General features: G+C 61.5%; 33 protein-coding genes and 1 pseudogene. 15 read left to right on the forward strand and 19 right to left on the reverse strand.

From position 1 onward, the window contains the following. Nucleotides 1-118: 118 nt before the first annotated feature. From AC6FTP_RS10995 to AC6FTP_RS11020, 6 genes are all read right to left on the reverse strand, one after another. Nucleotides 119-2023: a prolyl oligopeptidase family serine peptidase gene (locus AC6FTP_RS10995; RefSeq protein WP_497206965.1), complete on the reverse strand. Its 1905-nt coding sequence runs from the start codon at nucleotides 2021-2023 to the stop codon at nucleotides 119-121. Continuing rightward, the gene (locus tag AC6FTP_RS11000) at nucleotides 2020-3309 is read right to left on the reverse strand and encodes a DUF1552 domain-containing protein (RefSeq protein ID WP_497206966.1); all 1290 of its coding nucleotides are present in this window, start codon (nucleotides 3307-3309) and stop codon (nucleotides 2020-2022) included. The genes AC6FTP_RS10995 and AC6FTP_RS11000 overlap by 4 nt, the downstream gene beginning before the upstream one ends. Nucleotides 3310-3550: 241 nt before the next feature. Continuing rightward, the gene (locus AC6FTP_RS11005) at nucleotides 3551-4969 is read right to left on the reverse strand and encodes a DUF1501 domain-containing protein (RefSeq protein WP_497206967.1); all 1419 of its coding nucleotides are present in this window, start codon (nucleotides 4967-4969) and stop codon (nucleotides 3551-3553) included. A gap of 21 nt (nucleotides 4970-4990) precedes the next feature. Beyond that, the gene (locus tag AC6FTP_RS11010; protein WP_497206968.1) at nucleotides 4991-7081 is read right to left on the reverse strand and encodes a DUF1549 and DUF1553 domain-containing protein; all 2091 of its coding nucleotides are present in this window, start codon (nucleotides 7079-7081) and stop codon (nucleotides 4991-4993) included. Next, nucleotides 7078-8076: a c-type cytochrome domain-containing protein gene (locus tag AC6FTP_RS11015; RefSeq protein ID WP_497206969.1), complete on the reverse strand. Its 999-nt coding sequence runs from the start codon at nucleotides 8074-8076 to the stop codon at nucleotides 7078-7080. The genes AC6FTP_RS11010 and AC6FTP_RS11015 overlap by 4 nt, the downstream gene beginning before the upstream one ends. A 209-nt stretch (nucleotides 8077-8285) precedes the next feature. Further along, the gene (locus AC6FTP_RS11020; RefSeq protein ID WP_497206970.1) at nucleotides 8286-9092 is read right to left on the reverse strand and encodes a GxxExxY protein; all 807 of its coding nucleotides are present in this window, start codon (nucleotides 9090-9092) and stop codon (nucleotides 8286-8288) included. A gap of 171 nt (nucleotides 9093-9263) precedes the next feature. Between AC6FTP_RS11020 and AC6FTP_RS11025 the strand changes: the two genes are divergently transcribed. The 3 genes from AC6FTP_RS11025 to AC6FTP_RS11035 all read left to right on the forward strand — a co-directional run bounded on the left by AC6FTP_RS11025 (nucleotide 9264) and on the right by AC6FTP_RS11035 (nucleotide 11718). Beyond that, nucleotides 9264-9944, forward strand: coding sequence for a response regulator transcription factor (locus AC6FTP_RS11025; protein WP_497206971.1), 681 nt, complete (start codon nucleotides 9264-9266; stop codon nucleotides 9942-9944). Next, nucleotides 9941-11350 (forward strand): ATP-binding protein, encoded by a 1410-nt coding sequence (locus tag AC6FTP_RS11030; protein WP_497206972.1) that lies wholly within the window; start codon nucleotides 9941-9943, stop codon nucleotides 11348-11350. The genes AC6FTP_RS11025 and AC6FTP_RS11030 overlap by 4 nt, the downstream gene beginning before the upstream one ends. A gap of 74 nt (nucleotides 11351-11424) precedes the next feature. After that, complete coding sequence (locus tag AC6FTP_RS11035) at nucleotides 11425-11718, forward strand: hypothetical protein (RefSeq protein WP_497206973.1); 294 nt, start codon at nucleotides 11425-11427, stop codon at nucleotides 11716-11718. A gap of 214 nt (nucleotides 11719-11932) precedes the next feature. Here the strand turns inward: AC6FTP_RS11035 and AC6FTP_RS11040 are convergent, their stop codons facing one another. The 6 genes from AC6FTP_RS11040 to AC6FTP_RS11065 are packed head-to-tail and all read right to left on the reverse strand — an operon-like array spanning nucleotide 11933 to nucleotide 19518. Further along, the gene (locus AC6FTP_RS11040) at nucleotides 11933-14776 is read right to left on the reverse strand and encodes a DUF1588 domain-containing protein (protein WP_497206974.1); all 2844 of its coding nucleotides are present in this window, start codon (nucleotides 14774-14776) and stop codon (nucleotides 11933-11935) included. Further along, complete coding sequence (locus tag AC6FTP_RS11045) at nucleotides 14773-16062, reverse strand: FecR domain-containing protein (protein WP_497206975.1); 1290 nt, start codon at nucleotides 16060-16062, stop codon at nucleotides 14773-14775. The genes AC6FTP_RS11040 and AC6FTP_RS11045 overlap by 4 nt, the downstream gene beginning before the upstream one ends. Continuing rightward, nucleotides 16059-16574 carry an RNA polymerase sigma factor gene (locus AC6FTP_RS11050; RefSeq protein WP_497206976.1) on the reverse strand — a complete coding sequence of 172 codons (516 nt, stop codon included), beginning with the start codon at nucleotides 16572-16574 and terminating at the stop codon, nucleotides 16059-16061. Before AC6FTP_RS11050 ends, AC6FTP_RS11045 begins: the two co-directional genes overlap by 4 nt. A 46-nt stretch (nucleotides 16575-16620) precedes the next feature. After that, on the reverse strand, nucleotides 16621-17538 hold the full coding sequence (locus AC6FTP_RS11055; protein ID WP_497206977.1) for a DUF4886 domain-containing protein: 918 nt from the start codon (nucleotides 17536-17538) through the stop codon (nucleotides 16621-16623). Nucleotides 17539-17573: 35 nt separating this feature from the next. Beyond that, entirely contained in the window at nucleotides 17574-18728 is a 1155-nt protein-coding gene (locus tag AC6FTP_RS11060; protein WP_497206978.1) for a hypothetical protein, read from the reverse strand. A gap of 28 nt (nucleotides 18729-18756) precedes the next feature. Beyond that, on the reverse strand, nucleotides 18757-19518 hold the full coding sequence (locus AC6FTP_RS11065) for an SWIM zinc finger family protein (protein WP_497206979.1): 762 nt from the start codon (nucleotides 19516-19518) through the stop codon (nucleotides 18757-18759). 57 nt (nucleotides 19519-19575) lie between these two features. On the opposite strand from AC6FTP_RS11065, the gene AC6FTP_RS11070 reads away from it, so the two are divergent. Both AC6FTP_RS11070 and AC6FTP_RS11075 read left to right on the forward strand, forming a co-directional pair. Continuing rightward, entirely contained in the window at nucleotides 19576-20145 is a 570-nt protein-coding gene (locus AC6FTP_RS11070; RefSeq protein WP_497206980.1) for a hypothetical protein, read from the forward strand. 12 nt (nucleotides 20146-20157) lie between these two features. Then, the gene (locus AC6FTP_RS11075) at nucleotides 20158-20664 is read left to right on the forward strand and encodes an O-acetyl-ADP-ribose deacetylase (RefSeq protein ID WP_497206981.1); all 507 of its coding nucleotides are present in this window, start codon (nucleotides 20158-20160) and stop codon (nucleotides 20662-20664) included. Between the two features lie 2 nt (nucleotides 20665-20666). Here AC6FTP_RS11075 and AC6FTP_RS11080 read toward each other — a convergent pair whose 3' ends face one another. Both AC6FTP_RS11080 and recJ read right to left on the reverse strand, forming a co-directional pair. Next, nucleotides 20667-23315 carry a DEAD/DEAH box helicase gene (locus tag AC6FTP_RS11080; protein WP_497206982.1) on the reverse strand — a complete coding sequence of 883 codons (2649 nt, stop codon included), beginning with the start codon at nucleotides 23313-23315 and terminating at the stop codon, nucleotides 20667-20669. A 9-nt stretch (nucleotides 23316-23324) separates the two neighbouring features. Further along, nucleotides 23325-25049, reverse strand: a complete 1725-nt coding sequence (recJ, locus tag AC6FTP_RS11085; protein WP_497206983.1) for a single-stranded-DNA-specific exonuclease RecJ — start codon at nucleotides 25047-25049, stop codon at nucleotides 23325-23327. A gap of 62 nt (nucleotides 25050-25111) precedes the next feature. On the opposite strand from recJ, the gene AC6FTP_RS11090 reads away from it, so the two are divergent. From AC6FTP_RS11090 to tig, 6 genes are all read left to right on the forward strand, one after another. Continuing rightward, nucleotides 25112-25609, forward strand: a complete 498-nt coding sequence (locus AC6FTP_RS11090) for a DUF3592 domain-containing protein (RefSeq protein WP_497206984.1) — start codon at nucleotides 25112-25114, stop codon at nucleotides 25607-25609. A gap of 35 nt (nucleotides 25610-25644) precedes the next feature. Continuing rightward, on the forward strand, nucleotides 25645-28260 hold the full coding sequence (locus AC6FTP_RS11095) for a M1 family aminopeptidase (RefSeq protein ID WP_497206985.1): 2616 nt from the start codon (nucleotides 25645-25647) through the stop codon (nucleotides 28258-28260). A gap of 46 nt (nucleotides 28261-28306) precedes the next feature. Next, nucleotides 28307-28954: an SGNH/GDSL hydrolase family protein gene (locus tag AC6FTP_RS11100; RefSeq protein ID WP_497206986.1), complete on the forward strand. Its 648-nt coding sequence runs from the start codon at nucleotides 28307-28309 to the stop codon at nucleotides 28952-28954. Between the two features lie 77 nt (nucleotides 28955-29031). After that, nucleotides 29032-32376: a PVC-type heme-binding CxxCH protein gene (locus AC6FTP_RS11105; RefSeq protein ID WP_497206987.1), complete on the forward strand. Its 3345-nt coding sequence runs from the start codon at nucleotides 29032-29034 to the stop codon at nucleotides 32374-32376. A gap of 65 nt (nucleotides 32377-32441) precedes the next feature. Next, nucleotides 32442-33335, forward strand: a complete 894-nt coding sequence (locus tag AC6FTP_RS11110; protein WP_497206988.1) for an alpha/beta hydrolase fold domain-containing protein — start codon at nucleotides 32442-32444, stop codon at nucleotides 33333-33335. A 155-nt stretch (nucleotides 33336-33490) separates the two neighbouring features. Continuing rightward, nucleotides 33491-34849, forward strand: a complete 1359-nt coding sequence (tig, locus tag AC6FTP_RS11115; RefSeq protein ID WP_497206989.1) for a trigger factor — start codon at nucleotides 33491-33493, stop codon at nucleotides 34847-34849. A 75-nt stretch (nucleotides 34850-34924) separates the two neighbouring features. Here the strand turns inward: tig and AC6FTP_RS11120 are convergent, their stop codons facing one another. Both AC6FTP_RS11120 and AC6FTP_RS11125 read right to left on the reverse strand, forming a co-directional pair. Then, nucleotides 34925-36847: a hypothetical protein gene (locus AC6FTP_RS11120; RefSeq protein ID WP_497206990.1), complete on the reverse strand. Its 1923-nt coding sequence runs from the start codon at nucleotides 36845-36847 to the stop codon at nucleotides 34925-34927. Between the two features lie 6 nt (nucleotides 36848-36853). Further along, nucleotides 36854-37249 (reverse strand): hypothetical protein, encoded by a 396-nt coding sequence (locus tag AC6FTP_RS11125; protein WP_497203977.1) that lies wholly within the window; start codon nucleotides 37247-37249, stop codon nucleotides 36854-36856. A 160-nt stretch (nucleotides 37250-37409) separates the two neighbouring features. Here AC6FTP_RS11125 and fabF point away from each other — a divergent pair, with 160 nt between their 5' ends. Then, nucleotides 37410-38660, forward strand: coding sequence for a beta-ketoacyl-ACP synthase II (fabF, locus tag AC6FTP_RS11130; RefSeq protein WP_497206991.1), 1251 nt, complete (start codon nucleotides 37410-37412; stop codon nucleotides 38658-38660). Nucleotides 38661-38695: 35 nt separating this feature from the next. Here fabF and AC6FTP_RS11135 read toward each other — a convergent pair whose 3' ends face one another. Genes AC6FTP_RS11135 through AC6FTP_RS11145 form a run of 3 tightly spaced genes read right to left on the reverse strand, consistent with a single transcriptional unit; the run spans nucleotide 38696 to nucleotide 40379 of the window. Continuing rightward, nucleotides 38696-39040, reverse strand: a complete 345-nt coding sequence (locus AC6FTP_RS11135) for a hypothetical protein (protein ID WP_497206992.1) — start codon at nucleotides 39038-39040, stop codon at nucleotides 38696-38698. Between the two features lie 21 nt (nucleotides 39041-39061). Then, a complete protein-coding gene (cutA, locus tag AC6FTP_RS11140) occupies nucleotides 39062-39391 on the reverse strand; it encodes a divalent-cation tolerance protein CutA (RefSeq protein WP_497206993.1) in 330 nt (109 codons plus the stop codon). A 16-nt stretch (nucleotides 39392-39407) separates the two neighbouring features. Beyond that, nucleotides 39408-40379, reverse strand: coding sequence for a peptidylprolyl isomerase (locus tag AC6FTP_RS11145; RefSeq protein ID WP_497206994.1), 972 nt, complete (start codon nucleotides 40377-40379; stop codon nucleotides 39408-39410). 183 nt (nucleotides 40380-40562) lie between these two features. Here AC6FTP_RS11145 and AC6FTP_RS11150 point away from each other — a divergent pair, with 183 nt between their 5' ends. The 3 genes and pseudogenes from AC6FTP_RS11150 to AC6FTP_RS11160 form a co-directional block, all read left to right on the forward strand. Then, a complete protein-coding gene (locus tag AC6FTP_RS11150) occupies nucleotides 40563-40988 on the forward strand; it encodes a DUF4870 domain-containing protein (protein WP_497206995.1) in 426 nt (141 codons plus the stop codon). A 4-nt stretch (nucleotides 40989-40992) separates the two neighbouring features. Then, a complete protein-coding gene (locus AC6FTP_RS11155) occupies nucleotides 40993-41343 on the forward strand; it encodes a DUF4282 domain-containing protein (RefSeq protein ID WP_497206996.1) in 351 nt (116 codons plus the stop codon). A gap of 359 nt (nucleotides 41344-41702) precedes the next feature. Next, nucleotides 41703-42712, forward strand: a pseudogene (locus AC6FTP_RS11160) (hypothetical protein); the annotation flags it as partial.

Below are 42712 nucleotides of genomic sequence, written 5' to 3' on the forward strand. Positions count from 1 at the left end.
GAGGCTAGGAGGAATGTTGCCGGGATTTTCATGGTTTGGAGAGGAACGTTTTAGAAGGTTCGGCGCTGACAATGATGCATTGCCTGGGGGAGCATTTCTTTGCGAGCATGAGGCGTCATCACTCCAACTCCATGAGGAACAAGCCATAGCCCACCCCCGCTTCGTCGCCGCTGATGCCGAGCTGGAAGGCGATGAGCCGAGCGTCATCACTGACGACGTAGTTGGCGGCTTTGTAGCCGGGGAAGTCAAGGAAGCGGGTGAGGCGTTGGGGCTCGTGTGAGCCGTCGAACCAGACGCGCCAGGCGTCCACCATCGGCCAGGGTTTGCCGACGCTGTGGTTGCGCTCGACGAGGGTGCTCTTGCCATCGGGGAAGATGCCTTCGACGTCCTCGTAGTCGTCGGGGGTGCGGGTGAAGTTGGTGAGCCTCTTCGTTTCGAGGTCGAAGGTGTAGCCTTCGGTGTTATGGCCGTTTTCGATGAGGTAGGCGGTGAGGGTGATCGCTTTGTCGTCGGGGGTGAAGTTCTGCGTCTCAATCATCTTCGGGCGCTGGCCTTCGGGGAAGTCCTTGGTGGTGAGCACGAGACGGGCGTTGGCGAGCTTGGGCGTGCCGTTGTCATAAATGATGTCGCCACAGGAGATGGCCGTCTGGCGATGTTCGCCTTCGATGTGATGCGTCCACGCGATCTCGAGCTGCGAACGCGAAACGGCGGGACCTTCCGCCGCGACGACGCCGAGCGGTGTGGGTGGTTTCGTGAGGGATTGATCCAAAACGAACATCTTGGCGAAGCGACGTGCTTTGAGCCGCGCTTCTTTGTTGGTGGCGTCGAAGGTTTCATCCGGTCCTGTGAGGAGGTAGTCGCCGTTGCTCAGGAGCATCACGCGGTTGAAGCCGTGGTGTTTGAAGTGCTGCGTGAGGCACCGGATGTGGCCGGTGCGGATCGTGTATTCCATCACGTCGCCGTATTGCTTGCTCAGGAAGAGCACGCGCTGGCTGTCGTGCGAAAACTCCGCCCGCTCGCCGAAGCTGGTGATCTGGTGGATGTTCGGTGGCAGATGATCGGCCGGGTTTCCGGCAAAAGCAGCTTGGGCTTTAGCCCAATCCGATTGCGCTGAAGCGCAAACCCCTTTCAGCCACTGCTCCGCCGCTCTAGTCCAATGCGTGACCGGCGTGAAGGTCGGGCGCAGGCCGTAGCCGTGTCCACCGTGCGTGAAGAGATGCAGTTCGGCGGGCACCTTGTTCTTCGTCAGCTCCGTGTAGAGCACGATGCAGTTCAGTGAGTTCACATGATCATCCTGCGCCATGGCGAAGAACATGGGCGGCGTGTCTTTCGTGACCTTGAGGTAGGGTTTCAAGCCGCCCGTTTCCTTGTCGTAGAAGCCACCCGGATAGATCGGCAAGGCAAAACTCGGAGCGCAGGAATGCTCATCATGGGCGTCCACTTTCTCGTAGAGCCGTTGTTCGCGCAGAATGGCCGCAAGGCCCGCCGTTTCGCCGCCGGCGGAAAACCCCATGATGCCGATGCGATGCGGATCAAGGCCCCATTCGGCGGATTTGGTTCGCGTGAGGCTCATCGCCCGCTGCGCGTCCATCACGGGGCCGCCGGCCTTCATGGGAGCATTGCCCGCTTCGTTCAAAGCGTCGCCATGCTCGCGAGTCGGCACGCGATACTTCACCACAACGGCCGCGAAGCCGAGCGAGTTCAGCCATTCGGCCACTTCCGTGCCCTCCAAATCCCACGCGAGAATGCTGAATCCACCACCGGGACAGATCAACACTGCACCACCGTTCGCCTTTTCCTTCGGCGGCAAATACACATGCATCTGCGGCGTGCTCACATGTCCGAGTTTGATGATCTTGCGCCCCGCGATGAGCTTGTCCTCGGGCTTGGTGAGGTCGCGCTCCGCGCCCTCGGTCTTCGCGGCTGGTCCTGGAGGCATGCTGGGCCAGAGGTTCAAGACGAGTGGCCCCGAAGCATGGAGAACTTGCGAAACCAGGAAAAGAGCGGTGATCAGGGATTTCATGCGAGGGAGAGCGGAGCAACGCTATCGCCAAAGCGGTCAAGTTTGAGCCCCATGCGCTGGGCGATGCCGAGGTAAAGGTTGCAGGCGCGTTGCTGATCCTCGGCCTTGGGGCCGAAGTCGAGCACGCGTCCTCCGGCGATGCTGCCGCCGTGGCCGGCGAGGATCATGGGGAGGTTGCGTCCGTCGTGGCTGTCGCCGTTGAACATGTTGCTGCCGAACTGAAGGATGACGTTGTCGAGCATCGTCGTCCCGCCGCCCTCATCCACCTGCTGCATCTTCTGCATGAGGTAGGCCAGTTGCTCGACGTGGAACTGGTTGATGCGCGCATACGAGGCGAGTTTCTTCGCGTCCTCCTTGTGATGGGAAATGCCGTGGAGCTGGTCGTTGAGAACGCCGTCGAGGAAGCCGAACTTCATGTGCGAGACGTCGCGGTTGAAAATGAGCGTGGCGACGCGGGTCTTGTCCATGCGCCAGGCCAGCAGCAGGAGGTCGAGCATCAAGCGCATGTGCTCGCGCACGTCCTGCGGGGTTCCGGTGGGCGGGCGGTCCATGTCCGGCTTTGCCAAAGAGGGCCGCCAGCCTTCCAGCCGCTCCTCCTTCGCCGCTCGCTCAATGCGCAGCTCCAGATCGCGCACGCTGTGCATGAACTCATCGAGCTTCTGCTGGTCCATGCCGCCAAGCCTGCCGCGCATGTCTTTGGATTGGGCGAGCACGGCGTCGAGCACGCTTTTGTCCCACAACAGACCGCTGGTATCGAAAAGACGGTCGAAGACGGCGCGCGGATACACTTCCGGAGCGATGGGCGTGTTTTTCGACGACCACGAGATGGTGCTGTAATACACCGCCGGCACGCCGCCGCGCAGTCCGCTCTCCGCAGGCTCGACGGCGAGCACGAGACTCGGCACGGAGGTTTCCTTGCCGGTGTGGCGGGCGATGACCTGGTCCAGCGACTCACCACCTTCGGGGATCAGCGTTTCCTTGAATTGCGCGCCGCTGAGGTAGTTCGAGAACAGCGGCCAATGCGGCCCGCTGGTGTTGTTGAAGACGTGCAGGTCCTTGAGCACGGTGATGTGCTCCTTCAACCCCTCCAGCGGCTTCAACGTGCTGGAAAGCTGCATGGCATCGCCCTCGTCACTGGCGCTCCATTCATGCGGATTGACGCCATTGGCGAAAAGCAGGCAGCCGTAACGCACCGGAGCCTTTGCGGCGGCGGTTGAGGCGAGCGATTCAAACCACGGCAGCGTGAGCGTGGCTCCGAGGCCTTTGAGAAGATGTCGGCGATTCATGGGATGCGTGTGGCGGACGGTCGAAGCTCCGTTGTCCTTAAGTGACGTTGGGAACCGTTGAATCCTGACGTTCCATCCCGATTGGGTTCAGAATGTTTGCCAATCTGTGAGCGACTGTTGCAGTCTCACGAGCCAGCCGGTATCTCATGAAGACTGTCTTTTCCTGAATCTCCTGCAATCGCCTGGTCGGCCGCCCGCAGATGTGGCCGGGGTGGTTGCGGTATGTTTCCGGCAGGTGACATCATGCAATGATCTCCTTCACCACGTTCCCATACAAGTCCGTGAGCCGCATGTTCCGGCCGCCGAAGCGGTAGGTGAGCTTTTCGTGGTCAAAGCCGAGCAGGTGCAGCACGGTGGCATGCCAGTCGTGGATGTGGACTTTGCCAGTGACGGCTTCGTAGCCGTGCTCGTCGGTTTCGCCGTGGGAGAAGCCGCCTTTGACGCCGCCGCCGGCCATCCAGAGGGTGTAGCCTTTGTGGTTGTGATCGCGGCCGTTGCCATCGGGCGAGTGGGAGGTTCGGCCAAACTCGCCGCCCCAGATGACGAGCGTGTCTTTGAGCAGGTCGCGCTGCTTGAGATCGGCGAGCAGGCCGGCGATGGGTTTGTCGGTCTGGGCGCAGTTTTGGCCGAGCGCGGTCTGGATGTTCGCATGCTGATCCCAGGAGCCGTGACCTAGCTCGATGAAGCGCACGCCTGCCTCGACAAAGCGCCGTGCGAGCAGGCACTGGCGGCCAAATCCATCGGTGGGGTCTTCGTTGATGCCGTAAAGGGCGAGCGTCTGCGGTGATTCACCCGTCAGGTCCATCACGCCGGGCACAGCGTCCTGCATGCGAAAGGCGAGTTCGTAGCTCTCGATGGCTCCTTCGATGAGCGGAGCGTGGGTGTCGCGGGCGAGCTTCTCGCGGTTGAGCGCGTTGATGAAATCAATCTGACCGCGCTGCTGTTGGGTGGTGAGGTGTTCGTTGCGCAGGTGGTTGAGGCCGTCGTTGTTCACCTCGCCGCGGCGTTTGATGTCGATGGCGCGGCTGCGCTGGCTGCTGTCGCTGATTTGGAACTTCGTTCCCTGATACGCGGCAGGTAGAAAGGCGCTGCCGTAGTTCTGGGCACCGCCATTCGCACTCGGCGGATTGATCGTGATGTAGCCGGGCAGGTTCATGTTTTCCGTGCCGAGGCCATAGAGCGCCCAGGCACCGAGCGAGGGCCGCACGAACTGCGAGACGCCCGTGTGCATCTGCACAAAGGCCTGCGCGTGGCTGGGTTGGTCGCAAGTCATGCCGCGCAGCAGGCAGAGGTCATCCGCGTGCTTCGCGACATTCGGGAAAGCTTCCGAGATCCACAGCCCGCTCTGTCCGCGCTGCTTGAACTCCCACAGCGACGGCATGAGCTGCGATCCGGCGTAGCGCGATGGCTTGCCAGCATCGGCGATGAGGCGCGGCTTGTAGTCAAAGGTGTCGAGATGCGAGGGACCGCCTCTCATGCAGAGAAAAATGACCCGCTTCGCCTTGGGGGCGAAATGCGGCTGCTTGCTGGCAAGGGGCGATGTAGCCGCCGCAGCGATGCTTTGGAAGGCGAGATAACCAAAACCAGCCGATAGCGAACTCAGTGCTTCCCGGCGAGTGACGGCGGCGGTGCGGTTGAGGCAAAACGAGGTCGTTTTCATGAGTGGGATGCGCTTGAGTGCTCAATCAATGACGGTGAACTCCGCCGCGCAGAGCAATGAATGGGCGAGGGTGATGAGCGCAGCGTGGCGTGAGGTGGTGACATTTCCTTCGTGCCCAGCCTCCTGCTCAAAGGCGAAGGCTGTGGCGAGTTCGCGCTCACGATCAGTTGGCCTGCGGCCAAAGGCGCTTAGCCAAGCATGATCCCACTGCTCAAAAATAGTGAGCTTACTGAGACGGTCGGCGAAAGCCTCCGCCTGCTGCCGCACGAAGGCGGAATTCAGCGCGTGCAGTGCCTGGAGCGGCATGGTGGTCGTTTCGCGTGCGCCCATGACGTTGCTGGCATCAGGTGCGTCGTAGAGTTCCATCATCTCCGGCAGCAGACTGCGCACACGCGGCAGATAGACGCTGCGCACGGGTGCGGCGATTTTGCGAATCTCCGGTTCAAAGACGGCCTGGCCCACGGTGCCCTCGCCTGCGGCGGCGATGAGCGGCTTCGCGGGCCGGGTGAGGTCGAGTTTGCCGCTCACGGCGAGCATCGCATCGCGCACGGCCTCGGCTTCGAGACGACGCGAACTCATGCGCCAGAGGAAAACATTGTCGGGATCGCGCGCGAACTTCTCTGCATCAAAAGTGGATGCCTGCTGCCAGGTGCGCGTGAGCACCAGTTCGCGGATGAGAGCCTTGACCGACCATTTTTGCTCGATGAGCCGCAGCGCGAGATGATCGAGCAGCTCTGGGTGCGTGGGTTTGTCTCCCGTGGCACCGAAATCATCCACCGTGCGCACCAGGCCCTGTCCGAAGAGCCAATGCCAGATGCGATTCGCGATCACGCGGGCCGTGAGCGGATTGCGCGGGCTGGCGAGCCAGTCGGCGAGCTGCAATCGACCGCTGCCCTCGCGCAGACGCAGCGTCGGCGGTGTGGACCCGGGATGCAGCGCACGGAGGAAGCCCGCGCTGACCAATGCGCCCGGTTTGTCCAGCTCGCCACGCTCCAGGATGCGCGTCTCCAGCGGCGCATCGCGGTCCTGCACGCCCATGATGAAGGTGAGCGGGTTGCCTTGGGCATCATAGGATTGCATCAGCGCCTCGCTTTGATCCCGCTGCGTGCGGGAGCGCCGCAGCATGGCGCGGGTCACGCCATCGCCACCACGGATGGTGCGCATGATGTCGTCCATCTTTTGCGCGGCGGCCTCCTGCTCCGCCTTCATCTCGGCGAGCTGCTGCGCGGTGAGCGCGTCACGGCCCGCAGACAAACCCATGCCGGTGACATCGAGCAGCGTGGAATACTGCCTCGACTGCGCTTTGATGAGGCCGTAGTGCGTCTCCGTGTTGCGGAAGATCGCGGCGAGCGCGTAGTAGTCCGCCTGCGGGATGGGATCGGTCTTGTGATCGTGACAGCGTGCGCACGCGGCGGTGAGTCCGAGAAACGCGCGAGTGGTGGCATCGATCTGCTCATCGACGAGGTCCGCGTGAAACTTCCGATCCTCCACCTCGCCAACGAGTTTTTGACCGACAGCGAGAAAACCGGTGGCGACGAGATTTTGCGCCCACTCCTGGTCCGACGAGATCGGCAACAAATCGCCCGCGATCTGCTCGCGAATGAAGCGGTCGAAGGCTTTGTCCGCGTTCAGGCTGTCGATCACATAATCGCGGTAGCGCCAGGCATAAGGATGGATGCCATTGGCATCACCGCCGGTCGATTCGGCGAAGCGGGCCACGTCGAGCCAGTGCTGGCCCCAGTGCTCGCCAAAACGTGGCGATCTCAGCAGCGAGTCCACCAGTGCGGCGATGGCGGTTTGATTCAAATCCGGCCCGATTTCGCGTTGCCAGTGCTCCACCACCTCCGCAGAGGGCGGAAGGCCGCAAAGGGCAAAAAACAGCCGCCGCACCAGCACCCGAGCCTCCGCTGGTTTCGCGGGCGAAAGGCCATTTTTCTCCTGCGCGGCCAAAACATAGCGATCCACCATGCTGAGCGGCCAAGAGGCCTCTTTGACCGCTGGCGGCAGAATGTTCACCGGCTGGCGAAAAGACCAAAAAACCTCCTTTTTCGAGGCTTCCTGGCCCTGACAGGTCAGCGCGGCAACAAGCGGGAGAAAAAGGAAGCGTTTCATGGTTTGAAGCTGTTCGATGTGGTCGGCGGACGCTTCGGCTTCACCGCGATGGGCACGTCATTTTCCTCCTGCGCGGTGATGAGGTTCAGCTCGGTAATCTGACCGTCCTTCACCACGAGATGCGCCTTCACGCCGCCCTGCTTCACCGCCTCGAAAGCTGGATTCGCCAGCCCACCGCTCAATTCGATACCGACCAGCAAGTCTTGAGTTCGCCTCGCGAGCGTGGCCGTGGTGATGAGCGCCTTCTCCGCGACCTTCTGCGTCGTCTCCGCACCGCCACCACCACGCATCATGCCGCCCTTGCCCTTCCCTTTGCCCATGCCGCCGCGCATCATGCCTCCGCCGCTGCTGCTGTCGCGGGTGTAAGTCACCGAGCTGCCACGCACTGCCGTGATCGTCGCAAAAAATCCCGCACCCTCCGCCGCCTGCGCGACTGGAGTGCCACCAGCCACCGGCGGGCTGCCAGCGCCAAAGGGAGCGCCCATCTCGATCCATTGTTTGAAGTCCGCCAGCACCGCTGCGGAGAGCCGCTCGCGCGGCGGCATCTGCAAATCGGCATCCGCGTAGGTCATCGAGACATAGAGCAGGCTTTTCGCCGCATCACCGGGCACCAGCGCGGGGCCGCTGTCCCCACCCGCGAGCAATGCCGCATGCGAATCCACCGCGAGTCCGCCCTTCATCTTGCGGCCTGTTTGATGGCAGTTGAAGCACTTCTGCTGCAACACCGGCAGAATCTTCTGGCTGAAAAAATCCGCGCCCGCCTTCTGCGGCGCTTGAGGCGCTTGCTGAGCGTTCGCAGGCATCTGCGGAGGCTTCGCAGGCGTGGTCGGACCCGTCGCCGGTGATGCCGGAGGCGACGGAGGCGTCATGGGTCGGCCTTTCCCCTTGCCCTTCCCTTTGCCAAACCCGCCCCGCATCCCCGGCGGCGGCTGCGGGGCCTCCTCCGGCTTCTCCGGCAGCGGTGCCTGCGCCAGCGACTGAGCAGCGGCGGTCAAAATGAGAAGAGGGAGAAAAAGTCGGCGGAACATACCGCCAATCGTGGCCCCTCAAGATGATGCGAACATGATGCCAGCGGCGAAAATGACGGATTGGCAAGGGAATGGGGGCAAAGGAATGAATGAAAGGATTCAAACCGGCTTCTGGCATCAGCCCATCAAATTAGAACTCAAAAAAGAACATTCCCTTGCCCCCATTCCTTTGCCAATCAAACCCCACCTCGCTCCAACGTCGTGATTTCAACTCGAGCGTGATTGAGGTTGATCCACTGGATGGCCTTCAACTCCGTGTGCTCCATCAGAGTCACCAGGTGTTGTCGAAACGCCGCGTGATTCCGAGTGAGGCTCGTCAGTGTGAATGCATGTTGCTCGCTGTGCATCTGGACGGGATGAGTTCCGAGCGTGAGGTTGCCAGAGCAGACCTCCAGCCTCCGCAGGCAATGAGCCTCGCCGCCGAAGTGATGGATGAGTGCTTCGTTGTAGATCTGGCTGGAAAGATGCATGCCCCAGTCTTTGATGATCGCTTTGAGATGATCAAACAACCTCTCGCAGTTCGGAGACAAGACGCGCCAACCTGCCTTCCGTAACGTGGGCTGGTGCCTGGCTTCCTCGGTGATCGCATTGCGCACAATGTCGCCGCGCACTTTGGCCTCACCAAAGTTGATGAGCTTCACTCGCCGGATGTTTTGCAGCATCGCGTAGTGGAAGCCCTGCGCCCGGTGCTCCTCCAATAAGGATGCCACCACCTTCAACTCATAGATCATGTGATTGACGATCAGATCGAGGTAGTAGGTCTTCTCAAACGAGCCATGCGACACCGTTACCGCCACCTGCGTATGGACCTCAAATCCCTCCGCCCGCAATCTGGCGGCAAGGTCATTCTCATAGATACGCTCATCGAACAAACGGCCAAACTTGTTTTGAGTGGCATAGGCACAGCGCATCACCGCCTCATCGATCACGTCAAAGTCGGCGTCACTGACAGACTGAAGCTCAAGAGTGCGGTGGATGGGCATGGCGGGTAAGAAGTAGAGATTGGCAAGGGAATGAATACCAAAACCAAAAACTGGCTTCTGGCATCACCCCATCAAATCAGAACAGCAAAAAACCATTCCCTCACCCCCATTCCTTTGCCAATCCCCACCTCCGCATCATCTTCGCGTCATCTTCCAGCCCCATACTCCACCATGCGCCTCCTCGTCGTCGAAGATACCACCCGCCTGCGCGAGTCCATCGTGCTCGCGCTGCGGCGCAGTGGCTATGCCGTGGACGCCACGGGCGATGGCCGCGAGGGGCTGGAGATGGCGGAGGATCATCCCTACGATGCCGCCATCCTTGACGTCATGCTGCCATCGCTCGATGGCTTTACGATTCTCAAGACCCTGCGAGCCTCCGGCAACCGCACGCCTGTCATGTTCCTCACCGCGCGGGATGCCGTCGCGGATCGCGTGGCCGGTTTGCGCGGCGGTGCGGATGACTACCTCGTCAAACCCTTCGCCTTGGAAGAGCTGCTTGCTCGCGTTGAGGCGCTGTGCCGTCGCGGTTATCAAAACGCGGCCAGCGAGATCACGCTGGCGGACCTCACGCTCGACTCAGCCGCGCGGAAAGCCACACGCTGCGGAGTCACGCTCGATCTCACCGCCCGCGAGTTTGCCCTGCTGGAGTATTTGATGCTCCGCGCCGGGCAGATCGTCACCCGCACCCAGATCGAGCAGCACATCTACGACGATCTCGTCTCGCCCATGAGCAACGTCGTGGACTCCGCCGTGTGCGCTTTGCGGAAAAAAATCGCCGTGCGTGATGATCTCGCGCCGCTCATCCACACTCGACGCGGCCAGGGCTATGTCATGGAGGCACGCCGCTCATGACCTCCATCAAAAGACGCCTCTCGCTCTGGCTGCTCGGCGGCCTTGCTGTACTGTGGTGCGCCGCCGGAGCAGGCGTCTATCTCAGTGTGCGTCACAGCTTGCACAAATCCCTCGATGCCGCGCTCGCGGTCGATGCGCGGCTCGCACGATTCACCACCCGCGGCGACACCACCGACGATGACAGCACCCCGCGTGGACGCGGCATGCGCCTGCAAGACCGCCTCGCCGACTACCACGATCCGCAAGGCGGCTCCTACTTTCAGACGTGGAACTCGAATGGGGAGGCTATCGAGCGATCCAGCAGCCTCGGGGACATGCAGCTACCCGCCCTCGAAGTGTCCGGCACCGATCCCGTCTTCACCTCCGGCACGCTCGCCGATGGCCGCTCCGTGCGCATGATGGCCTTCCGCACCGCCGCGAGCGCTGCCAAAGGCTCGGGCAAAGGAAAAGGCAAAGGCAGGCCCGGCAGCGACTCCAATCTCATCCTCCTCGCCAAAGATTCCGCCGCCGCGCAGCAGACACTCAATTCTGTGCTCGGCGGCATCGGCATCACCGGCCTGCTCGCCGCTTGCGGCACCATCTTCCTCGTCAGCATCGCCCTGCGCCACGGCCTGCGCCCGCTCCAGATACTCGGCGAGCAAACCCGCAGCATCGACGCCCCCACGCTGCACGCCCGCTTTGATGCCACCACGGCTCCCGCTGAACTGCGCCCGATCTACACCGCGCTCAACGAGCTGCTGCATCGCCTCGAGCAAGGCTTTGAGCGTGAGAGACGCTTCAGCGCCGATCTCGCCCACGAAATGCGCACGCCCGTCGCCGAACTCAAAATGCTCGGCGAAGTCGCCCTCAAATGGCCGGATCAAGCCGATGCCGAGCTTCCGGCAAACACGCTCGCCATTGCCTCTCAACTCGAAAACCTGATCGAAGCCCTGCTCACCCTTGCCCGCCTCGAATCCGGCGAAACGGCCCTTCAACTCTCCACCGTCGATCTCAGCGCCCTGTGTCACGAATGCCTGCAACCCTGCGCTGACAAAGTGGACGCCAAGCAACTCGACCTCTGCCTCCGCTCCGAACCCGGACTCTCGATGGAAACCGATGCACGGCTGCTGCGCATCATCCTTACCAATCTGCTCACCAACGCCGTGGAATACGCGCCTGAATCCACCAGAATCGAGATCGAACTCGATGCAGGCAGCATCACCATCGCCAACGCCGCTCCCGAGCTGACCCAAGAAGACCTGCCGCACTTGTTTGACCGCTTCTGGCGTGCCGAAAAGTCACGCAGCAACAGCGCCCACAGCGGCCTCGGCCTGGCGCTCGCCCGGCAGGCTGCCAAAGCCATCGGCTGCCGACTCGACGCATCGCTAGCTGGTGGGGTTTTGAGTTTCACGCTCAAAAAAGTCTGACGCATCACCTTCGCGTCATCTTCGCGAATCATCATGGGCACGTGACTGAAACAACCCGGTCACTTCCAAACACCATGAAGAAAACACTCGTCACCCTCATCGCCGCCGCGCTCGCGGTTTCCATCCCCTCCGCATTCGCCCACCGCGGCGGCCACATGAAAGCCGCCGCAGGAGCAGCCGCAGCCGACGGCCAGGCCGATCCTGCTCCCGGCCCCGGAGACATGCACGGCAAAGGAAAAGGCAAAGGTAAGGGCAAAGGCAAAGGCAAAGGCAAAGGCAAAGGCAAAGGCAAAGGCAAAGGCGGCCGCGGCGGCAAAGGCACCAAAGGCACCAAAGGCACCAAAGGCGGAATGCCGGACCAGGATTGATGCTTCGTCCTGTCACGCCTGCACCCACAAGGCCGCGCCCCGAAAAAGGCGCGGCCTTTTTCATGCCAGGAATCCACGGAGTCAGCCATTTTGACAAAGCCGAACCTGTCTATACTCGTGGACGGCACGAGTTTCCTCACCGGAGTAGATCTGCGCGGTAATCTCGCCGTAGTGGTAGTGGAAGGTGATTCGCCACTCGCCAGCCGCCGAAGCATCACTTCGAGCTAAAGCTCGAAACACTTTGGGTGAATTGCCGGCTCGTCACGATCTCCAAAACCATGCCGGAGAAAGTTTCCTGACGGGCCATCCGCTCCAGCAATCGTTTGTCGCCCGGCAGCACGGCGCGGCCGAGGGCATAGCCGAGGAGCTTGCGGTGGAAGTTGGTGCAGAACTCGTGCTCGCGGCTTTTGAGCCATGTCTTCAAACCTTCTACGCCCTTCATTTCGCTGCCGTCGGCGAGCGTTTCGGTGTTCACGACGCGGGAGCCATCGCGCTCGGTATCGCGCCAGCGGCCGATGGGGTCGAAGTTCTCCAGCGCGATACCGGGCGGGTCGATCTTGGCGTGGCAGGCGGCGCAGTTGGCGTCGGCGCGGTGTTTGGCGAGCTGCTGTTGGATGTTGAAGCCCTCGCTGCTTTTCTCGTCTTCGCTGAGCTTCGGCACGTTCGGCGGAGGCGGCGGAATGCGGCGACCGATCAAGGTCTCGACGACCCAGGCACCGCGCTGCACGGGACTGGAGCGGAGGGGCAGGGAGGTTTTGGTGAGAAAGAGCGGCTTCGTCGCGAGGCAATCCTCATCGAGCAATCGCGAGAGCGGCGCATCGTCGAGGAAAACGCGATTCAACGCGGCATGAACCTCATCTAGCATCTCGCGGCGGCGCGCGGCGGTGAACTCGGGGAAGCGTTTTTCGTCCGGGCCGGTGAAGGTCTCGAAGTCCTCGAAGTGCCAGACTTGTGCAGCGAAGACTTCCGCGAGCGCTCTGGCGCGTGGATCGCGGAGCATGCGCTGCGTTTGCGCTTTGAGCACGTCGGGCTTGCTGAGGTCGGCGGCGAGGAGTTCGTCATCGGGAATGCTGGCCCAGAGGAAGAAAGAGAGGCGGGAGGCGAGATCAGAAGTGCCTCGATAGATGAACTCCGGCGACATCAGCACGGCGAGCAGCGGCACTTTCATCGCGCTGTCGAAGCTCACGCCGGGCTTCGCGGCATCGCGGTAAAGTTTGGCGAGCAGGGCCTTCTCCGCATCGCTCAGATGGCCGCGCCAGGCTTTGCGGGCGAAGTCTGCGAGCCAGCGAGCGGCCTTCGCTTCGTCAGCAGGCCGCGTGAGCGCGGCGAGCCGACCTTCGAGCGCCTCCAGCGCCGCGAGATCCTCCGGCGTCGCGTTTCGCCGCACCTGCGTGGCGCTGTAGTGGTAAGGCGCGTTGGGTTCTTCCTTGTCCTCGCCCTGATCCGTCCACGGGCCGCCGATGGCTTCGATGGTCGTGTGTTTCCAGGCGGTGAAGACATTGCGCTCGGCGTTGAGGCCGACCTTGGTGAGATTGGCCTCGGAGACGTTGCGCTTCCGCAGAAGTTGCTCGCGCTCTTTGTTGCCTTTTTGGCTGGCATCGGCCTCGCGTTTCTTTCCTCCAAAGACGTAGCGTCCCGGGATGTAGCTCTGCGATTTCGGCTTCTCCTTCAACACGAGCGCCTGAATGCTTGCGAGTTTTGTGCGGTTCTTGTCGAGCGTGAGATCGACCTCGAAGACGATGGCATTCTCCGGCACAGCGAACTTCAACGCACCCGGTGGACGCACGCCGATGGCATCGGGGCCGAGTTTCTGCGAGCCCTCGCCATCCACGCCCCAGGCGAAGGGCTTGCCGCTGTTCGCACCGACGATCTGCACGGCGTCCTGCCAGGGCTTGGCGCTGCCGTCTTTGAAAACGATGCGGCCTTTCTGCCACACGGCGTATTCGCCACGTCCGCCGTCACCCGCGTCGGTGACGATCAGAAAAAGCTCCCGTGCATCGCCAATGTCGATGCGAAAGGGCCAGTGGCCGTGCTTCGTGGCGGCTTCGAGCACTTCCTCGCGTGCCTCGTGAAAACTGATCTCGTAGGGCGGGGCGTAGTCTTCGTTCTCCACCTCGGTGGAGCCACCGTGCTTGCCGAGCGCGATGGCCTGGCACTCGGCACGGAGTTTTTCGTTGCTGATGGAGGCTGGAATGGCCCGCCATGCCTTCGCCCAATCCGCGAAGGGTGAATCGCGTTTTTCATCGGCAAGGATGCGCTGCCATTTTTCGAGCGCGACCGCTGAGAACGGCTCGTCTGGCAGTTGGCGGTCTGTTTTGGCGCGAAAGGCGAGTTCGAGATAAAAGCCATGCGCCGAGCCAAACTTCGCCGCCAGCTTCTCGCGATGTTCTGCCCCCCATTTCTGCTGCTGGGCGACATGCCAGGCGATGAGATCATCCACGCACTCCTTGATCTGCGAGGGGACATCCTCCACCGGCTCGCGCGGCACCGCGCTCCACACGAGGCCATCGTGCGGCGAGACGCGCAGGTGTTTCAACGCGCCCTTCGCGGCCTCCAGATACTTCTCGAACTGCGCCACGCCCATGCCTTGAGCCTCGCCGACATTGGAGAAGCCCTCGCCCGCACCGCCTTCGTTCGGCAGATACTCGCCCGCTTTCAAAACGATGCCGCCACTGAGGTCGCGGATCACGTTTCGATACTCGGGGCGCGTGAGCCGCGACATCACCACGCGGCCGGGATCATCCATCGAGGCTTCGGCGAGCACGTTGATCTGTCCTCGTGCCCAGGCGATCATTTCAGCGCGTTCCGCGTCCTTCGGTTGATTGCGCGACTTCTTCGGCGGCATGTCGTGCTCCTCGATGCGCAGGATGATGTCCTCTAGCGTCACGACATGCTCCGCGCCAGGCTTTCGGGACACAAAATCTTCCAAATCGAGATCGCCTTCCGTTTGCGTGGCGTCGTGGCATTTGAAGCAATGGGCTTCAAAGGAGGGTGGAACTTCTGCCGACAGTGCCGGAAGCCAGCACACGAATGCCAGCACATTGAAAAGCTGCTTCATGGACGGGACGAAAGTTCAAAGCGGGAGACAGCGAGCTTACGGTCGTTTCCGAAGGTGCTGATGATGGCCGAGGTGATGATGTTGCCCGCGGCGGTGGGCTGGCGTGTGCGGATGTGCGCACGGTGGTCGATTGCTTCGTATCGGCTGATCGGGATGGCCAGCTCGCACCACCCATCCGGGCCGGGTTTGAGCTCTTCCTTTGGAATGTGGCACTCAAAGTTTCCGCCGAATCCTCCGGCGACCTCGTTCGTCAACAACATGAGCTGCAGGCTGGTCGGCTTGTCCACGCGCAGGCGGTAGCGAATGACGCTGCTTTCAGTGACGATGAGGCGCAACGGCTGCTCCAGCATCGCCGTGCGCACGGAGACGCCGTGGTGGGTGATGATGCGGCCATCGGGCAGCTTCCTGGCCACATAGGAGCTGGCATTCATCATTCCATTCTTTGCAAATCCGCGCCAGTCGCGCGGCGGCGTGGCCGTGGTGAAATCAAAGCTCCAGTCTGTCAGCGGCTCCGGCGTGGATGCGGAATCGAGCTTCAAAGCACTGTCGAGCGAGGCCACGGCGCTGCTTTTCGCCGGCACCTCGATGGCGCTGTTATCTGCGAGGCGGCGCAGCTTCACGAGTCCTTCATCGACTTTCAGCAGTGTGTCTTCGGGCCGTGTGGAGAGATCGAAAACCGTCCCCACCACCTCAGCCTCGGCGCTCGGCGTGCGCACGAGCATAGGTTTGCCTTTTGGCTGTGGCCTCACCTGCGCGGAGAGTGATCCTCTGCGCAGCAGCAGCCGCTTTTGTCCGTCTTCGGAAAACGAAAGCTCGGACTCGCCGCTCAGCGTGATGAGCGTGCCGTCGGCAAAAGCGAGCTGCGCCATCGAGGTCTCGCCAATCGTCTCCAGCGTGCCCGAGCTGAGCTGGTCCCCATCCACCACGCTCTGCCGCAGCTCGCCACCCTGGCTCCAGGCGATGGAGCCCGACGAATCAACCAGAGTCAGCACCGGCACCTCACGCCGTGCGTTCCAAAACCACGCACTCGCCGCCAGCAACGCGACGGAGGCCGCGAGCGCGAGCCAGTTTGTGATGCGGGCACTCTTGTCCGCTGTTTGAAGACCAATGCGGACAGGAGTGTCCGCGCCGCGCGCAAAATCCCCCATCGCCACTGCCTGCACGGCGATCTCGCGCAATTCGTCCCGCAGCGCCGCATCCTCGCGCAAGCGTTGATTGATCTCGACCTGTTCCGCCGGAGTCAGGGTGCCATCGAGGAGACGTTGAAGCAGAAGTTCGTCGTTCATGAGTGGGAAAGACGTTGATCGACACATTGCTTGAGCTGGCGATGCAGCCGCGAGAGCCGCTGGTAAACCGCCTCCACACCCGCACCGAGTGCCTCCGCGACCTCCTGACACGGGCGGCCCTCAAAATAGCGCAGTTCCAGCAAACGACGCGAGTTCGCGGGCACGCTGTCCAGACACTCGCGCAGCGCCTCCATGCGCGGCCCTTCAGGCGCGGTAGACTTTGACTGCCACTCGTGATCCAGCAGATCCAGCACGTCAGGTTCCAGGCCGAGCGTTTCATTTTTGCGCTTCCGCAGCCAGTCGATGCCCTCGCGCCGCGCTGAAACTGTGGCCCACGAAAGCAGCGCGCCCTCGTGCTCAAAGCTCACACCGCGCGTAACCGACTTGAGCGCCACATTCTGAAAAATGTCCTCCGCCGCCTGCGCATCCCGCACGATCAACCACGCCGCCGCACTGAGCCGCTGACGTGCGGCAAAGAGGCTGCGGAGAATCGTTTCGTGATCGAGGGGCATGTGAGTCTGGAGTGGCAACGATCCTGCCCGGCAACTCCTGACAAGGCTACTTTTCTCTCGCGAGCACCGCCTTGTGAGCCGTCTCCTGCAAAAAGCGGGCGTAGGCAGCATCGAAGTCTTTCGGGAAGTAGCTGTTTCCGACAGCGCTCTCACCAAACAGCACTTCATACCACACGCAGGCACCGAGATACTCGCCTGCCGTGTTCGCGTGATGCCCGTCCATGCTGAGCGTGGTCTTCTTGCCGTCCTTCGACTTCGCCCAGCGCCAGCCGACGTGCAGCGAGTGCTTCTGGTTCGGCAGTGCGGGCTGCTTCGCGGTCTTGGGATCAAACGAAGTGTCGGTTTGATAGCCCCAGATCGCATCCGTATCGGCCATGAAAAGTGCGTCACCCACCGGGATCACCTTCCCGCCGAGTTCAGCGGCGATCTTGTCGTAGGCGGCGGTCAGTCCGCGATACATCTCCTCCTGGGTTTTGGGTTCACCCGGTTTGTCTGAGGGCTTGGTGAAACGCGGATCATCTTTCCGGTACGCCCAGGTCTGATGCACCAGCAGCTTCGCCTGCGGCGCGTGTTTGGTGATGTATTCGCGCAGCCAACCGGCATGAGGCTGATAAGTGGCGAAGTCGTGGCTCTTGATGCTCGCCTGCTGGATCGTGACGTAGTCCCACTTGTCCGCCGTGAGGTTATCCTTCAAGCCACGACCGCTCGTGTAGAGACCTGCTTTGTCCTTCGGATTGGCCTCGTTTTTCTGCGCCTTCTCCGCATGCACCTGGAAAGATGCACCACCGATCACGAGTGGCCGGTGAATGAGCGTGTGTCCGCCTGCTTTCGCGAGATCGCCGAGATGTCTCGTGGCATTCGCCGAGAAGCTGTTGCCGATGGTGAGGATGCGGACCGTCTTCGCCTCGCCAGCAAAGCTGACGGCAGTGAAGAGCAGCAGGGTTAAGCAGAGATGAAGCTTCATGATTGAATGGGTAGCCAGCGATGTCTGATGCACAATCACTCCGCGCCCATCGCGGGCAGCTCATCACACAGCGCCAGCGCCTTCAGCGCCTGACACGTCGCGATGTAGGTGATGTAGTGGTAGTTCCCGCGATACAGCGAGTGCATCCACCAGCGCCCGGAGACACGCTGTTCTTTCTTCAGCCAAGCCACGGCCTTTTGAAGGCGTTCATCCTTCGCCGGGACATGACTCTGACGCATCAGCACGATGGCGAAGGCGGTCATGTAGGCATCGCTCTCCGGCTTCGCGGCATCGGGAAGGTTCGTGATGAGCTTGGCCACGGTTTCACTGATCTCGAAGTGCCAGTCGTTGAGCGCGGAGAAGTCACGCGTGCTCCAGCCGCCATCGGCGTGTTGTTTGGAGGAGAGCAAAGCCAGCGAAGACTCGCGCTCAGCCTGCACCACGAGGTCCGGCAGGTAGTGCGCCAGTTGCAGTTGGAGGACTCGATCGAAGTCGTTTTTGAGCACAGGCTGCTTCAGCCAAGCTTTGAGCTTTCCGACCTTCGCGAGCAATGCTTCGTCCTTGAGCCCCGCGACCCATCCCGGCGCAGAGGTGATGGCACGCGCGGCTTGCAGCGAAAGCTCGAAGTCCGTCGTGATGTGCGGGATCTCGACCTCGCCGTGGCTGACGAAGGCTCCGCTGGCCGATTGACGCTCAAACATGTCCCGCAGCGAGCGTTCAGTGGCCTCGGAGGTTTTGCCGGTGACGTGCTTGTCCCACTCTGCAAGTCCGAGGCTGCGCCACACGCTGGTGAATGCGGCGGGGTAGTGCTTGTGGCCGCTCTTGGTCGCCGTCTCGGTGACTGCTTTGACCTCCTTGGGCACAAAGTCGATGAAGTCCGCCACGATCTCTTCATTCGCCTTGCCGAGCTGTGGGATGAGCGCGGGCCGCTCGCTGAGGTAGGGACCGGTCGTGTGGCAGTTCACGCAGGATTTTTCACGCACCCAGGAGAGGGCGCCGTCTTCGAGATATCTGGCCGCAGCCTGGATTGACTCAGGCCCGAACTGCGCGACGCGCGGCTCATCAGCGCTCGGGATGCTCACGTGAATGTCGCCCGATTCATATTGGAAAGCGGGTTTGGGCTTCGGCTTCGGAGCGTCGGCGGCAAAAAGAGCCGTGGAGGTGAAAAGGACGAAGAGGCTGGATTTCATGCCCGGAAAGAACGTCGGCCAGACGCGATCATTTCCTGCGGGCCTTCTTCTTCGCAGGCTCGGGTTCCTCGATCACCGGTAAAATCACGTCGGCGGTTAGATCAATGCCGAAGATCGCCGAGAGGTCTGCGTCGGCCAGATCACCTGAATCTGCCGAGAGGCTAGTGATCGCCGCGCTGCTGGCGTTCGATAGCAGCTCCGCCTGATCGACTCCGCGCAGGGTGAAGAGTAGCTCAGGCTTCGTGTCGAGCATCACGCCGACGCCGTAGAGCACGGCGGAGACATGCTTGCACATGTCGGCATGGTCCGGGCAGGAGCAGTCGAAGCGAATCTCCTTCGGCTTTGGGAAAAGGCCGTCCTTTGGATCGGTGAGGATGCTCATCAGGCCATCGCCCAGCTTGCCTGCGAGCAGATCCAGCATCGATCCGACCTGCCCGGCTCCTGCTTCCACGATTTGTTTCCACTGCTTCTTTGGCAGCGGCTGGATGTGGATGTTCGTGTCATAGAGTTCCGATCCTGCCACCACCGCGCATAGCTTTCCGGCTTCGATCCCGAGGTTGTACACGTTGCCTTGTCGTAGGTAGCTGCGCCCACGCGGCAGTCGGCTCTCATATTGCTGATACGATTCGAGGTTCTTGCACCAAGCCTGTCCCCAAAAAGTGGTACAGAGCTTCTTCTGTCCCGCCGGGGCTGCCAGCGGCTCGAACTTCTCGCCACGCTTCTTCCGCTTCGCGATCTCGCGTTGCAGTCGCTCTTTTTGTTCTCGGACGTCTTCGTAGGACCACCACATGATTCAGCGTTTACATTGCAGCAGGCGTGGCGTCGAGTCCCGGCTGCCATCACCGCCATGAAAACCAACCTCCTCCGTTTCGCCACCAGCCTCGCCTTTGCCGTCCTGCTTACTGCCTGCCCGGAAACCTACGTGCCTGATAACTTCGGTGCTGGTGCACTGAGTCTCAAGGCCGCCGACTGGGAAGGCAACTGGCATCCCACCGATGATCCGAAGGAAGTCTTCGTCTTCCGGGTCCGCGATGCCACGCAAGGCATGATTGAACTCCAGGAAGCCAATCCGAAGGATGCCAAAAAGAAACCTGAGATCTTCACGCTTAGCCTGCGCGAGGTCGGCACCAAGACAGACGAAAAGGTCCACTTTGCCATCCTCAAAGACACGTCCAAAAAAGACGACGGCACCCTGCACCTGATCCGCCCCTCCAAGGATGAAGTCTTTATCCTCTGGGCCATCAATCACGAAGCCGTCACTGCCGCCATCAAGTCTGGCGAACTGAAAGGCAGCATTCTCCCCGACAAAGACGGACCTCACAACTCCCTCACCGCCGATCCAAAGAACTACCCGCTCCTGCTCGGCCCGAAGTTCTGGAAGTGGACGGAGCCGATGGTGATGCTGCGGGAGAAGTAATCTGTCGAAACCATGGCCTCCGAAGTCCAAGTCCTCCAAGGCGACATCACCCAGCTTGATGTCGAAGCCATCGTGAATGCGGCGAACACCTCGCTAATGGGCGGTGGTGGAGTGGATGGGGCGATTCATCGGGCAGCCGGGCAGGAACTGGTCGCGGAATGCATGAGGCTCAACGGCTGCCGGACCGGCGAGGCGAAGATCACGAAAGGCTACCGACTTAAGGCGCGGCATGTCATTCACACCGTGGGGCCGGTCTGGCATGGCGGCGTGAATGGGGAGCCGGAACTGCTGCGGGCTTGTTACCAAAACTCGCTGGCACTGGCCGCGAAGCATGGCCTGCAAAGCATCGCCTTCCCGTGCATCTCGACGGGTGTGTATCGCTTCCCGGCGGATCAGGCGGCGGAGATCGCCGTGGAGGCGGTGAAGGCGTTTTTACAGATGCCGCGCTCGATTCGGACCGTGATTTTCTGCTGCTTCAGCGACGCGGATCGGGTGAGGTACGAAGAACTTCTGCGATAAATTCACTCCACCGCACTGACGTCCAGCTTTACGAAGTCGAGCAACTCCTCGCTGCTCATGTCGGTGAGGAGTTTTTCGGCTCCAGAGCCATCGCCGATGAGGTCTTGGGCGAGGGCCATCTTTTCCTCGATCAGGGCGTCGATGCGCTGCTCGATGGTGCCTTGGCAGACGAATTTGTGGACGATGACGTTCTTCTTTTGACCGATGCGGAAGGCGCGGTCGGTGGCTTGGTTTTCGACGGCGGGATTCCACCAGCGGTCGAAGTGGATGACGTGGCTGGCGGCGGTGAGATTGAGGCCGGTGCCGCCGGCTTTGACGCTGATGACCATGAAAGGCGGGCCGCCGGGCTGCTGGAAGGCTTCGACGAATTGCGGGCGCTTCTTCACGCTGGTGCCGCCGTGCAGGACGAGGCCGTCGCGACCAAAAATGGTGCTCAAGTAGCGAGCGAGCGGATCGCAGGTCTCGGCAAACTGCGTGAAGATGAGGGCGCGTTCGCGTTTCTCGGCGAGCTCGGAGCAGATCTCGGCGAGGCGGGCGAATTTGCCGCTATCGGCGGGAGCCCAGGCACCATCGCCGTTCCAGTGGCTGGGGTGATTGCACACCTGTTTGAACTTGAGCAGGAAGCCGAGCACGAGGCCCTGCCGCTTGATGGGCTCCATCTCTTTGTCGGCGAGCATCTTGGCGAGTTGATCGACGAGCTTCGCGTAGATCGTGGCCTGACGTTTGGTGAGGCTGCAGAAGGCTTTGAGCTCGATCTTGTCCGGCAGATCGGTGATGATGCTGCGGTCCGTCTTCATGCGGCGCAGGATGTAGGGCTTCACGAGTCGGCGCAGTGGCGCGAAGCCTTCGCTGGATTTCGCACAGCGTTTCACGGCATCGGCAAAGGCCCCGGATGCGCCGAGCAGGCCGGGATTGAGGAAGTCGAAGAGGCTCCATAGATCGCCGGGTCGGTTCTCGACGGGGGTGCCGGTCAAAGCGATGCGTGTGGGAGCTTGCAGGCGTTTCACGGCCTTTGTGCTGGAGCTGCCGGGGTTCTTGATGGCCTGTGCTTCATCGAGAATGACGAGGCTCCATGGATGTGTTTGCCAAGACTCAGTCCTCTGAAGGAACTGGTAGGTGGTGAGCATCACGTCGTAGCCGCGAAGGGCCTCGGTGGGATGTTTCACGGCGAGATCGAGCTTCTCGCGTGAGGCTTGTGAAGGATGCGCGACGAAGAGTCGCAAATCGGGCGCGAACTTGGCGACCTCGGCCTTCCAGTTTCCGACGAGGGAGGCGGGGACGATGAGCAGCGCGGGGGATTGGGTTTCGCGTTGGCGAGCGAGCAACAGCGCGATGACCTGGATTGTTTTGCCGAGGCCCATGTCATCGGCGAGGCAGGCGCCGAGACCGAGGTGAGTCATGAAGTGCAGCCACGCGTAGCCTTTGCGCTGATAGGGGCGGAGCGTGGCGCGGAGATTCGGCGGTGGCGCGAGTTCGGCTGGATCGCGGAGCTGATCGAGCACTTCGGCGAGTTGCTTGCCCGCGATGACATCGCTCCAGTCATGCACGCGTTCGAGTTCCTCGGCTTCGGCGGCGGTTCTTGCTTCGCCAAAGCCGGCGAGGAGTCTCATGCCATCGAGGAAACCAATGCCGCCCTCGCCAGTGGCGTGCTGCACACGCTGCCAATGCGACATCACTTGCTGAAGCTGCGCGCCATCGACCTCGACCCATTTGCCGCGCAGCGAGACGAGGCCGGTGTCGGCGCTGAGGAGCTTTTCCCATTCGGCGGCAGTCAGCGGTTCACCATCGAGACTTTGCTCGATCTTAAAGCTGAGCAACGTGCCTGCATGAAGCGAGGTTTTCTTCGGCGCATCAATGGTGACAGCCACCGCAGGTCGGGTGGTCTTGCCGCTGCGCCACCAGTCCGGCACCTTCATGATGATGCCGCTTTCCTGGAAAACGGCGGTCTCGCGCAGCACGCGATACGCCTCCTGAGGCGACATCGCCATCGGTTGGAAGAGTCGCTTCGTTTCGAGCCACTCGCGCAGCAGTTTTGATTTTTCAGCGGCGAGGCGCACGGGCTCCAGCAGGGCATTGAGGGCTGTCTGATCCTTCTGCCCTGAGTAGAGCTGCAAGGCCCGGGCCAGCGGCAGATGCTGCGGCTGGCCGGTGGCGCTGAGTTTCTCCGTGAAGGTGGCGAGGAAGGCAAAAGGCCGCTGCGTGTCTGTCTTGTTTTCCGCCAGATGAAAGCTCACGCGTCCAACGACATGCCACGCGGGGCATTCTTCGCGCAGCCAGGCTTCGATGCCTTGCATGGCGATCTGGGCGATGTGCGTGGAGAGATCGAGCCACCATTGCCGCAAAAGTTCCTGAGTGAGGTTTTCAGAACCGACAAAAGGCGGCGCGCTGGTCATCAACGCGGTGCATTCTTCATCGGTAAGAGCGGGGACTTTGGAGATGTCCTTCGTCTGGCAGAGTCGCGTGAAGAACTGCTGTGCGAGGTCACGCAGCCAGCGGTAGGGCGAATCGAGTTCAGCCGTCAGCAGCTCAGTGGCAAGGAGTCGCAGGATCTCTCCACAATGCGTTGCTGTGTGGATTTTCTTTTCCGCAGCTGATTCCGCCACGCCTTCGTGGAGAAGGTATCCTTCGACGGTGACGACGAACTGAAGCATGGCTTCCGGCTATTCCGAACTACGCACGGCATCGAGCGTGAGCTGCCACTGCTCGTCTCCGCGCCAGACGTTTCTTTGCACGCGCATGGCGATGTCCCAGGGCGCTTTGGGGAGGTTTTGCAGCGGCGCATTGAACCAGCGGGCCTCCATGCTGACGCCGTCCTGAGACAACATGACGCGCAGGTGCTTGTCCTTCATCGTGCGGCCTGGGAGGCGTGGAGTCACGCGGCGGCAGAGGAAGACGGGCTCGCTGTTTTGCTGACCAAAAGGCTCCATCAGGCGGAAGTTCTGGAGGAAGTCGTGTGTGAGGTCGGAGAAGCGGATTTCGGCGTCCATCTCGAGCACGGCGGAGAGGGCTTCGTCAGTCAGTGCATTGCGGGCGGCCTCGCAGAAGGCGGCGCGGAAAACGTCGAGCTTGTCTTCGCTGACGGAAACACCGGCGGCCATGGCGTGGCCGCCGCCGCGGACGATGTGCTCGCGGCAGATGTCGATTGCCTCGACGAGGGAGAAGCCGGGAATGCTGCGTCCGCTGCCTTTGCCCATGCCGTTTTCATCGAAGGAAAAGAGTATGGTGGGCCGGTTCGCGATCCGTGAGAGGCGGGAGGCGACGATGCCGACGACACCGGGGTGCCAGTTCCGTGATCCGAGCACGATGGCGTGATGCTGGTCGAGGTCGCCCATGGCCATCAACATTTGTTCGGCTTCGATGTACACGTTCAGCTCCACGGCCTGGCGGTCGCGGTTGTGGCTTTCCAGCAGGGCGGCGTATTCCGCAGCGATCAGTGGGTCTTCAGCGAGAAGGAGCTGCAGCGAGGTGAAGGCGGTATCGAGACGGCCTGCGGCATTCAGACGCGGCCCGAGGCGGAAGCTGACGTGGTGGGTCTGGATGAAGCTATCAACACCGGCCGTTTCCTTCAAAGCACGAATGCCGATGCGCTCGGTCTGGGCCAGGGCTTCGAGTCCACGACGCACGAGCAGGCGGTTTTCATCCACGAGGGGGACGAGATCGGCCACGGTGCCGAGTGCCACGAGGTCGAGCATGTTTTTGAGATCAAACTCGGGCAGCCGGCGCGCCTTCAGCAGGGCGTGGGCGACTTTGAAGACGAGGCCAGCGGTGCAGAAGTAGTGGTAGGCATCTCCCAGCTTTGGATTCACGAGCGCGATGCACTCGGGGCGGCCCTGCGGAGCCAGCTCGTGGTGATCAATGATCACGCAATCGACGCCCTGCTCACGCAGCCAGGCGAGTTCTTTGATCGAAGTCGTGCCGCAGTCGAGAGCGAGCAGGAGGTCAGGCTTGCCAAACTCCTCAAACAGCCGGGCAAAGCCATCGAGACTCAGGCCGTAGCCCTCATCCATGCGGGAAGGCAGGAAGAGGTGCGGCTGCACGCCATAAGCACGCAGCATGAGGCACATGATGGACATGGAGGTCACTCCATCGACATCGTAGTCGCCGTAGAGAGCCACGCGCTGATTCTGATCCACCGCCTGGAGGATGCGCTCCACAGCGGGGCCCATCTCCGGGAGCACGGTGGGATCGCCGAGCATGGCCAGCTTTGGCACGAGAAAGTCACGAATCTGTGCTGGTGCCGTGATGCCGCGCTGGGCGAGAAGAGCGCAGAGGACAAGCGGCAGTCCGGTCTCCTCCGCCAGCCTGTCCACACCTTCGGCCACTGGCTTGACGAGCCAGCGCGGAGGGCGCGTATTGGGCAGCGGGAGTTCAGAGGCGAGGGCCATTGGAGCAAACGTAACTTCCTTGTATGCAGCACGCACGTAGGCTAGTCAAAGCTTCGCTCTGAATGATATACGACAATAGTTCCTCTGCCAAAGCAGGCCGCCTCTGGCTGGCCGCCCTGGGCATGTCTCTGGCCCTTGCCGGGATGCTCTTTACATGGGTGCTGTGGACGGCCTGGCAGCGTGCCGAGGAGACGCGGCGGTGGACGCCCACGCCCTGTCTCATCGTCTCCTCTCGTCTGGAAAAAGAGCGCCCGACACCGCACTCGAATCATGCCTTCAAAGCGCAGGTAAAGTATAGCTACACCTTTGATGGCAAAGCGAAGACCGGCACGCGCATCAAGCGGGTGGACATCGCCAGCCAGCACGAGGATGTGGCGCGGAAGAAGATCGAGCCCTACCCCGTCGGCACGGAGACGACCTGCTTTGTGAACCCCGCTCAGCCTGACTTCGCGGTGCTAAAACATGACACACGCGCAGCACTCTACTCCATGTGGTTCCCGCTGCTCTTTGTCTTCGGGGGCTTGCGCATGACCTGGGGGGCGGCGGTAAACAAAGGTTGATCCGCGGGGCGGGCCTGTCCCAAGATGCGCGCCTGATGAAGCGCCTTCTTTTTCTCTCCCTGCTCGCCTCCACCGCACTCGCGGACTCGCTCGACTCCCATGTCTGCGAGCATTGCGCGAAGCATCTGCTGCCACAGCCGCTGAAGCTCGTCGCGGGGCGCAAATATGCGCGTGATCGGCGGGTGGACATTGAGCATGTGAAGCTGGACGTGACGCCTGACTTCACGAAGCGCACGGTCGCGGGCACGATGACGATGACCTTCCGCCCCATCGCTCTGCCTTTGGAAAAGCTGGAGCTCGATGCCGTGGGGCTGACTCTGGCGAAGATAGACATCACCGGCGCACAACTCGCGGATCAGATCGTGAGCGAGGAGAAGCTGACGCTCGTCTTTACCAAACCCATCGCGCCTGACACGGTAGTCAGCGTGAGCATCCGTTACAGCGTCGAGCCGCGTCACGGGCTCTATTTCCGCACGCCGGAGATGGGCTACAAGCCGGGTGACACGCAGCTCTGGACGCAGGGCGAGGCGGATCTGCATCGCTTTTGGTTCCCGTGCTATGATTACCCGAATGAGCGCTTCACCAGCGAGATCATCTGCCATGTGCCCGCAGACATGGAGGTGGTGTCGAATGGCGCGCTGCTTTCCAAACAACCCGCGGGGACGCTCACGGCCTGGCATTGGAAGCAGGACAAGCCGCATGTGAACTACCTCATCGCGCTCGCCGCTGGTTACTTCCACAAGCTGGAGGACAAAGTCGGTGAGCTGCCGCTGGCGATGCTGGTGCCGCCATCGCAGAAGCACACGGCTGAACTCGCCTTCCAGGACACGCGGAAGATCATCGAGTTCTACAATCGCGAGACGGGCGTGCCCTTCGCGTGGGACAAGTATTTCCAAGTGTATTGCCACGACTTCCTCGCCGGTGGCATGGAGAACACGAGCTGCACCTTTGAGGCATCGGACATGCTCTTTGATTCGAGCGTGGAGAATCTCCGCTCGCTGCGCTGGCTCGATGCCCATGAAACCGCGCATCAGTGGTTCGGCGATCTCGTCACCTGCCGCGACTGGTCGCACCTCTGGCTGAACGAAGGTTTTGCCAGCTATTACACGGTCCTTTACGAGCAGGAAAAACTCGGGCTCGATGCCATGAAGTTCTCCCTGTGGGAGGAGGCGGAGTCTGTCTTCGGCGCGAATGACACGCGCCCCACCGTCTGGCGTGATTACCAAGACCCGATGCAGCAGTTCGACACGCGCGTGTATCCGAAGGGTGCGTGGATTCTCCACATGCTGCGCAGCCAGCTCGGCGCGGATCTTTATCGCAGAGCCATCCACACCTACCTGGAGCGGCATCGCAACGGCATCGTCGGCACGGACGACCTGCATGATGTCATCGAGGAGGTCAGTGGTCTGAGCTTTGATCAATTCTTCGACCAGTGGCTTTACCATGGCGGCTTCCCCGAACTGAAGATCGACTACGCCTGGGACGCTGCCACGAAGCAGGTGAAGATCAGCGTCCGTCAGACGCAAAAGCTCACGGAGCAGGTGCGCCTCTTCCGCGTGCCGCTGCCCGTGACCTTCACGATCAAAGGCCAGAAGGAGCCGCTGCGCTTCACCATGGATGTACATGAAGCAGCGGGTGACTTTTACTTTGCCCTGCCCGCGCAGCCCACGCTCGCGCGGATCGATCCCGACTACACCGTGCTCGCGAAGATCGATTTCACCCCGCCCGGCCCGATGCTTGATGAACAGCTCGCCAGCGATGTCATCGGGCGACTGCTTGCCGTCCGTCAGCTCGGCAAAAAGGATGATCAGGCCAGCATCGACAAGCTCACGAAACTCGTGCGCGCGGACGCCTTTCACGCCGTCCAAGAAGAGTCTGCCAAAGCACTCTCGAAGATCGCCGGTGCGGCAGCGCGTGCCGCTTTGATCAGCCTGCTCGCGGATCAAAAAGACGCGCGTTTCCGCCTCGCCGTCGTGCAGGGACTCGCCAGCATCCCGCATCCCGACTGCCAAAAAGCGCTGCAAGCCCATGCCAGTCAGGAAAAGAATCCGCTCATCCTCGCTGCCATCGTCAAAAGTTGGGGCACACGCCCTGGCGATGCCGCGATCAGCGCCGAGCTGGTGAAAGCGCTGACCTCCACGTCCTTCAACAATGCCGTGGCCACCGCCGCCATCCAGGCTCTGCGCGCGCAGGATGATGCCAGCTCCGTGCCCGCCATCCTGAAACGCCTCCGCGAGACACCGCTCGACTTCCGCACGCGCGACTACGCCGCCGCTTTGGAGTCGCTCGCCTTCCTCGCCCGGCAAAGAGAAGCCCAGCCTGCGAGCGATGATGTCCGCACCTTCCTCGTTCAGCAGCTCACGAATCCGCGTGAAGCCCTGCGCACTGCCGCAGCAAAGTCACTCGGCGCATTGCGTGATCCCCGCTCGCTCGCCGTGCTGGAGCCGCTCGCCGCGCCGAGTGTCAGCCCCTTCCACGATCCCGTCCGCGAAGCCGCCGCCAAGTCCGTGCAGACCCTGCAAGCCACCCTCACCAGCCCCGCCGAACTCAAGAACCTCTGGGAACAGATCCAGCAGCTCCAAAAGAAAACCGAGACGCTGGAGAAGCAGATGGATGACGCGAAGAAGAAGGCGGCTCCGCAGAAGAAATGAACCACGGTTGATTTACCCTCAGCTCTCTGCTTTCAGATTTCCGCTCATGACCACCATCCTCTGCTTCGGCGACTCCAACACCTGGGGCTTTGATCCCGCCTTCATCACCGCGCTTTTCCCACGTCGGCATCCGCTGGGCGTGCGCTGGACGAGCTTGCTCGCGCAGCAGCTCGGGGATGAGTTTCGCGTGATCGAAGAAGGACAAAACGGACGCACCACCGTCCATGACGATCCGCTCAATGTCTGCCGCAACGGCAAGGACTATCTCCCTGCCTGCCTCGAAAGCCACAAGCCCATCGACATCGTCGTTTTGATGCTCGGCACCAATGATCTGAAAAGCCTCTACAATCTCCCGCCCGGCGAGATCGCCAACGGCGCAGGCATCCTCGCGCGCATGATCCTCGGCAGCACTGCCGGACCGGACAACTGCCCGCCAAAGCTCCTCCTCGTCTGCCCGCCGGAGATCGGTGATCTCTCCCATCTGCCTGATCTCGCCGCGAAGATCCCCAACGGCATCACCCGCAGCCAGCAGCTCCCGCGTTACTACGAGGCTCTCGCTGCGGCTCTCGGCTGTGCCTACCTGAACAGCCAGGACATCGTGCAGACCAGCCCCGCCGACGGCATCCACCTGGAGGCCAGCGAGCACGCCAAGCTCGCTCCCGCCATCGCGGCAAAGATTCGCGAGATGCTCTGAGCTACGCCGGGCAGAATAATACGCGCATTCAAGACTCTCCGTGGAGTAGAGCGTCGCCGCGTCGGCGTACATGTCTCATGCGCCCTCTTCCATTTGTCCTCTCGGTCCTATCCGTCGCATCCTTCCTCACGGCCCAGCCGGTCACTCAAAAAGTGGACCTTCTGGAGGTCATCCGCAGCGGCGCGGTCGAGCATCATGTGAATCCCAAGATGGATTTCCACGATGATCCGAAGGACATCTGGACCTTTGCCAAGGACGGCACCTTCAACATCAGCGGTCGCGGCTACGGCTACGTCGCCACGAAGGAAAACTACCGCGACTACCATCTCGTCCTCGAATTCAAATGGGGCACCAAGACCTGGGGCGCGCGCGAAAAGAAGGCGAAGGACAACGGCATCCTCCTCCACGCCTACGGCCCGCACGGTGCCTACGCCGACACCTGGATGGCCAGCATTGAGGCGCAGATCATCGAAGGCGGCGTGGGCGACATCCTCGTGCTCTCACCCAAGCTCGCCGATGGCACGGAGCTCACGACCTCGCTCTCCGCTGAGTTCGTGCTCGACCGTGATAAGGAGAAGATTTGGAAACAAGGCGCACCACGCCAAACCGTCACCAAAGGCCGCATCAATTGGCGTGGCCGTGACGAAGACTGGAGCGACACCGTCGGCTTCCGTGGCAAAAACGATGTCGAAAGTCCCAGCGGCGAGTGGAACCGCCTCGAAGTCATCGCCAAAGGCGACACCCTGCAATACTTCGTCAACGGAGCGCTCATCAATGAGGCCTTCGATTGCAAACCCGCCGAAGGCAAAATCCTCCTCCAGACCGAAGGAGCGGAGATGATCGTGCGCCGCTACGAGCTGTATCCGCTCGGCGAGTTCAAAGAGAAATGGTCCGCCATCCAGGCCAGCGGCGGCAGCGACATCGGCGCGGTGCGCGATGGTCAAAGCGAAGCCCTTTCGCCCGAAGAAAGCATGAAGCGTATCCAGCTCGACGGTCCATATGAAGTGCAACTCGTCGCTGCCGAGCCGCTCGTGCTCGACCCCGTGGAATGCACCTGGGATGAAAAAGGCCGTATGTTCGTCGCTGACATGCGCGACTACCCGCTCGGCCCGCCGAATCCCGGCGATCCCTGGCTTTCCCGCATCCAGCTCCTCACCGACGAAGACGGCGACGGCAGCATGGACAAGGCCGTGACCTTTGCCGACCACATGGACAACGTGCAGGGCCTCCTCCCCTACGACGGCGGTCTCATCGCCACCACGCGCAGCCAGATTCTCTTCCTCAAAGACACAGACGGCGACAACAAGGCCGACCTCATCAAGCCCCTCATCCGCGGCTTCAATCCCAAGCACAGCCAGCTCCAGGTCAGCGCCCCGCGCTGGGGTCCGGATGGCTGCGTGCATTTCAACAACGGCCTCGATGCTCGCGAGATCTATCCCGCCGATGCCCCCACGAAGGTCGTCGGCATCCCCGGCTCGAATTTTAAATGGAACCCCAAGACCGGCGAGATCACCCCCACCGGCGGCAAAGGCCAATACGGCGGCGCTTTCGACGACTGGGGCCACCACTTCTACTGCTCGAACCGCAACCCGCTCATGTTCACCGTCATGCCCTACGAAGCCATGCTGCGGAATCCGTACGCCGGCATCACCCAGGTGCATGAAGACATCGCCACGCCCGGTGCGGACACCCGCGTCTATCCGCTGCAAATCACCCACACCACCGCCGATGCTCACGCCGGCACGAACACCGCCTGCAGCGGTCTCGGCGTCTATCGCGGCCACTTGATGCCCGAACTCAAAAACAACGTCTTCGTGCCCGATCCCACCGGCCAGCTCGTCACCCGCTACAAGATCGAACCCAACGGCGCATCGCTCAAAGCCACCCGCGTCGGCGACCGCACCGAGTTCTTCCGCAGCAGCGACGAATGGAGCCGCCCCGTCAACTTCACCACCGGCCCCGACGGCGCGATCTACATCTGCGACATCTACCGCCGCTGGATCGACCACGCCCGCTTCTTCCCCGAAGAGTTCGTTAAAACCCACGACATGCGCCAAGGCGAAAATCATGGGCGCATCTGGCGTGTCGTTCCGAAGGGCACGAAGCAACTCGCCACCAAGACGCCGGGCCAATACCACGCCATTCCTGAAGTGGGCTGGGGCAATGTTCCCGCTGACCACGCTGATCGTGCCGCTTTCCTCAAAGTGCCAACGATCACCGATGTGAAGGAGCTCGCCGCGATTCTCACGAAGCATGCTGACGATCAATGGCTGGCCAAGATGGTCTCCAGCGCCGCCAGCAAACAAATGGGCCGCGTGCTCAGCCATCTCGGCGACAGCTTCTTCACCACCTTCTCCGAAACTCGTAGCACCACCGTCCGCACCTTTGCCGCAGGCTCTCTCGCCGACGCTGAAGCCGACGACGTGAAAGCACTACTCACGCTTCTCCAAAAACAACCCGGCGAACTTCTCTGGTGGAAACCCGCCCTCCTCCAAGGCCTCGCCAAGCTCCCCAAAGGCCACGAAGACGCCGCCAAGGAGATCGCCGCCCTGCAATCCAAGATCGATGACATCATCGCCGACCCCAAAGCGCCGCTCGATCAACGCCTCGCCGTGCTGCCGCTGTTGGCCTCGCGGAAATGGGCCGCCGTCGAGCCGGTGATGAAGAACCTGCTCACCAGCAACCAGCCCACCGAACTCACCACCGCCGCCGTCGCCTTGCTGAAGAAATTCAGCGCCACCAGCACCTCGCCGCTCATTTACGACCTGCTGCCCAAAGCCGGTCCCGCCTTGAAACGCGACCTCGTGACCATCCTCACCGCCAACGCCACCACCGCGCTCGAACTCTTCAAGCGCATGGAAAAAGGCGAGTTCCCCACCGCGTGGGTCGATGTCGAAAAACGCTGGGCTTACCAGCGCGGCAAAGGCGAAATGGCCGAACTCGCCAAGAAGCTCTTCGGCGAGGCCAACAGCAACCGCGCCGCCGTCGTCACCGCCTACCTCGACGCCGCCAAGAAGCCCGGCGACGCCAAAAAAGGCCAGCAAGTCTTCGCCACCATCTGCATCACCTGCCACAAGCACGGCACCATGGGCGTCGATGTCGGCCCGCCGCTCTCCGACGTCAAAGTGAAGCCCCCCGAAGCCCTCCTCAGCGACATCCTCGACCCCAACCGCATGTTCGAAGCCCGCTGGAGCGCCTACTCCGTCGAGACGAAGGACGGACGAACCCTCAGCGGCCTCATCCAGAGCGAAACTAGCGACGCCGTCGTCCTCGCCATGCCCGGCGGCGCCAAGGAAACCCTCTCCCGCAGCGCCATCAAAGACATGAAGTCCCTCGACCGCACCCTCATGCCCGACGGCCTCGAAGCCGCGATCACGAAGGAACAGATGAGTGACCTGATCGCGTTCTTGCTGGGGAAGTAAAACGAGTTTTCCAACTCGTGGATCGGAGCATAGGGGGGAAGGAGTTGGAAAACTCGTTCTACTTCATGCCTCGTTGTCTCCCCTCCATCATCGCCCCCTTGTTTCTGGCCATCTCCAGTGCTCCGGCGCAAACTCCTACGCACGCGAACGTCCACTACGGCAGGCATGAGCGGCAGGTGCTGGATTTCTACCAGGCGAAGGCGGAGAAGCCCGCGCCGCTGCTGTTCTTCATCCATGGCGGTGGCTGGATGAACGGGGACAAGGCGAACCCCGACTTCCTGGCGAAGTGCCTTGAGTCGGGCATCTCGGTGGCTTCGATCAATTATCGGCTCCTGCCTGATGCCATCGCGGAGAAGATCGAGCCGCCAGTGAAGGCTTGTTTGGAGGATGCCGCCCGCGCATTGCAGTTCGTGCGAAGCAGGGCAGGGGAGTGGAAGATCGACAAAGCGCGCATCGGCGGCTGCGGAGGCTCGGCGGGCGGCTTCACCGCCCTCTGGCTCGCCTTTCATCCTGAGATGGCGGATGCCGTCAGCGCGGACCCTGTGTCCCGCGAGTCCACCCGGCTGTGCTGCGCGCTCGGGTTCGTGCCGCAGACCTCGCTGGACCCGCAGCAGATGATGGCCTGGATCTCCAACAACGACTACGGCCACCATGCCTTCTCGCTGCCGAGCATGGCGGTCTTCCTGGAAAAGCGGGCTGAGCTGCTGCCCTGGATCGAGCGCTTCTCCCCCTACGCGCTGGCCTCGGCGGATGATCCGCCCGTCTATCTCTTTTACGACTCCGTGCCCGCGCTCGGGCAGCCCTACAAAGACCCGCCGCACTCGGCAAACTGGGGCGCTGGCCTCGTGGAGAAGCTGAAAAGCGTGGGCATCGAGCATGAGTTCAACTACACCGGGGCGAAGGACGTGAAGCACCCGGACATCTTCGGATTCCTGCTGGAGAAGTTGAAAGGGAAGTAGCATCATGCCCTGAGGGCCGCCCCCCGATTTTCCCCCTTATCACCCCGCCCTTGCCAAACCGGCAAAGTCGCCTAGCCTGCGCGCCCTTTTTCCCCGGACGTGTGTGAGCAGTCCGGGCGAGATTCCCCCCTGAAACCCCCGACCTGTCTTTGATCATGACCATCAACGTCGAACACCAGCCCAACTGCCGCGCCGTCGCCCACATCCGGGTGCCGGGTGAAGAAGTCGCGAAGCAGCGCAAAAGCATCGTGGCCTACTACGCCCAGAACGTCCGCCTCCCCGGCTTCCGCCCTGGCAAAGTCCCTGCCGCCGCCGTCGAAAAGCGCCACGGCGCCGATATCCAGTCCGAACTCGAGCGCCAGCTCATCAGCGACGGTCTCCGTGAGGCCGTGAAGCGCGAGGGCCTCGATGTCCTCTCCGTCCTCGGCGTCAATGACCGCATCACGCACGACACGGACAAGAGCTTCTCCTTCAGCGCCGAGCTCAGCCTCACGCCGAAGTTTGAGCTGCCTGAATACAAAGGCATCCCCGTCAAACTCCCCCGCATCGAAGTCACGGATGCCGACATCGACCACGATCTGCTACACCTGCGCGAGCGCTACGCCAGCTTTGAAGACGTGGATCGCGCCGCCGCGAATGGCGACTGCGTGGTGCTCGGCTACACCGGCAGCCTCGACGGCCAGCCGCTCGCCGAAGCCATGCCCGATGCGCCAAACCACCTCCACGGCATCGACGAGAACTGGTTCCTGCTCGACGACGAAGAAGACTTCCTCCCCGGCTTCTACGCGGGCCTTGTCGGCATCACCAAAGGTGAAGAGCGCACACTGAATATCACCCTCCCTGAGGAGTTCCCCTTTGAAGCTCTGCGCGGCAAGACCATCACCCTCGCCACGAACTGCAAAGGCGTGAAAAACAAGGCCATCCCGGCCATCGACGCCGAGTTCATCAAGAAAATCGGCGGCGAAGACATGACCGAGGAAACCCTGCGCGGCGAAGTGAAGGAAGCCATCCGCCGCCGCCGCGAGCAGAACCGCGAGAACGACAAGGCCAACCAGGTCATCGGCCATATCGTCGAGAAGCTCGAGTTCGATCTCCCGCAGGAAGTCGTGAACCGCGAAGCCCAGCGCCGCACCAATGACATCGCTAACCGCGCCATGCAGCAGGGCGTGCCACAGGACGTGCTGCTCAAGCAGCAGGACGAGATTCTCAGCAGCGCCACCCAGCAGGCGCGCAATAGCGTGAAGGTCAGCTTCATCCTCGGTGAGATCGCCAAGAAGGAAGGCATCATCGCCACGGATCAGCAGCTCATGATGGCCCTGGCCAACATCGCCGCGCGCCAGAAGGTGCCGGTGAAGAAGTTCATGCAGGAAGCCCAGAAGAACGGCATGGTCGATGGCGTCCGCGAGGACCTCATCCTCGAAAACGCCCTCCAGTTCCTCAAGGACAGCGCCCAGGTTGAAGAGACCGAACCCGAAGCTGAGCATTGCGACACGCATTCGCCGAAGGAGGCGTAAGCCGGGCGAGACAGATTCCAATGAGAAGAGGGACCCGAGTGGGTCCCTCTTTTTTGTTCTGAGTCCGCTTCCTGATTACGGAGCGGTGGTCGGCGGAGTGCCGGGGGTGGCGGCAGGGGCGGAGCCGTCGTCTTTGAGGCTGTTGACCACGCGGTCGATGCCGGTCTTTGCGTACTCACTCGGCGGGTACATGTGACGAGCTTTCAGATACCAGCCGAGGGCGGAGCCGGACTGTTTCCGCTGCTCATGCTGTTTGGCTTTTTCGACAGCGCTGACGAACTCGCTGGCCTTCACGCTGAGTTCGGAGCGCATCTTGGTGACTTCAGGATCTTCGGGAAAGCGGACATAGACGCGCTCCACGGCCTCCCAGGCACCGAAGGCGTTGCCGGTTTTGCTCTGCTCTTCGGCCATCTTCACCACCATGGTGACTTCAGTGACGTCGGTGATGACTTTTTTGATCTGCTCCTGCCGCGCTGGGTCATTGATGGAGGCGGCGAGGTAGCGGCCCTGCTCATTGAAGATCTGGCGGTAGGCGCGCTGGCTGAGGTGGCGATCCAGATCGAGCAAGGCCTGGGCCTGCACGTCGCTGTTTTGCCCGACCATCTCGGAGAGGCCACGCAGCTTCGGATTCGTGGGCCAGAGTTCGGCGGCCCCCTTCATCTCGGTGGCATAGGTGTTTTGGTCGCCTTTTAAAATGGCGGCCTTGGCGGCGGTGAGGCGCATGTCGGCCAGGGCGCGGGCGGTTTCGATGGCGGCCTGGGGTTTGGAGAAATCGAAGTCCTTCGAGTTCTTGCGCATCTTGGTCACCATCTCTTCGGCGAGGGTGAAGTCCTTCATTTCGAGGGCGTTCACGAGCTGGTTTCCATCGCGGACGTAGTCGAGCACCTTGAGCTTTTCAGTCATGGGCAGGCGGCGGACTCGGGGGAGATACTCGCCGATGGCAAAGGCCTCCATGAGACGGTTGCTGGCGCTCTGGTAGTCCTGGCGGAGCACGAGCTGCTCGAAGGCGACGATGGCTTCATCGACACCGCGGATGGCCTCGGAGGCGAGGCTGTCGATGAGACTCACGGTGGGCGGCACGCCGAGGCCGGCGGAGAAGGCCTTCTTCATGTCGGAGTTGTCATCGAGCTGGAGCACGCTGTCGCCGTCCTTGAACATGTGAGGGTAGAGTCGGCAGGCGATGAGGGCATGCTCGAAGCGACGCTGGAGGAACATTTGCAGGATGAGCGCCTGGAACTGGACCTTGCTGGTGACTTCGGAGAGGCCCATGGCGGTCTCGTTGAGCTTCTTGCGCGCTTCGATCTCGGCCATGTCCTTGATGTAGCCGGACACGCGCCCGACGGTGGCCGCCGTGGTTTGTTTTTGCGCATTGCCTGCCGCTCCACCGCCCTTGGCTCCGCCGCCGCTGCCGGTCTGGGGAGCCATCTCGGCATTGGAAAGAGCGACTTCGTTGTTCCATTCGAGCTGCTTGCGGCGCTTGCCCATGGCCTCGTTGGCGGCGCGGAGATTATTCACCTTTCGTTGGGCCAGCCAGACATCATAGACGGCGTTCGCCATGGTGTTGCAAAGGCCGGCGTCGATGCGGAAGGCACCTGCCTCAGGCAGCAGGGCGAAGGCGGCGGAGACATCGGGGCCGCCTTTGCGGGTGGGGGCGAGCAGGAGGACGATCTGGGCGATGATGTCGCGGTAGGCCTGATCTTCGGCACCATTGGCCTCGGGGGTGGCGAGGTAGATCTCGAACTTCGAGCGGACGAGGCGGTTGTTGTTCACCTGCCACATCTTGCCATCCCAGGTGACCATTTCATTGCCGGTGTCGGCATGGGGCAGGACGCCGCCCATCGAGGAGTTGTTTTGGGACTGGTTGTTGTTATTGCCACCGCCGGAGGAGTTCGCATTCGAGGCGGGAGCGGGCTGGGCGGGACCGGGGGCTGGCAGAACCTGCGCTGAGGCGGCGGTGGTGAGCAGCGTGAGGCTGAGGAGGAGCTTCGTCGTGTTCATAAAAGATCAGGCTTTGAGGAGTTGCAGGACTTCGAGGACACCGTTTTCCAGGACGCGAACTTTGAAGACGTAGCGCTGGCCGCGCTGGATGTTGGCATCAAGCGTGGAGGGCACGAGCACCGGGACAAAGGTGCCGCCTTCGCTGACTTGGACGGAGAAGAGGCGGTCGCTGCCCTTCCAGGAGTCGAGGCGGTTGTCGATGGTGCCTTCGACTTTGTAGGTGTTGCCGGAGAGGGCGTTGGAGCTGTCGAGATACTCCTCCGTGCTGAGTAAAGAAAGGCCGGTCATGGGATCGGTGCCGCGATTCAGCAGGGACCAACCTCCACTGATGAGGCCGACGAGAAGCGCCACGATGGCGATGAGATGAGCGGGCTTGATCCCGGATTGCGCACGACGTGCCATGATTATTTGGGGGGAATTTGGGCTGGAGTTTAGCGGGGCGCTGGATGCAGGGCAACATCTGCCTGCCATCGCCTGCCAAGTGGCGGGGAAAAACACCTTGCCGCAGGTGGCAAAGCGTGTTCTCTCAGGTTCCATTTTCACCCCCACAACCACCGCAATCATGAGCGAGAGACGCATCGTTATCACAGGCATCGGAGTCGTTTCCCCCCTCGGGAACAACAAGGATGACTTCTGGAAGAACCTCATCGCCGGGAAGAGCGGCATCCGTCGCATCCAGAGCATGGACACGGAGAAGTACGAGTGCAAAATCGCCGGTGAGGTCGTGGACTTCGATCCGACGCCCTTCTTCAACAATCACAAGGAAGCCCGCCGCGCCGACCGCTTCTTCCAGCTCGGCATGGCCGCCTCGAAGATGGCCGTCAAAGATAGCGGCCTGAACCCCGACAGCCTCGACCCCTGGCGCGTCGGCGTCATGGTCGGCTCCGGCATCGGCGGTCTGAGCACCATCGAGACGCAGTATGAGATCCTTTTGAACAAGGGCCCGAACCGCGTCTCCCCCTTCCTGATCCCGATGATGATCACGAACATCGCCTCCGGGATGATCGCCACCGAGTACGGCTTCATGGGCCCGAACATGTGCATCACCACCGCCTGTGCGACCTCGAACAACAACATTGGCGAAGCCTGGCGCATCATGAAGTTTGGCGATGCCGATGTGATGATCGCTGGTGGTGCTGAAGCCAGCATCCGCCCCTGCGGCCTGTCCGGTTTCGGCAATATGAAGGCTCTCTCCATGCGCAACGATGAGCCCGAGCGTGCGTCCCGCCCCTGGGACACGGGCCGCGATGGCTTCGTCATGGGCGAAGGCGCAGGTGTCGTCGTCCTCGAAGAATATGAGCACGCGAAGAAGCGTGGAGCCACGATCTACGCTGAGCTCGCTGGTTACGGCGTCACCGCCGATGCCTACCACCTCACCTCCCCGCATCCCGATGGTCTCGGCGCTGCGAAGTGTATGGAGATGGCCCTGCGCCACGCGAAGATGAACGCCAATGAAGTCAGTTACGTGAATGCTCACGCCACTTCCACTCCGGTCGGCGACCTCTGCGAGCTGCGCGCCATCAAGCGCACCTTCGGCGAATACGCGCAAAAAGGTCTGCTCGTCTCCGGCACGAAATCCATGACTGGTCACCTTCTCGGTGCCGCCGGTGGCATCGAGCTGGCGGCCAGCATCCTCGCCATCCGCGATCAGATCGTCCCGCCGACCATCAATGTCGAAAACCTCGATCCCGAGGTCGATATCGATATCGTCGCCAACACCGCGCGTCCTGCGAAAGTGACCTCCGCCCTGAGCAACAGCTTCGGGTTCGGCGGACACAACTCATCCGTGCTGGTGAAGAAGCTGGTGGATTGATCGGAGGTTTCCCTCCGATCATCGGACCTGACAGATCAGAAAGCAGGCTTCGTGTAGCCAAGGTAGCCCATCACCGCAGCGGTGATGATGGCCAGGATGACCACGAGCGGCGCGGCAATGACGCGCCGACGTGCCAGCACAGGCAGGAAACCGAGGACGAGCCAGAGGGCGATCTTGATATACACCCAGGTGGGCATCGACTTGAAGATGCCCAGCTTTGCCAGCAGCCCGAAGCCCGAGATGAGGCTGATCAGCAGGCCCGTGCCATGCCATTTCATGGCGCTGCGCGCTGAGTCCGAGGAGAGCAGGGCTCCGAAACCGACGAAGACAAAGATAAGACCGACGATGTGGGCGATGTGGTAGAACTGGAGGGAAAGCATGGCGCTTGGGATGTAGCCACTCTACGCCCCTGCCACAAGCACCGATTCAGAAACCCAGCGGGCATAGGTTTCGGCCACCTGCTCAGGCTGGAGGGAGATGATCTCGGGCACCTCGTAGGGGTGCAGTTCGCGCAGGCGGGCTTCGAGAGCTGGGTAGGCCGCCACCGTGGTTTTGAAGACGGCCAGCACCTCGGCGCTCGTTTCCACGGCTCCCTGCCAGTGGTAGATCGACTCCACGCCGGGGATGAGATTCACACAGGCGGCAAGCCGGGCCTCGACAAGAATGCGGCCGATGCGGCGCGCCTGATCTGCATCTGGAAACGTGCAGAGGATCAGGCGGATGTCCGACATGACCGGTCGTGCTGAATTACCGGTCGAACTTCTTGATGACGGCGCGCTTGCGCAGGCCTTCCATCCACTGATCGAGAGAGCCTTTGGATTTTTCTGAGGAAAGGGAGCGTTCGATTTCTCCGCGCACTTCACTCAGGCTCTTGGCACTGCCGTGCTTGATGGCCTCGCAAGCGATGATGATGTACACGCCTTCTTCTTCGAGCACGCTGCTGACGCCGCCTTGCTTCAGACTGAAGGCCACGTTGGCGATGGAGGGCTTCATCTGGTCACGCGCCACCCAGTCGTCGGCATAAAAGCTGTCGGGTGAGTAAGCTTTGGCCGTGGTGGCGAAGTCCGCACCGCCGATGATCTTGCGGCGCAACTCTTCGGCGATCTTGCGCTGTCCTTCGGGCGAAGTTCCGGCCTCGCCACTGTATTTGGGGATCACGATTCGGCTGATTTTGATCATCCCGCCTTCACGCCACTTGTCGATGTTCTTGTGGTAGTAGGCCTCGACTTCTTTGGGCGTCGAGGGAACCTGCTGGGCGGCCTGTTTGCCGCGCATGGCGGAGACGATCATCATCTTCTCACGCAGCTCACGGAACTTTTTCAGGGTCATGCCGTTCTGGGCCAGCTCTTTGACAAAGGCATCGCGGTTGCCTTTGAAACTCTCGCGGATGATGGAGTTCACGTCGTCATCGACATACTGGGCCTTCATCGTGGCACCCATGCGCTTGAACTCACTAAGCACGAGTTCGCGGTCGATGAGGCTGTCGAGCGCAGTGGCGCGGAGGTTGGCCAGCTCGCGTTGGAGAGTGGCGGGGTCGTTTTGAAACTGGAAGCGCAGCATCTGCTCCTGAGCGGTGACGGCTTCCCGCACTTCCGAGCGGGTGATGACCAGACCATTAACGACAGCGGCAATGCCGTTGCTGGAGGACTGGGCGATCACTCCAGTCGAGGAGATCAGAGTCAGCAGGGAAACCAACAGGAAACGAGGCGGGGTCATCATGGCGTTCAGGGGACTATCGTTAGCCATCCGCCTGAAGCCTAGCAAGGAGTAAAACGGCCAGCTTGGTGATACGTCCGTGCTGGAAAATCACGGCCAGTGACGGAGGCTCTGCTTTTTATTCCTTATCCCCATCAGAGCGGACCCCAAATCGCCCCTGATTGCGGCTTGCCATCGGCCTTCATCATGCGAGAGCTTTGTCTCGTCATGGAAAGCACCCCACCTCCTCAAGACGGCGGCGCACCGAACAACGGTGTGACCGGGCCTGGCAAAGACGAAAAAATGATGGCGATGATCTGCCACCTTCTGCCCTTTGTCGGGTGTTTGGTTCCAGGCATCCCGGTGCTGAACATTGTGGCTCCGCTGGTACTCTGGCTGATCAAAAAAGACTCCATGCCCTTCGTGGATCAGCAGGGGAAGGAAGTGCTGAATTTCCAGATCACCGTCAGCATCGCCATCTTTGCCTGCATCCTCACCATCTGGCTGATCCTGCCTTTCATCCTCGCCATCGGCATTGGCATTGCCGCGATTATATTGATGATCATCGGTGCCATCAAAGCGAACGATGGGGTGGCTTACCGCTATCCTTTCACGCTGCGCCTGATCAAGTAAGACCATGAACGAGCCGCCTCCCCCCACGCCTCCTGCCAGCGCCACCGCACCGCCAGCTTCATGGCTGGAGTTTCGGTCGATGCTCCGGGCTTTGTTGGATCTGCTGATGGATTTCTCCTTCAAGCGCTTCGTCACGCCGCATCTCATCCGTCTCCTCTATGTGCTCAGCCTGGGGGCCGCGGTGCTGGCGGCTCTGACATGGATGTTCAGCGGCTTTGCTCAGGGGCCTTTGCATGGTCTATTTACCTTGGTCACAGGTCCTTTGGCCTTTCTGCTGTATGTGATCAGTGCCCGGGTGGTCATGGAGGTGATCATGGCGGTCATTCAGATCGCCGAGCGGGTGCGGGAGAAGTGATTTGAGCTGACAAACGTCTTACAACCCGCTCACAAGCTCCTGACGCATTCCTTTTCGGATGTGGAATCATGGCAGCAGATAACGGTGAGCGGCTCGCTGCTCCCACATCGCTCTTTTCTCGTTGGTAAACCTCCTGGCTGTTGGTCCCTCCGAAATGCTCTGAGGCGGGTCGAAAGACCCGCCTCTTTCTTTTTGGCGATGCTCCGCGCCTTCTTCAGGGCCGCGTCATTTTCGAGAATGCGGAGCCCGCGAATCTGAAAATTTTCGCAAATAGTCGAAATCGAGGCTTTAATTTTTACGAGTGAGGAATAATTTCAATAGTTAGCTCTGCCTGACAGAAAATCCTCCGTCCCGTTCTTGTGGCCCACTCTGATCCGAATTCCTCACCTGACCCCTCTGGGTTCGGCCCGGTTCCGCTCTCCCCGGCGAATCCCTTCTCGACCGATGTCTGCCGCACCCCCTGGCATGTGGACGACTCGGTGCAGGGGCTGAACGCTGACGTGCTGGACCAGCTCGTGGATGTGGTGGGTGGTCAGAGTGCAGGGCCGCTGATGCTGCTGACGGCACCCCGCGCGGGTTATGGTAAAACGCACCTTTTGGGTCGAGTCGCCGCCGCTGCGGCGGATCAGGCGGTGATCGTGCCGGTGGCCTTTCGTTCGGGGGATTCACTGACGCTTTCCACCTTGTCGAGACGCGGGATCGAGTCGCTCGCTGAAAGCGCTGTCGCGGGAGGTTCCCAGGACTGGACGCGTCTGCGTGGGGTGAGTGGACATGTGGTGTTGCTTCTTCTGCGCCGGCTGATCGAAGGCGGCCAGCTTGCCTGTGCGAATACCGATCAGGCTTTGGAAGCGCTCTCCGGGTCGGGGCAGGATGTTTTTGATCCCCATGGAAAGGCGTGCCGCATCGGAACCTGGATCGCCCAAAACCGGGAGAGCCTGCGCGGACCGATGGCCATGCTGGCTGCACGCGAGTTGCCACTGCGGGCGGAGTCACTGGACTTATGGATGGCCGCCATGCTGGAGCAGAGCATCCATGGTGGACTGGCTGGCATGGCGGAGATGCAGGAATTGACGGCGGAAGACAATGACTCGGGGGTGCCCGCCTGGCTGCGTCTGATGGCGCTTTGGCGGCCTGTCGTCTTGCTGGTGGATCATTTGGACGGCTTTTACCGTCACCCGGATGCCGGGGTGAAGATCGCCTCCATGCTCATGGAACTGGTGGAGGCCCATCGCCTCCATGTATTGCTGAGTTTGAATCAGGATGTCTGGCAGGCCACCTTCGGACATCACCTGCCCAGTGCCCTGGAGGACCGTCTCACAGCCAGTCAGGTGCTCCTGCGTGGATTAACGGAAGAGGATGCGGAGAGTCT

Origin of the sequence: Prosthecobacter sp., assembly GCF_044378005.1 — a bacterium.
In the GTDB taxonomy this organism is placed as follows: Bacteria; Verrucomicrobiota; Verrucomicrobiia; order Verrucomicrobiales; family Verrucomicrobiaceae; genus Prosthecobacter.

Bases quoted from the DNA above. Each gene is read 5' to 3' on its own strand.
- AC6FTP_RS10995 (WP_497206965.1), bottom strand. From the start codon at position 2,023: ATGAAATCCCTGATCACCGCTCTTTTCCTGGTTTCGCAAGTTCTCCAT.
- AC6FTP_RS11000 (WP_497206966.1), bottom strand. From the start codon at position 3,309: ATGAATCGCCGACATCTTCTCAAAGGCCTCGGAGCCACGCTCACGCTG.
- AC6FTP_RS11005 (WP_497206967.1), bottom strand. From the start codon at position 4,969: ATGAAAACGACCTCGTTTTGCCTCAACCGCACCGCCGCCGTCACTCGC.
- AC6FTP_RS11010 (WP_497206968.1), bottom strand. From the start codon at position 7,081: ATGAAACGCTTCCTTTTTCTCCCGCTTGTTGCCGCGCTGACCTGTCAG.
- AC6FTP_RS11020 (WP_497206970.1), bottom strand. From the start codon at position 9,092: ATGCCCATCCACCGCACTCTTGAGCTTCAGTCTGTCAGTGACGCCGAC.
- AC6FTP_RS11025 (WP_497206971.1), top strand. From the start codon at position 9,264: ATGCGCCTCCTCGTCGTCGAAGATACCACCCGCCTGCGCGAGTCCATC.
- AC6FTP_RS11030 (WP_497206972.1), top strand. From the start codon at position 9,941: ATGACCTCCATCAAAAGACGCCTCTCGCTCTGGCTGCTCGGCGGCCTT.
- AC6FTP_RS11035 (WP_497206973.1), top strand. From the start codon at position 11,425: ATGAAGAAAACACTCGTCACCCTCATCGCCGCCGCGCTCGCGGTTTCC.
- AC6FTP_RS11040 (WP_497206974.1), bottom strand. From the start codon at position 14,776: ATGAAGCAGCTTTTCAATGTGCTGGCATTCGTGTGCTGGCTTCCGGCA.
- AC6FTP_RS11045 (WP_497206975.1), bottom strand. From the start codon at position 16,062: ATGAACGACGAACTTCTGCTTCAACGTCTCCTCGATGGCACCCTGACT.
- AC6FTP_RS11050 (WP_497206976.1), bottom strand. From the start codon at position 16,574: ATGCCCCTCGATCACGAAACGATTCTCCGCAGCCTCTTTGCCGCACGT.
- AC6FTP_RS11055 (WP_497206977.1), bottom strand. From the start codon at position 17,538: ATGAAGCTTCATCTCTGCTTAACCCTGCTGCTCTTCACTGCCGTCAGC.
- AC6FTP_RS11060 (WP_497206978.1), bottom strand. From the start codon at position 18,728: ATGAAATCCAGCCTCTTCGTCCTTTTCACCTCCACGGCTCTTTTTGCC.
- AC6FTP_RS11065 (WP_497206979.1), bottom strand. From the start codon at position 19,518: ATGTGGTGGTCCTACGAAGACGTCCGAGAACAAAAAGAGCGACTGCAA.
- AC6FTP_RS11070 (WP_497206980.1), top strand. From the start codon at position 19,576: ATGAAAACCAACCTCCTCCGTTTCGCCACCAGCCTCGCCTTTGCCGTC.
- AC6FTP_RS11075 (WP_497206981.1), top strand. From the start codon at position 20,158: ATGGCCTCCGAAGTCCAAGTCCTCCAAGGCGACATCACCCAGCTTGAT.
- AC6FTP_RS11080 (WP_497206982.1), bottom strand. From the start codon at position 23,315: ATGCTTCAGTTCGTCGTCACCGTCGAAGGATACCTTCTCCACGAAGGC.
- recJ (WP_497206983.1), bottom strand. From the start codon at position 25,049: ATGGCCCTCGCCTCTGAACTCCCGCTGCCCAATACGCGCCCTCCGCGC.
- AC6FTP_RS11090 (WP_497206984.1), top strand. From the start codon at position 25,112: ATGATATACGACAATAGTTCCTCTGCCAAAGCAGGCCGCCTCTGGCTG.
- AC6FTP_RS11095 (WP_497206985.1), top strand. From the start codon at position 25,645: ATGAAGCGCCTTCTTTTTCTCTCCCTGCTCGCCTCCACCGCACTCGCG.
- AC6FTP_RS11100 (WP_497206986.1), top strand. From the start codon at position 28,307: ATGACCACCATCCTCTGCTTCGGCGACTCCAACACCTGGGGCTTTGAT.
- AC6FTP_RS11105 (WP_497206987.1), top strand. From the start codon at position 29,032: ATGCGCCCTCTTCCATTTGTCCTCTCGGTCCTATCCGTCGCATCCTTC.
- AC6FTP_RS11110 (WP_497206988.1), top strand. From the start codon at position 32,442: ATGCCTCGTTGTCTCCCCTCCATCATCGCCCCCTTGTTTCTGGCCATC.
- tig (WP_497206989.1), top strand. From the start codon at position 33,491: ATGACCATCAACGTCGAACACCAGCCCAACTGCCGCGCCGTCGCCCAC.
- AC6FTP_RS11120 (WP_497206990.1), bottom strand. From the start codon at position 36,847: ATGAACACGACGAAGCTCCTCCTCAGCCTCACGCTGCTCACCACCGCC.
- AC6FTP_RS11125 (WP_497203977.1), bottom strand. From the start codon at position 37,249: ATGGCACGTCGTGCGCAATCCGGGATCAAGCCCGCTCATCTCATCGCC.
- fabF (WP_497206991.1), top strand. From the start codon at position 37,410: ATGAGCGAGAGACGCATCGTTATCACAGGCATCGGAGTCGTTTCCCCC.
- AC6FTP_RS11135 (WP_497206992.1), bottom strand. From the start codon at position 39,040: ATGCTTTCCCTCCAGTTCTACCACATCGCCCACATCGTCGGTCTTATC.
- cutA (WP_497206993.1), bottom strand. From the start codon at position 39,391: ATGTCGGACATCCGCCTGATCCTCTGCACGTTTCCAGATGCAGATCAG.
- AC6FTP_RS11145 (WP_497206994.1), bottom strand. From the start codon at position 40,379: ATGATGACCCCGCCTCGTTTCCTGTTGGTTTCCCTGCTGACTCTGATC.
- AC6FTP_RS11150 (WP_497206995.1), top strand. From the start codon at position 40,563: ATGCGAGAGCTTTGTCTCGTCATGGAAAGCACCCCACCTCCTCAAGAC.
- AC6FTP_RS11155 (WP_497206996.1), top strand. From the start codon at position 40,993: ATGAACGAGCCGCCTCCCCCCACGCCTCCTGCCAGCGCCACCGCACCG.